General features: G+C 56.5%; 48 protein-coding genes and 1 riboswitch (2 of these 49 only partly in view). Of the genes, 26 read left to right on the forward strand and 22 right to left on the reverse strand.

The window, feature by feature from the left end:
• Together carB and USG84_RS09745 are read left to right on the forward strand one after the other, a co-directional pair.
• A protein-coding gene (carB, locus tag USG84_RS09740) for a carbamoyl-phosphate synthase large subunit (RefSeq protein ID WP_008502028.1) crosses the window boundary here: on the forward strand, positions 1–538 show its end. Its footprint begins 2,687 nt before the window's first position; the window shows 538 of its 3,225 coding nt (coding positions 2,688–3,225); its start codon lies off the left edge, out of view; its stop codon occupies positions 536–538.
• 139 nt (positions 539–677) lie between these two features.
• On the forward strand, positions 678–911 hold the full coding sequence (locus USG84_RS09745) for a YgdI/YgdR family lipoprotein (RefSeq protein WP_023310357.1): 234 nt from the start codon (positions 678–680) through the stop codon (positions 909–911).
• 48 nt (positions 912–959) lie between these two features.
• On the opposite strand, the gene USG84_RS09750 is transcribed toward USG84_RS09745, so the two are convergent.
• Positions 960–3,842, reverse strand: a complete 2,883-nt coding sequence (locus tag USG84_RS09750) for an autotransporter outer membrane beta-barrel domain-containing protein (protein ID WP_320738251.1) — start codon at positions 3,840–3,842, stop codon at positions 960–962.
• Between the two features lie 362 nt (positions 3,843–4,204).
• On the opposite strand from USG84_RS09750, the gene kefF reads away from it, so the two are divergent.
• The 3 genes from kefF (at position 4,205) to folA (ending at position 7,187) form a co-directional block, all read left to right on the forward strand.
• Positions 4,205–4,735 (forward strand): glutathione-regulated potassium-efflux system oxidoreductase KefF, encoded by a 531-nt coding sequence (gene kefF / locus USG84_RS09755; protein WP_061099262.1) that lies wholly within the window; start codon positions 4,205–4,207, stop codon positions 4,733–4,735.
• Entirely contained in the window at positions 4,728–6,593 is a 1,866-nt protein-coding gene (gene kefC / locus USG84_RS09760; protein ID WP_061099261.1) for a glutathione-regulated potassium-efflux system protein KefC, read from the forward strand. Before kefF ends, kefC begins: the two co-directional genes overlap by 8 nt.
• A 114-nt stretch (positions 6,594–6,707) precedes the next feature.
• A complete protein-coding gene (gene folA / locus USG84_RS09765) occupies positions 6,708–7,187 on the forward strand; it encodes a type 3 dihydrofolate reductase (protein WP_006173915.1) in 480 nt (159 codons plus the stop codon).
• 59 nt (positions 7,188–7,246) lie between these two features.
• Here the strand turns inward: folA and apaH are convergent, their stop codons facing one another.
• Genes apaH through lptD form a run of 6 tightly spaced genes read right to left on the reverse strand, consistent with a single transcriptional unit; the run spans position 7,247 to position 14,000 of the window.
• Entirely contained in the window at positions 7,247–8,095 is an 849-nt protein-coding gene (gene apaH, locus USG84_RS09770) for a bis(5'-nucleosyl)-tetraphosphatase (symmetrical) ApaH (protein ID WP_061099260.1), read from the reverse strand.
• A gap of 4 nt (positions 8,096–8,099) precedes the next feature.
• Entirely contained in the window at positions 8,100–8,477 is a 378-nt protein-coding gene (gene apaG, locus USG84_RS09775; RefSeq protein ID WP_014882505.1) for a Co2+/Mg2+ efflux protein ApaG, read from the reverse strand.
• Between the two features lie 3 nt (positions 8,478–8,480).
• The gene (gene rsmA / locus USG84_RS09780; protein WP_028015479.1) at positions 8,481–9,302 is read right to left on the reverse strand and encodes a 16S rRNA (adenine(1518)-N(6)/adenine(1519)-N(6))-dimethyltransferase RsmA; all 822 of its coding nucleotides are present in this window, start codon (positions 9,300–9,302) and stop codon (positions 8,481–8,483) included.
• Positions 9,299–10,285, reverse strand: coding sequence for a 4-hydroxythreonine-4-phosphate dehydrogenase PdxA (gene pdxA / locus USG84_RS09785; protein ID WP_253540668.1), 987 nt, complete (start codon positions 10,283–10,285; stop codon positions 9,299–9,301). Before pdxA ends, rsmA begins: the two co-directional genes overlap by 4 nt.
• Positions 10,285–11,571 carry a peptidylprolyl isomerase SurA gene (gene surA / locus USG84_RS09790; protein ID WP_253540671.1) on the reverse strand — a complete coding sequence of 429 codons (1,287 nt, stop codon included), beginning with the start codon at positions 11,569–11,571 and terminating at the stop codon, positions 10,285–10,287. Before surA ends, pdxA begins: the two co-directional genes overlap by 1 nt.
• A 53-nt stretch (positions 11,572–11,624) precedes the next feature.
• Positions 11,625–14,000: an LPS assembly protein LptD gene (lptD, locus tag USG84_RS09795; protein WP_151413486.1), complete on the reverse strand. Its 2,376-nt coding sequence runs from the start codon at positions 13,998–14,000 to the stop codon at positions 11,625–11,627.
• A gap of 239 nt (positions 14,001–14,239) precedes the next feature.
• Here lptD and djlA point away from each other — a divergent pair, with 239 nt between their 5' ends.
• Positions 14,240–15,055, forward strand: a complete 816-nt coding sequence (djlA, locus tag USG84_RS09800) for a co-chaperone DjlA (RefSeq protein WP_061099256.1) — start codon at positions 14,240–14,242, stop codon at positions 15,053–15,055.
• 29 nt (positions 15,056–15,084) lie between these two features.
• Here djlA and rluA read toward each other — a convergent pair whose 3' ends face one another.
• From rluA to araB, 6 genes are all read right to left on the reverse strand, one after another.
• On the reverse strand, positions 15,085–15,744 hold the full coding sequence (gene rluA / locus USG84_RS09805; protein ID WP_151413487.1) for a bifunctional tRNA pseudouridine(32) synthase/23S rRNA pseudouridine(746) synthase RluA: 660 nt from the start codon (positions 15,742–15,744) through the stop codon (positions 15,085–15,087).
• A 12-nt stretch (positions 15,745–15,756) separates the two neighbouring features.
• Positions 15,757–18,663 (reverse strand): RNA polymerase-associated protein RapA, encoded by a 2,907-nt coding sequence (gene rapA, locus USG84_RS09810; RefSeq protein WP_253540673.1) that lies wholly within the window; start codon positions 18,661–18,663, stop codon positions 15,757–15,759.
• A gap of 128 nt (positions 18,664–18,791) precedes the next feature.
• Entirely contained in the window at positions 18,792–21,149 is a 2,358-nt protein-coding gene (gene polB / locus USG84_RS09815; RefSeq protein WP_253540676.1) for a DNA polymerase II, read from the reverse strand.
• A gap of 74 nt (positions 21,150–21,223) precedes the next feature.
• Positions 21,224–21,919: an L-ribulose-5-phosphate 4-epimerase gene (araD, locus tag USG84_RS09820; RefSeq protein ID WP_023295910.1), complete on the reverse strand. Its 696-nt coding sequence runs from the start codon at positions 21,917–21,919 to the stop codon at positions 21,224–21,226.
• A 47-nt stretch (positions 21,920–21,966) separates the two neighbouring features.
• The gene (gene araA / locus USG84_RS09825; RefSeq protein ID WP_151413536.1) at positions 21,967–23,469 is read right to left on the reverse strand and encodes an L-arabinose isomerase; all 1,503 of its coding nucleotides are present in this window, start codon (positions 23,467–23,469) and stop codon (positions 21,967–21,969) included.
• Positions 23,470–23,479: 10 nt separating this feature from the next.
• Positions 23,480–25,189, reverse strand: coding sequence for a ribulokinase (gene araB / locus USG84_RS09830; RefSeq protein ID WP_253540678.1), 1,710 nt, complete (start codon positions 25,187–25,189; stop codon positions 23,480–23,482).
• A 337-nt stretch (positions 25,190–25,526) separates the two neighbouring features.
• Between araB and araC the strand changes: the two genes are divergently transcribed.
• Together araC and USG84_RS09840 are read left to right on the forward strand one after the other, a co-directional pair.
• Positions 25,527–26,372 (forward strand): arabinose operon transcriptional regulator AraC, encoded by an 846-nt coding sequence (araC, locus tag USG84_RS09835; protein WP_061099250.1) that lies wholly within the window; start codon positions 25,527–25,529, stop codon positions 26,370–26,372.
• A 128-nt stretch (positions 26,373–26,500) separates the two neighbouring features.
• A complete protein-coding gene (locus USG84_RS09840; RefSeq protein ID WP_253540680.1) occupies positions 26,501–27,268 on the forward strand; it encodes a DedA family protein in 768 nt (255 codons plus the stop codon).
• Between the two features lie 122 nt (positions 27,269–27,390).
• Here the strand turns inward: USG84_RS09840 and thiQ are convergent, their stop codons facing one another.
• The 4 genes from thiQ to sgrR form a co-directional block, all read right to left on the reverse strand.
• Complete coding sequence (gene thiQ / locus USG84_RS09845) at positions 27,391–28,092, reverse strand: thiamine ABC transporter ATP-binding protein ThiQ (protein ID WP_253540682.1); 702 nt, start codon at positions 28,090–28,092, stop codon at positions 27,391–27,393.
• Entirely contained in the window at positions 28,076–29,686 is a 1,611-nt protein-coding gene (thiP, locus tag USG84_RS09850) for a thiamine/thiamine pyrophosphate ABC transporter permease ThiP (RefSeq protein ID WP_151413488.1), read from the reverse strand. Before thiP ends, thiQ begins: the two co-directional genes overlap by 17 nt.
• Entirely contained in the window at positions 29,662–30,645 is a 984-nt protein-coding gene (gene thiB, locus USG84_RS09855) for a thiamine ABC transporter substrate binding subunit (protein ID WP_151413489.1), read from the reverse strand. Before thiB ends, thiP begins: the two co-directional genes overlap by 25 nt.
• A gap of 31 nt (positions 30,646–30,676) precedes the next feature.
• Positions 30,677–30,777: riboswitch (TPP riboswitch) on the reverse strand.
• Positions 30,778–30,813: 36 nt separating this feature from the next.
• The gene (gene sgrR, locus USG84_RS09860; protein WP_320738252.1) at positions 30,814–32,469 is read right to left on the reverse strand and encodes an HTH-type transcriptional regulator SgrR; all 1,656 of its coding nucleotides are present in this window, start codon (positions 32,467–32,469) and stop codon (positions 30,814–30,816) included.
• Between the two features lie 88 nt (positions 32,470–32,557).
• Between sgrR and sgrT the strand changes: the two genes are divergently transcribed.
• The 3 genes from sgrT (at position 32,558) to USG84_RS09875 (ending at position 34,378) form a co-directional block, all read left to right on the forward strand.
• Complete coding sequence (gene sgrT / locus USG84_RS09865; protein ID WP_116342480.1) at positions 32,558–32,710, forward strand: glucose uptake inhibitor SgrT; 153 nt, start codon at positions 32,558–32,560, stop codon at positions 32,708–32,710.
• Between the two features lie 120 nt (positions 32,711–32,830).
• A complete protein-coding gene (locus tag USG84_RS09870; protein ID WP_320738253.1) occupies positions 32,831–34,009 on the forward strand; it encodes a sugar efflux transporter in 1,179 nt (392 codons plus the stop codon).
• Between the two features lie 216 nt (positions 34,010–34,225).
• Positions 34,226–34,378, forward strand: a complete 153-nt coding sequence (locus USG84_RS09875) for a Hok/Gef family protein (RefSeq protein ID WP_010427008.1) — start codon at positions 34,226–34,228, stop codon at positions 34,376–34,378.
• A gap of 91 nt (positions 34,379–34,469) precedes the next feature.
• Here USG84_RS09875 and leuD read toward each other — a convergent pair whose 3' ends face one another.
• The 5 genes from leuD to leuL all read right to left on the reverse strand — a co-directional run bounded on the left by leuD (position 34,470) and on the right by leuL (position 39,329).
• A complete protein-coding gene (leuD, locus tag USG84_RS09880) occupies positions 34,470–35,075 on the reverse strand; it encodes a 3-isopropylmalate dehydratase small subunit (RefSeq protein WP_028015497.1) in 606 nt (201 codons plus the stop codon).
• A 10-nt stretch (positions 35,076–35,085) separates the two neighbouring features.
• Positions 35,086–36,486, reverse strand: coding sequence for a 3-isopropylmalate dehydratase large subunit (leuC, locus tag USG84_RS09885; RefSeq protein ID WP_253540691.1), 1,401 nt, complete (start codon positions 36,484–36,486; stop codon positions 35,086–35,088).
• Positions 36,487–36,488: 2 nt separating this feature from the next.
• Positions 36,489–37,580: a 3-isopropylmalate dehydrogenase gene (gene leuB / locus USG84_RS09890; RefSeq protein ID WP_014882533.1), complete on the reverse strand. Its 1,092-nt coding sequence runs from the start codon at positions 37,578–37,580 to the stop codon at positions 36,489–36,491.
• Positions 37,580–39,151 (reverse strand): 2-isopropylmalate synthase, encoded by a 1,572-nt coding sequence (gene leuA, locus USG84_RS09895; RefSeq protein ID WP_151413490.1) that lies wholly within the window; start codon positions 39,149–39,151, stop codon positions 37,580–37,582. The genes leuB and leuA overlap by 1 nt, the downstream gene beginning before the upstream one ends.
• Before the next feature lie 91 nt (positions 39,152–39,242).
• Positions 39,243–39,329, reverse strand: coding sequence for a leu operon leader peptide (gene leuL / locus USG84_RS24055; protein ID WP_071786497.1), 87 nt, complete (start codon positions 39,327–39,329; stop codon positions 39,243–39,245).
• Positions 39,330–39,938: 609 nt separating this feature from the next.
• Here leuL and leuO point away from each other — a divergent pair.
• The 15 genes from leuO to murC all read left to right on the forward strand — a co-directional run.
• Complete coding sequence (gene leuO / locus USG84_RS09900) at positions 39,939–40,883, forward strand: transcriptional regulator LeuO (RefSeq protein ID WP_061099238.1); 945 nt, start codon at positions 39,939–39,941, stop codon at positions 40,881–40,883.
• Between the two features lie 380 nt (positions 40,884–41,263).
• The gene (gene ilvI, locus USG84_RS09905) at positions 41,264–42,988 is read left to right on the forward strand and encodes an acetolactate synthase 3 large subunit (RefSeq protein ID WP_320738254.1); all 1,725 of its coding nucleotides are present in this window, start codon (positions 41,264–41,266) and stop codon (positions 42,986–42,988) included.
• Position 42,989: 1 nt separating this feature from the next.
• Positions 42,990–43,481 carry an acetolactate synthase small subunit gene (ilvN, locus tag USG84_RS09910; protein ID WP_045259452.1) on the forward strand — a complete coding sequence of 164 codons (492 nt, stop codon included), beginning with the start codon at positions 42,990–42,992 and terminating at the stop codon, positions 43,479–43,481.
• 179 nt (positions 43,482–43,660) lie between these two features.
• On the forward strand, positions 43,661–44,668 hold the full coding sequence (gene cra / locus USG84_RS09915) for a catabolite repressor/activator (RefSeq protein WP_014168621.1): 1,008 nt from the start codon (positions 43,661–43,663) through the stop codon (positions 44,666–44,668).
• A 598-nt stretch (positions 44,669–45,266) separates the two neighbouring features.
• Positions 45,267–45,725, forward strand: coding sequence for a division/cell wall cluster transcriptional repressor MraZ (mraZ, locus tag USG84_RS09920; RefSeq protein WP_014882537.1), 459 nt, complete (start codon positions 45,267–45,269; stop codon positions 45,723–45,725).
• Positions 45,726–45,727: 2 nt separating this feature from the next.
• Complete coding sequence (gene rsmH, locus USG84_RS09925; protein ID WP_028015503.1) at positions 45,728–46,669, forward strand: 16S rRNA (cytosine(1402)-N(4))-methyltransferase RsmH; 942 nt, start codon at positions 45,728–45,730, stop codon at positions 46,667–46,669.
• A complete protein-coding gene (gene ftsL, locus USG84_RS09930) occupies positions 46,666–47,031 on the forward strand; it encodes a cell division protein FtsL (RefSeq protein ID WP_006173860.1) in 366 nt (121 codons plus the stop codon). The genes rsmH and ftsL overlap by 4 nt, the downstream gene beginning before the upstream one ends.
• 15 nt (positions 47,032–47,046) lie before the next feature.
• On the forward strand, positions 47,047–48,813 hold the full coding sequence (locus tag USG84_RS09935; RefSeq protein ID WP_028015504.1) for a peptidoglycan glycosyltransferase FtsI: 1,767 nt from the start codon (positions 47,047–47,049) through the stop codon (positions 48,811–48,813).
• Positions 48,800–50,287 carry a UDP-N-acetylmuramoyl-L-alanyl-D-glutamate--2,6-diaminopimelate ligase gene (gene murE, locus USG84_RS09940; RefSeq protein ID WP_253540697.1) on the forward strand — a complete coding sequence of 496 codons (1,488 nt, stop codon included), beginning with the start codon at positions 48,800–48,802 and terminating at the stop codon, positions 50,285–50,287. Before USG84_RS09935 ends, murE begins: the two co-directional genes overlap by 14 nt.
• Positions 50,284–51,642 (forward strand): UDP-N-acetylmuramoyl-tripeptide--D-alanyl-D-alanine ligase, encoded by a 1,359-nt coding sequence (gene murF / locus USG84_RS09945; protein WP_151413491.1) that lies wholly within the window; start codon positions 50,284–50,286, stop codon positions 51,640–51,642. The genes murE and murF overlap by 4 nt, the downstream gene beginning before the upstream one ends.
• Entirely contained in the window at positions 51,636–52,718 is a 1,083-nt protein-coding gene (gene mraY, locus USG84_RS09950) for a phospho-N-acetylmuramoyl-pentapeptide-transferase (RefSeq protein WP_008501985.1), read from the forward strand. The genes murF and mraY overlap by 7 nt, the downstream gene beginning before the upstream one ends.
• A 2-nt stretch (positions 52,719–52,720) precedes the next feature.
• On the forward strand, positions 52,721–54,037 hold the full coding sequence (gene murD / locus USG84_RS09955) for a UDP-N-acetylmuramoyl-L-alanine--D-glutamate ligase (RefSeq protein WP_061099233.1): 1,317 nt from the start codon (positions 52,721–52,723) through the stop codon (positions 54,035–54,037).
• Positions 54,037–55,281 (forward strand): cell division protein FtsW, encoded by a 1,245-nt coding sequence (gene ftsW / locus USG84_RS09960; protein ID WP_061099232.1) that lies wholly within the window; start codon positions 54,037–54,039, stop codon positions 55,279–55,281. The genes murD and ftsW overlap by 1 nt, the downstream gene beginning before the upstream one ends.
• Positions 55,278–56,342, forward strand: coding sequence for an undecaprenyldiphospho-muramoylpentapeptide beta-N-acetylglucosaminyltransferase (gene murG, locus USG84_RS09965; protein ID WP_248178389.1), 1,065 nt, complete (start codon positions 55,278–55,280; stop codon positions 56,340–56,342). The genes ftsW and murG overlap by 4 nt, the downstream gene beginning before the upstream one ends.
• A 56-nt stretch (positions 56,343–56,398) precedes the next feature.
• A protein-coding gene (gene murC / locus USG84_RS09970) for a UDP-N-acetylmuramate--L-alanine ligase (RefSeq protein WP_151413492.1) crosses the window boundary here: on the forward strand, positions 56,399–57,671 show its 5' portion. The gene runs 203 nt beyond the window's last position; the window shows 1,273 of its 1,476 coding nt (coding positions 1–1,273); its start codon is at positions 56,399–56,401; its stop codon lies beyond the right edge, outside the window.

Genomic DNA, 57,671 nt, shown 5'->3' on the forward strand with positions numbered 1-57,671 from the left:
ATTCAACAAATTCCCGGGCGTTGACCCGCTGTTAGGGCCAGAAATGCGCTCTACCGGGGAAGTGATGGGCGTAGGCCGCACCTTCGCCGAAGCGTTTGCGAAGGCGCAGTTGGGCAGCAGCTCTACCATGAGAAAATCGGGCCGTGCGCTGCTCTCCGTTCGCGAAGGCGACAAAGAGCGCGTGGTTGACCTCGCCGCCAAGCTGCTGAAACAGGGCTTCGAGCTGGACGCAACCCACGGTACGGCGATTGTGCTGGGTGAAGCCGGTATCAACCCGCGCCTGGTGAACAAGGTGCATGAAGGCCGTCCGCACATTCAGGATCGTATCAAGAATGGCGAGTACACCTACATCATCAACACCACCGCAGGCCGCCAGGCGATTGAAGATTCCAAGCTGATTCGCCGCAGCGCGCTGCAGTACAAAGTGCACTACGATACCACCCTGAACGGCGGTTTCGCGACGGCCATGGCGCTGAACGCGGACGCCACCGAGAAGGTGATTTCAGTGCAGGAAATGCACGCGCAGATTAGCAAGTAAGACAAATTGCCCGGTGCCGTTCGGTTGCCGGGCATTTTCCCCATCTTCAGAACCTTCTGGTTTTTCATCCGCTTTCAGTCAGTTAGCCTAAAATGGTTAGGTCGATAACTAAATTCATCTGAGAGCAGGGGAAAACACCATGCAAAATAAATTACTGATCGCTTCCGTTCTGGCTGCCACTACAATGTTCACCGTCGCGGGCTGTTCGTCCAATCAGGCCGTAAAAACTACCGATGGCAAAACCATCGTGACTGACGGGAAGCCGCAGGTGGATGACGATACCGGTCTGGTGTCGTACAAAAACGCCGAAACCGGTCAAACTGAACAGATTAACCGTGACCAGGTTAAATCGATGGGCGAACTGGATAATTAAAAAAAAGCAGTGGCATCAGCCACTGCTTTTTTGCTTCGTGCTGAAAGATTACCAGCGGTGATTCAGCAGGATATGACCGCCGTAAGCGGCATAGCTGTTTTCACCCCATTCGCCGCTGGCGCGCAGGGAGATCGTCGTGGTTTCGTTCAGATTGCCGGTGACGCCCAGCTCTAGCTGACCGCGATCTTCAGGCGTATCGTTGCTGACGGTTTCGTCGTTGAATGCCAGATCGTTTTGACCAGCACCTTTCAGCCAGTTAACCGCAACGTACGGCTGCCATGCGGTGACGTCTTTCTGCTGGAAGTAGCTGGATTTCACGCCCAGACGACCGAAGAGGCTGTCATTGTCCAGCGTGGTGACGCGAACGCCGTCGCGATCGGTATGATTTTCCTGATCGAGATAGCTGTAGATCACCTGCGCCTGTGGCTCGATCTTCCAGGTACGTTCGTTTTCAGACTGGATGACCCACGCGTGGCCGACTTCAACAGACGCGGCAAAGCCTTCGCTATCGTAGTCTTCATCGTTGCGGTTGCTGGTCACTTTGTTGTTATACCAGCTATAGGCGGCCCAGGTATCAATGTAGCTGCCCAGACGTAATTTCTGATCTTCCTGCCAGGTGGCGTACATCCCAACGTTGAAACCATCTACCTTGCCCTGCGCATCACGCACGTTGTGCTTTGCATCAGAGTGGGTTTTCGCCTGGCCAGCACCGAACATGCCGCCGGCACGCAGAATACCGTTGTCCAGAGGCTTGCTCATGAAATCGCTGCCGACTTGCAGAACGGTAGTGGTGGTGTCGTAGCTGACTTTATCGCCGCCTGCATCGTTCTCATGATAACGACCTTTTACGTACATCCAGGTGTTCAGATCGTCTTCATTGCGGAAGGTAATTTGGTCACGGTCATCGCGCTTATGCAGGAACATGCTTTGTGCGGCGAGGTAGTTGCCTAAATAAGCTCCGACTTCAGGCGCCATGACTTCAGGCGCATTGTTGCTGCCGTTGTCGTTGTTACCATTGTTGTCGGTATTGCCGCCGTTGTCGGTATTATCGGTATTGTCAGTGTTATCGCCGCTGTCGGTGTTACCGTCAGTATCGGTGCTGTCGCCATCCGTGTTTCCACCTTCATCGGTATCATCTGCCGGTTCATCAGAAGGGGTCGCTTTTGATTCCAGATACCAGTTGCCGTCGCCGTGCTGATAGAGATTGTATTCATAAGCCCCGGCAACAACCGGTGCTGCCAGCGTCAGTTGGGCTTCAGAACTGCCCTCGACGTTCACAATTTCCATACCATTTACCGTCTGCGCACCCAGACCGCCTATATTCGTGACGCTAACACCGGACTGACCGAAGCTGCTGCCCGTAATGGTGAGATGGTCGGTTGGGGCGTTATCTTCACCAACGCTGCTGTTCAATACAATCTGACTACCAGAAGAGCCGGTGTAGTCACCGTTAATCGTAAAATTATTGCCAACGCTATTATCAGCCGCACTGAGCAACAGCGTGCCACTATTTGTGACGTTGCCGTTTACGGTATCGATCCCGGAAACGCTCAACGTTGAGTTACCCTGAACGGCATTCCATGCTGCCAGCGTACCGCCGGTAAGAATCGCGATATTGTTGTTAACTTCGCCTGCGGTGGCAAAGGTTGCACCGTTTTCCACGGTGACGGTGGCGTTACTGCCTTTGACGCCGAGCATGGCTTCGGAAGCGACCAGCGTGGTTCCGCTGTGCAGAACCGTATTTCCTGTATAGCTATTTTGGCCGGTCAGCATCAGGGTGTTTGAATCCACTTTTTCTACGTTACCGCTACCCGTCATGCCGGTAGAAAAAGTTGAATTGCTGCCCTGGTTAAAAATGACGGTACCGTTGTTAGTAAGGCCACCGCTGAGCGTCGCGGTTTTTTGACCATCGCCCAGCTGCAGCGATGCGTCTTTTGCAACAAGGGTATTACCCGTATTGGATACCGAGCCCGACAGGGTTAATGCGCCGGTTTCTACCTGCAGAGAATCGGCAGAGCCGATAATGTCGAGGTTACCCGCCAGCGTCCAGCTTTCACCTTCCATTTTAACGCTGGCAAAGCCGTCGCCCTCATTCAGGCCAACGAAGTTGCTGTCTTCCGTGCCGGTGCCGACCAGTGTGAGGGTATTTCCTTTTGAACCAGTGGAAATAACGTCACCCTCCAGGGAGGAACCCGTGTCGAGAACCAGCGTGTTATTTTTATCGCTGGCAAACGTAATTGCGTTGGTATCACCGCCGATCGTTCCGCTATTCGTAATATCTACTTTTGCAGTATCTTTAACGTTAATACCGTTTTGGGAGCCCTTCACGGTAGCGCTGTTTAAAACCTTGGTATTGCCATCACTTAACGTAATAGCATCGCCGCTTGTACCGATTATTGTGCCGCTGTTATTAATACCAATGCCAATCTGAGACGTCAGGCCTGTTTTACCTTTGATCGTTGCCGTGCTGGTATTGGTTATGTTAACTGCTGAGGAGTTCTCGCTGACAAATATGCCGTTTTCCGCGCCGGTAATACCGCCATCATTATTAAAATCACCGAGTATTGACTGAATGTTTACCGCATTCCCGTTGGTAGAGGAAATGGTTGCGCCACTCTCATTGTTAATAACGACGCGTTGTGCGCCAGTATTAATGTCCAGACCATTGCCTGTGCCGGAAATATTGCCGTTGTTTGTGACAGTGGTGACATTAAATCCGGTGACTGACACGCCCGATTCATTACCAGCGGAGGAAATCGTGACGTCTTTACTAATCACATATTCTGAATCGGCTGAAAAATCTTGAGGTATAGAAGTTGATTGGTCAATCGTTGCAGAAAACGCAACGACAGGGGTACACATTAATAAAGCAGGAAATAGCTTACCCAGAGTTTTGGTTGTATTGTTCAATCTAAAAAATTTGTTGCTCATGTACACATCCATTTGATTGAGAAGTAACATCAGGTAACGTATGTAAGAACGTATATTGGTTTGGAAATAATGAGCTCACAGAAAAGAGCGTAAAATTATTATTTTTTCAATGAGTTATGTACAGGTTGATTTATTAAATAGTAATTTAAGGTGCTCTAAAAATATCCGTAGCCACTATGGTTAAGTATTATTATTTTGTTGGGTGAATTTGTCGTAGCGGCATCTTAGTGCCAGTAACGCTCGCAAGGCGGCGTCGGTTGCCAATACTTGCGTTTTACTTTGGGGTCTTAGTTTGCCCCTTTCAGTCGGGAAGGTAACTGTCTACACTCACTGCTACAGAAAAGAAGAAGACAGGCATATTCATGATTCTGATAATTTATGCGCATCCCTATCCGCACCATTCGCATGCGAATAAGCGGATGCTTGAGCAGGTAAGGACGCTTGATAACGTAGAGATACGTTCCCTCTATGAACTCTATCCCGATTTTAATCTCGATATCGCCGCCGAACAGGAGGCGCTCACCCGTGCCGATCTGATTATCTGGCAGCATCCTATGCAGTGGTACAGCACGCCTCCGCTCCTGAAACTGTGGATTGATAAGGTCTTTTCTCACGGCTGGGCGTATGGCCACAACGGCCATGCGCTAAAAGGCAAAAGCCTGATGTGGGCGGTTACCACCGGCGGTGGGGAAAGCCACTTTGATATTGGTGCCTTCCCGGGTTTTGACGTGCTGGCGCAGCCGCTGCAGGCCACGGCGCTTTACTGCGGGCTAAACTGGCTTCCGCCTTTTGCGATGCACTGCACCTTTGTTTGCGACGATGAAACGCTGCAGGCGCAGGCTCGCCATTATAAACAACGCTTGCTTGAGTGGCAGGAGACGCATCATGGATAGCCATACGCTGATACAGGCGCTGATTTATCTCGGCGCGGCGGCGCTGATTGTGCCAGTGGCGGTACGTCTGGGGCTGGGCTCTGTTCTCGGTTACCTGATTGCGGGCTGCGTCATTGGGCCGTGGGGCTTTCGACTGGTCACGGATGCGGAGGCGATCCTCCATTTCGCTGAAATTGGCGTTGTGCTGATGCTGTTTGTGATTGGCCTGGAGTTGGATCCGCAGAGGTTATGGAAGCTTCGCGCCTCGGTATTTGGCGGCGGGGCATTGCAGATGGTGGCCTGCGGCCTGCTGCTCGGTGGGTTCTGCATCCTGCTGGGCATGGACTGGAAAGTGGCGGAGCTCATCGGCATGACGCTGGCGCTCTCCTCAACGGCCATCGCCATGCAGGCGATGAACGAGCGTAACCTGACGGTCTCTCAGATGGGGCGCAGCGCGTTCTCGGTGTTGCTGTTCCAGGATATCGCTGCTATTCCGCTGGTGGCGATGATCCCGCTGCTGGCGGCAAGCGGCTCGTCCACCACGCTGGGTGCTTTTGCGCTGTCGGCATTAAAAGTCGTGGGAGCGCTGGCGCTGGTGGTCCTGCTTGGCCGCTACGTGACCCGTCCGCTGCTGCGGTTTGTGGCCCGCTCAGGCCTGCGCGAAGTGTTCAGTGCCGTGGCGCTGTTCCTGGTGTTTGGCTTTGGTTTGTTGCTGGAGGAAGCCGGGCTGTCGATGGCGATGGGGGCATTCCTTGCGGGCGTTCTGCTGGCGAGCTCTGAATATCGACACGCGCTCGAAAGCGATATTGAGCCGTTTAAAGGATTACTGCTGGGGCTGTTTTTCATCGGGGTGGGGATGTCCGTCGACTTCGGCACGCTGGTCACGCACCCGCTGCGGATCGTCATCCTGCTCGTCGGTTTCCTGGTCATTAAAATGGCGATGCTGTGGCTGATTGCGCGCCCATTGAAGGTGCCGAACAAGCAGCGCCGCTGGTTTGCCGTGCTGCTGGGTCAGGGAAGCGAATTTGCCTTCGTGGTCTTTGGCGCCGCGCAGATGGCAAACGTGCTCGATCCCGAGTGGGCGAAAGCGCTGACGCTGGCGGTCGCGCTGTCGATGGCGGCAACGCCTGTTCTGCTGGTGGTGCTGACGCGTCTCGAAAAATCGGGCAGCGAGCAGGAGCGCGAAGCCGACGAGATCGACGAGGAGCAGCCGCGCGTTATCATCGCCGGGTTTGGCCGCTACGGGCAGATCGTGGGGCGTTTACTGCTGTCGAGCGGGGTGAAAATGGTCATCCTCGATCACGACCCCGACCATGTCGATACCCTGCGTAAATTTGATATGAAGGTGTTTTACGGCGATGCGACCCGCGTCGATCTGCTCGAATCCGCCGGGGCGGCAAAAGCCGAGGTGTTGATTAACGCCATTGACGATCCTGAGACCAGCATGCAGATGGTGGAGCTGGTAAAAGAGCATTTCCCGGGGCTGACCATTATCTCCCGCGCGCGCGATGTGGATCATTACATCCGGCTGCGTCAGGCGGGCGTAGAGGCACCGGAGCGTGAAACGTTCGAAGGCGCGCTGAAGTCTGGCCGCATGGCGCTGGAGAATCTTGGGCTTGGCGCGTATGAAGCGCGCGAACGTGCGGACCTGTTCCGCCGCTTTAACACCGGTATGGTGGAAGAGATGGTGGCGATGGCTGGCAGCACGGCCACGGAGCGTGCGGCGGTGTTTAAACGCACCAGCGCGATGCTTACAGAAATCATTAATGAGGACCGTAATCACCTGTCGCTGATCCAGCGTCATGGCTGGCAGGGCACGGAAGAGGGCAAGCATACCGGCGATCCGGCTGACGAGCCTGAGAGTAAACCTTCCGCGTGAAGTGGAGTTGCCAGCAATAATAAAAAATTTCTGTATCTTTACTCTGCCGCCAGTCGACGAAAGATTAAGCTTTCCGTATAGTGGCGGCAATTTTTTGCATCCGGGAAATTTTCAATGATCAGTCTGATTGCAGCGCTGGCGGTAGACCGCGTTATCGGTATGGAAAATGCCATGCCGTGGAACCTGCCTGCCGATCTCGCATGGTTTAAACGTACTACGTTAAACAAGCCGGTAGTGATGGGCCGCCTGACCTGGGAGTCGATTGGTCGTCCATTGCCGGGCCGTAAGAATATCGTTATCAGTAGCCAGCCGGGCACTGACGATCGCGTCGAATGGGTTAAGTCGGTTGATGAAGCGATTGCCGCCTGCGGTGACGCCGAAGAGATCATGGTGATCGGCGGCGGTCGCGTGTATGAGCAGTTCCTGCCTAAAGCGCAGAAGCTGTATCTGACCCACATTGATGCAGAAGTGGAAGGGGACACCCATTTCCCGGATTACGATCCGGACGAGTGGGAGTCCGTGTTCAGTGAATTCCACGATGCGGATGCGCAGAACTCACACAGCTACTGCTTCGAAATTCTGGAACGTCGTTAAGTGATTTTCCTAACCTTCTCCCCAAAGGGGAGAGGGGACTGTTCGGTGCGGTTTAATAGTCAGGAGGCGACGGCCTCATTTTCTCCTAAGTCCAGCTGTCGGTTGGACGGCTGCACAAAGTAAGCTTTATCTTCCCAGCGTAAGCAGGTTAACTCTCCGCCCCAGCAGCATCCGGTATCCAGAGCGTAGATCCCGTCCGGCGTGCCTTTTCCTTCCAGCGCAGCCCAGTGGCCAAAGACGACGCTGTACTCGCTTGTCACTGGTCCAGGAATGGCAAACCACGGTTTGAGCGGGGCAGGTGCGCTTTCCGGCGTCTCTTTGGAATACATGTCCAGCTGCCCGTTCGGGAAGCAGAAACGCATGCGGGTGAAAGCGTTGGTGATAAAGCGCAGGCGGGCCAGACCGCTGAGATCCTCGCTCCAGTGGTTCGGCATATCGCCGTACATGGCATCAAGGAAGAAAGGGTAGGAGTCGCTCGCCAGCACCGCCTCAACGTCACGCGCGCAGGTTTTAGCCGTCTCAAGATCCCATTGCGGGGTGATCCCGGCATGGGCCATGACCAGCTTTTTCTCCTCATCGACCTGCAGTAAAGGCTGACGGCGCAGCCAGTTAATCAGTTCGTCCGCGTCTGGCGCATCCAGCAGGGGAGAGAGGCGATCTTTAGGTTTGTTGCGGCTGATCCCGGCAAATACGGCCAGCAGGTGAAGATCGTGATTGCCCAGCACCATGCGAACGCTGTCGCCCAGCGATTTGACGAAACGTAAAACCTCAAGCGAGCCCGGGCCACGCGCGACTAAATCGCCCGTCAGCCAGAGCGTGTCCTGTCCTGGCGTAAAGTCGACCTGTTTTAACAATGCGATCAGTTCATCGTAGCAACCGTGAACGTCGCCAATCAGATATGTAGACATTAGATTAATGAATGAGTGTGGTTACGGCGAGACGGAACACAGGAATAGCAACGCGGAACACGTTGCCATCGACGTCGACCATTTCGTAATGGCCTTGCATGGTACCCAGCGGCGTTTCAATTACCGCGCCGCTGGTATACTGATACTCTTCGCCAGGGGCGATGTGGGGCTGTTCACCGACCACACCTTCACCCTGAACTTCAATTTCGCGGCCATTGCCGTTGGTGATAAGCCAGTAGCGCCCGCGCAGCTGCACGGGCATCCGCCCCAGATTGCGAATGGTCACGGTGTAAGCAAAGACAAAACGCTCTTCATCCGGTGAGGATTGCGATTCAACATAGACGCTTTGTACATGGACACATACGCGGGGCGAATCAATCATGGCTTAACTCTCCTTCGGCGGCGCATTTTCGCTGATGTAATTAGCCAGCTTGCAGTACTGCTCTACGGAAATGTTTTCCGCACGCATTGCCGGGTCGATCCCCAGCTCTGCTAACACCTCAACGGTAAACGAATTGCTCAGGCTGTTACGGATCGTTTTACGGCGCTGGTTAAAGGCTTCCGTGGTGATGCGGCTCAGTACGCGCAGATCTTTAACCGGATACGGTTTTGTTTTGTGCGGCACCAGGCGCACAACCGCAGAATCCACTTTCGGTGGCGGCGTGAACGCTGATGGCGGTACTTCGAGTACCGGGATCACGTTGCAGTAATATTGTGCCATCACGCTTAAACGACCATACGCTTTACTGTTCGGCCCTGCAACCAGACGGTTAACAACCTCTTTTTGCAACATGAAGTGCATGTCAGCAATGGCATCAGTATAGCTAAAGAGGTGGAACATTAGCGGCGTGGAGATGTTATATGGCAGGTTGCCGAACACGCGCAGCGGCTGGCCCATTTTTTCCGACAGTTCGCCAAAGTTCATGGTCATGGCATCCTGCTGATAGATGGTCAGCTTTGGCCCGAGGAACGGGTGCGTTTGCAGGCGTGCGGCCAGATCGCGGTCCAGTTCGATAACGGTCAGCTCGTCAAGGCGTTCGCCTACCGGCTCGGTCAGTGCGGCAAGGCCCGGGCCGATTTCGACCATAGCCTGACCCTTCTGCGGGTTAATAGCAGACACGATGCTGTCGATCACGAATTGATCGTTGAGAAAGTTTTGCCCGAAGCGTTTACGGGCTAAGTGGCCCTGATGGACTCGATTAGTCATTGAGTATTAACAATCATTTTGATGGCGAGATTAAGCGCCGTAATAAAACTGCCGACATCCGCTTTCCCCTGGCCTGCCAGATCCAGCGCAGTGCCGTGGTCAACGGACGTTCGAATAAAGGGTAAACCGAGGGTGATATTCACCCCGCGGCCAAAGCCCTGGTATTTTAGCACGGGCAGGCCCTGATCGTGGTACATCGCGAGGACGGCGTCGGCATTATCCAGGTATTTTGGCTGGAAAAGGGTGTCCGCAGGCAGCGGCCCGCTGAGATTCATCCCTTTGGCGCGCATTTCTTCAAGCACCGGAATAATGGTGTCGATCTCCTCGGTGCCCATATGACCGCCTTCACCCGCGTGCGGATTCAGGCCGCAGACCAGAACGTGCGGCTGCTTGATGCCGAACTTCGTTTGCAGGTCGTGATGCAGGATCCCGATGATCTCCCGCAGCAGTTCCGGGGTGATGGCATCAGGAATGGCCCTGATCGGCAGATGGGTGGTCACGAGAGCAACGCGCATCGCTTCTGTCGCCAGCATCATCACCACTTTCGGGCTATGCGAGCGCTCTTCAAAGAACTCAGTATGCCCGGTAAAGGGGATGCCCGCGTCGTTGATGACGCCCTTATGCACGGGGCCGGTGATCAGAGCGGCAAATTCGCCCTTCAGACAACCGTCGCAGGCGCGGGCAAGGGTTTCCACGACGTAGTGGCCGTTTTCCGTGCTGAGCTGGCCAGGAACAACGGGTGTACGAAGGGGAACAGAAAGAAGAGTGAGCGTACCGGCCTGCTGTGGTGCGGGCTGTTGGCCTTCAACGTAGGGGATGAGCGTTAAAGGCAGACCGAGCAGATTCGCCCGGTCCTGTAACAGTGTTGCATCCGCGCAGACAACCAGTTCTACCGGCCAGCTGCGCTGGGCGAGCTGGACGACGAGGTCAGGCCCAATCCCGGCGGGTTCGCCGGGCGTGATAACAACACGATGCGGTTTCATTAGTTGCTCAGGACTTTCACGTAAGCACTGGCGCGCTGTTCCTGCATCCAGGTTGCCGCTTCTTCAGAGAACTTACGGTTAAACAGCATACGATAGGCTCTGTCTTTCTGCGCCGCATCCGTTTTGTCCACGTTGCGGGTGTCCATCAGTTCGATCAGATGCCAGCCAAATGAAGAGTGAACCGGAGCACTGATCTGGCCTTTATTCAGCTTCATCAGCGCATCGCGGAAGGCAGGATCGTAAATGTCCGCAGCCGCCCAGCCCAAATCGCCGCCCTGGTTCGCAGAGCCAGGATCCTGAGAGAACTCTTTCGCTGCATTGGCAAACGAGGTTTTACCGCTCTTAATGTCCGCGGCAATCTGCTCCAGCTTCGCACGCGCCTGATCGTCAGTCATGATCGGTGACGGCTTCAGCAGAATGTGGCGAGCGTGAACTTCAGTCACGGAGATGTTCTGGCTCTGACCGCGCAGATCGTTCACTTTCAGAATGTGGAAGCCCACGCCTGAACGGATTGGACCCACGATATCGCCTTTCTTCGCCGTGCTCAGCGCCTGAGCAAAGATGGACGGCAGCTCCTGGATACGTCCCCAGCCCATCTGGCCGCCTTTCAGCGCCTGTTGGTCAGCGGAGTAGGTGATAGCCAGCTTGCCAAAATCGCCGCCGTTACGCGCCTGGTCGACGATTGAACGTGCCTGACTTTCTGCTTCCGCAGCCTGATCGGACGTTGGGTTCTCTGGCAGCGGGATCAGAATGTGGCTCAGGTTCAGCTCTGTGCTCGCATCGTTCTGGTTGCCCACCTGTTTTGCCAGCGCGTCAACTTCCTGCGGCAGGATCGTGACGCGACGACGCACTTCATTGTTACGCACTTCCGAAATCAGCATCTCTTTACGGATCTGGTTGCGGTAGGTAGCGTAGCTGATACCGTCATAGGCCAGACGACTGCGCATCTGGTCCGGCGTCATGTTGTTCTGTTTTGCAATGTTAGCGATAGCCTGATCGAGCTGCTCGTCAGTCACCTTCACGCCCATTTTCTGACCCATCTGCAGGATAATCTGATCCATGATCAGACGCTCCAGGATCTGGTGGCGCAGCGTGGCGTCATCCGGAAGCTGCTGACCCGCTTCGCCCGAATTGAGCTTCACGGATTTCATCAGACCATCAACGTCACTTTCGAGCACGACGCCGTTGTTAACGACAGCGGCGACCTTATCAACAACCTGGGGGGCCGCGAAGCTGGTATTCGCAACCATAGCGACACCAAGCAGCAGCGTTTTCCAGTTCTTCATACTTTTTCCATTTCAATTAACCGCAAAGCGGATTACGTTGTAAATCAAGCACATTACAAAGAACTACTGTAAGGCAGAATGTTCGAACGCAGCATCTGATGCGTGCCAAGGCCGTAGTTGGAGCTCAGGCCGCGCAGTTCGACATTAAAGCCAATCACGTTATCGTATTTGCCCTGATTGTTTTCACTGTCCCAGCCGTTAAGCTTACGCTCGTAACCGACGCGCAGCGCGTAACAGCAGGAGTTATATTGCAGACCCACCATCTGGTCAGCTGGCTTGTTCGCGTTTGTGTCAAAGTAGTAAGCGCCTACGATTGACCAGCGGTCGGCGATAGGCCAGCTTGCTACCGCACCAACCTGAGAAATTCCGTCTGAATATTGCGGTAGTTTCCAGTAATTAATGCTGTTCTGATCGTTGCTCTTCGGAAGCGTCGCCTGTATGTATTCCGGACTAGCGTAGCGATAGCTTAGCTGAATCATACGATCTTCATCACGACGATACTCTATGGCCGCGCTACTATTAGCAATATTGTCGAGACGAGTATCATATTGCACTCCGCCACGCAGACCCCAGCGATCGGTCATACGCCAGTAGGTATCTCCCGCCCATACCAGCGATCCCGTTTTGTTGTCTTTCTCCCACTGAATGTTGTCATCGCCGGTGCGAGACTCGGTGAAATAGTAGATTTGACCAACAGAAACGTTAAAACGTTCAACGGAGGCATCATCATAAACGCGCGTTGTGACGCCGGTCGTTAACTGGTTAGCGGATGCGATGCGGTCCAGACCGCCGTAAGTACGGTCACGGAACAGGCCGCTGTAGTCAGACTGCAGTAAAGAAGAGTCGTAGTTTTGAATATTGCTCTGATCGCGATACGGCACGTACAAATACTGCATACGCGGTTCAAGCGTCTGGGTATAACCATCCGCCAGAAGGCCCATATCACGCTCGAAGATCAGCTTGCCGTCCATTTTGAACTGTGGAAGCGTTCGGTTGACCGACTCTTCCAGATGCGCATTGTTAGCTGTGTTGTAATTATCAACATTTTTTTGCTGATAGTGCGTCGCCATCAGCTTGGCTTCGGTATTCAGGCTTGCCCAGTCGTTAGACCACGGTAGATTGATCGTCGGCTCTATATGAACACGCGTGGCTTCCGGCATGTCCGAATCCGTGTTCACGAAATGTACCGCCTGAGCGTAAACCCGGGTGTCGAATGGACCTACGTTATTCTGATACCAGTTAACGTCCAGCTGCGGCTCTGCACCATAGGTAGGGGTGGACTGGTCAGAGAATACCTGGAACTGCTTGGTTGAGACGGTTGCATCAAAGTTCTGCACCGCATAGCCTACGCTGAACTTCTGCGTGGCATAGCCATCCGTGCTCGAGCCGTATTTAGACGAGAAGTCGTTAAAATAAGATGAGTCGCTAACTTTGGTATAGTCAACGTTAAAGCGCCACACCTGATCCATCACCCCGGCATGCTGCCAGTAGAATAGCCAGCGGTGTTTATCGCCTTCTGTAGGATGCTCATCCTGGAAAACCTTATCCGACGGCAGATAATCCAGCTCCATCAGGCCTGCACCGGCCTGAGTCAGGTAGCGGAACTCGTTCTCCCACATGATGTTGCCGCGCTTGTGGATATAGTGCGGCGTGATCGTGGCGTCCATGTTGGGCGCGATGTTCCAGTAATACGGCAGGTAGAACTCAAAGTAGTTCGAGGTGCTGTATTTGGCATTTGGGATCAGGAAGCCCGAGCGACGCTTGTCACCCACGGGAAGCTGAAGATAAGGGCTGTAGAATACCGGCACCGGGCCCAGCTTAAAGCGGGCGTTCCAGATCTCCGCAACCTGCTCTTCGCGGTCATGGATAACTTCGCTCCCGACCACGCTCCAGGTATTTGAACCCGGCAGACAGGATGTAAAGGAACCATTTTCCAGAATCGTATAGCGGTTTTCACCGCGCTGTTTCATCAGGTCCGCTTTACCGCGTCCCTGGCGACCTACCATCTGGTAATCGCCTTCCCAGACGTTAGTATCCTTGGTATTCAGGTTTGCCCAGCCTTTCGGACCTTTCAGGATGACCTGATTGTCGTCATAGTGCACATTACCCAGCGCATCCACCGTTCGTACCGGCTCGGCCGCGCCTTCCGGCTGCTTCTGGTGCAACTGCACTTCATCCGCCTGCAGGCGGCTATTGCCCTGGTTAATATCCACATTGCCCGTAAACGTGGCATTGTCAGGATAAGTACCTTTGGAGCTATCGGCAGTAATGGTTACCGGCAAGCTATTTGTATCGCCCTCCACCAGTGGGCGATTATAACTTGGGACGCCAAGCATACACTGCGAGGCGAGATCGGCCGCCAGCCCCTGTTGGCTGTACAGGGCGGAGCCAATCATTGTGGCCAGGAGGGTGGGGATACGTTTTTTCATACGTTATATTTTATTGTTCCGTCATCAGTGGCTACGGCTTACAAACGCTCAGAGACTATCTTACTCATCAGCGCAGTACCAGCGTTAATCCTGCCCGTTTGCGCGCCAGAGTGTTAGGCTCGCTATCGAATGACGAGTATGATAAAGCAAATTATAGGCGATGTCCTTCAATTGACCGTGGCTTGAACACTGTGATGATGACGTTGCGTCGGCAAGGAATATGACTATCCGGGGAGTATATGCAGTATTGGGGTAAAATAATCGGCGTTGCGTTCGCCATCATCATGGGTGCCGGGTTCTGGGGAATTGTGCTTGGGCTTATCATTGGCCATATGTTTGATAAGGCACGCAGCCGCAAAATGGCCTGGTTTGCCAACCAGCGCGAGCGCCAGTCGCTCTTTTTCTCCACCACCTTTGAGGTGATGGGGCACTTAACCAAATCCAAAGGCCGCGTGACCGAAGCGGATATTCAGGTTGCCAGCGTTTTTATGGATCGCATGAACCTGCACGGTGAGTCCCGCCTGGCGGCGCAGAATGCATTTCGTATCGGTAAATCCGACAATTATCCGCTGCGTGAAAAGATGCGCCAGTTCCGCAGCATCTGCTTCGGACGTTTTGATTTAATTCGGATGTTTCTGGAAATCCAAATCCAGGCGGCGTTTGCCGACGGCTCGCTTCACCCGAATGAACGTGATGTCCTGTACGTTATCGCGGAAGAGCTGGGCATCTCCCGCATGCAGTTTGACCAGTTCCTGCGCATGATGCAGGGCGGCGCCCAGTTTGGCGGCGGCTATCACCAGCAGTCTTCCGGCGGTGCATGGCAGCAGGCGCAGCGTGGTCCGACGCTGGAAGATGCCTGTAACGTGCTTGGCGTGAAGCCCACGGACGATCAGACCACGATTAAACGTGCCTACCGTAAGCTGATGAGCGAGCACCATCCTGACAAGCTGGTGGCGAAAGGCTTACCGCCGGAAATGATGGAGATGGCGAAGCAAAAAGCGCAGGAAATCCAGAAGGCGTACGAGCTCATTAAAGAGAAGAAAGGTTTCAAATAAGAAAAAGCCCGACGATGTCGGGCTTTTTTTCAGAAGTCCACCGGGGCTTTAAACGTCATCGCGTTACCGAAGGCCGGGTGGGTGATGGTGAGCGTCTGCGCATGGAGCTGCAGGCGTGGCGCTAACGCCAGGGCCTCCGGCGGGGCGTAAAACCGGTCGCCCAGAATCGGGTGACCCAGCGCAAGCATATGCACGCGCAGCTGGTGTGAACGTCCGGTAATCGGCTTAAGCAGGACGCGCGCGGAGTTATCCGGCGCGTACTCCAGCACTTCATACTCGGTCTGCGCGGCCTTGCCGGTTTCATAGCACACCTTCTGCTTTGGCCGGTTCGGCCAGTCGCAGATCAGCGGCAAATCCACCAGCCCTTCCGCCTGCGCCGGGTGGCCCCATACGCGGGCCACATACTGCTTTTTCGGCTCGCGCTCGCGGAACTGGCGCTTTAATTCGCGCTCCGCCGCTTTATTCAGCGCCACCACAATCACGCCGCTGGTGGCCATGTCCAGGCGATGGACGGACTCGGCCTGCGGATAATCACGCTGAATGCGCGTCATCACGCTGTCCTTATGCTCATCCAGACGGCCCGGCACGGACAACAGGCCGCTCGGCTTGTTGACCACCATAATGTGTTCATCCTGATACAGAATGACCAGCCAGGGATCCTGCGGCGGATTATACGGCTCCATCACCATTTTGCGCTCCGTTTACTGATGCGTCACAACGATAAGACGCAGGGCATCCAGACGCCAGCCCGCCTGGTTCAGGCTTTCCAGCACCTGCTGACGGTTGCTTTCAATCGCTGCCAGTTCGTCGTCGCGAATGTTCGGGTTGACCGCTTTTAACGCTTCCAGACGGGACAGCTCGGCAGACAGTTTCTCGTCGGCTTCATTGCGCGCGGCGTCAATCAGGTCTCGGGCCGCTTTTTCAATCTGGATTTCGCCCTGCTGGAGAATCGCGTGCACGTCCTGCTGTACCGCGTTCACCAGCTTGCTGCCGGTATGGCGGTTCACCGCGCTCAGCTGACGGTTGAAGCTTTCGAACTCAACCTGTCCTGCCAGATTCGTACCGTTTTTATCCAGCAGCAAACGCACCGGCGTTGGCGGCAGGAAGCGGTTGAGCTGCAGCTGTTTCGGCGCCTGCGCTTCCACAACGTAGATAAGCTCCAGCAACAGCGTGCCTACGGGCAGCGCCTTGTTTTTCAACAGGGAGATGGTGCTGCTGCCGGTATCGCCGGAGAGGATCAGATCCAGCCCGTTGCGGATCAGCGGGTGTTCCCAGGTGATGAACTGAGCATCTTCGCGGGACAGCGCCACATCACGCTCGAAGGTGATGGTACAGCCATCTTCCGGCAGGCCCGGGAAATCCGGAACCAGCATGTGGTCTGACGGGGTTAATACGATCAGGTTCTCGCCACGATCGTCCTGGTTAATCCCGACAATGTCGAACAGGTTCATGGAGAAGCTGATCAGACTGGTATCGTCATCTTGTTCTTCAATGCTCTCGGCAAGCGCCTGCGCTTTTTCGCCACCGTTGGAGTGGATCTCCAGCAGGCGATCGCGACCCTGTTCAAGCTGCGCCTTCAGCGCTTCATGTTTCTCGCGGCAGGATTTAATCAGATCGTCAAAACCGTCGGTATTTTCCGGCGCGGCCAGGTAACCGATCAGATCGCCATGCACCTGGTCATAAATGGTGCGGCCCGTCGGGCAGGTATGCTCAAACGCATCCAGACCTTCGTGGAACCAGCGCACCAGTACCGACTGGGCGGTTTTTTCCAGATACGGCACGTGGATCTGAATATCATGCGCCTGACCAATACGATCCAGACGGCCGATACGCTGCTCCAGCAGATCCGGGTTGAACGGCAGATCGAACATCACCAGATTGCTGGCGAACTGGAAGTTACGCCCTTCAGAACCGATTTCGGAGCACAGCATCACCTGCGCGCCGCTGTCCTCTTCGCCGAACCACGCCGCCGCGCGGTCGCGCTCGACGATGGACATGCCTTCATGGAACACGGCGGCACGAATGCCTTCGCGCTCGCGCAGAACCTGCTCCAGCTGCAGCGCGGTGGCGGCTTTGGCGCAGATCACCAGCACTTTCTGGGAGCGGTGCGCGGTCAGGTAGCCCATCAGCCACTCTACGCGCGGGTCGAAGTTCCACCAGGTGCCGGTATCGCCTTCAAATTCCTGATAAATCTGTTCCGGGTAGAGCATGTCACGCGCGCGCTCTTCCTGAGTTTTGCGCGCGCCCATAATGCCGGAGACTTTAATCGCCGTCTGATACTGCGTCGGCAGCGGGAGCTTGATGGTGTGCAGCTCGCGTTTCGGGAACCCTTTCACGCCGTTACGGGTGTTACGGAACAGCACGCGGCTTGTGCCGTGGCGGTCCATCAGCATGTCGATCAGCTCTTTACGTGCGGATTCTGCATTCTCGCTGTCGCTGTTAGCGGCCTGCAGCAGCGGTTCGATATCCTGCTCGCCAATCAGATCGCTCAGGGTGTTGAGCTCGTCGTTTGAGAGACGTTTACCCGCCAGCAGCAGCGCGACGGCATCCGCAACCGGACGATAGTTGTTCTGCTCTTCTACAAACTGCGCGAAGTCGTGGAAACGGTTTGGATCGAGCAGGCGCAGACGGGCGAAGTGGCTTTCCAGACCGAGCTGCTCCGGCGTTGCGGTCAGCAGCAGGACGCCGGGCACGCGCTCGGCAAGCTGTTCAATCGCCATATATTCCCGGCTCGGCGCGTCTTCGCTCCAGACCAGATGGTGCGCTTCATCGACCACCATCAGATCCCACTCGGCGTCACACAGGTGCTCAAGGCGCTGCTTGCTGCGGCGCACGAAGTCCAGGGAGCAGATCACCAGCTGTTCGGTTTCAAACGGGTTGTCCGCGTCGTGCTGGGCTTCGGCATAGCGCTCGTCGTCGAACATGGAGAAGCGCAGGTTAAAGCGGCGCAGCATCTCGACCAGCCACTGATGCTGCAGGGTTTCAGGCACCACAATCAGCACGCGCTCGGCAGCGCCGGAGAGCAGCTGCTGGTGCAGGATCATACCCGCTTCAATGGTTTTACCCAGGCCCACTTCATCCGCCAGCAGCACGCGAGGCGCGTGGCGACGGCCCACGTCATGGGCGATATTCAGCTGGTGGGGGATCAGGCTGGTGCGCTGGCCGCGCAGTCCGCTCCACGGCATGCGGTACTGCTCGCTCTGGAACTTACGCGCGCGGTAGCGCAGGGAGAAGCGATCCATACGGTCGATTTGCCCGGCAAACAGGCGGTCCTGCGGCTTGCTGAACACCAGTTTACTGTCGAGCAGGACTTCACGCAGGATGACGTTCGTCTCGTCGGTATCAAGACGCGTCCCGATGTAGGCGAGCAGTCCATTCTCTTCTTTTACGTCTTCAATCTTGAGCTGCCAGCCGTCGTGGCTGGTCACGGTGTCACCCGGATTGAACATTACGCGGGTCACAGGGGAGTCATTGCGAGCGTACAGACGGTTTTCACCGGTGGCTGGGAAGAGGAGGGTAACCATGCGCGCATCGACGGCAACGACGGTTCCTAATCCAAGTTCGCTTTCTGTATCGCTGATCCAGCGTTGACCAAGTGTAAAAGGCATAGTTGTTCGGCTCTAATCTTTAATTGCAGGCAATAGTTCGACCCCCGTCAAAAAAGACGGTCATCGAAAAATGGGTCCGGGAATGGAAAGGGCGCTATGGTACTGGATGGCAGCCATTTCGTCACGCGTCAAAATAGGCCAAGTTGCCCTGTCACTAGTGTAGCAAAATCGTCGTCGATGAAAGGCAAAATTCCGTCGGCGACGGGCTGAAGCTGACGCGTAAGATAGTGATCGTAATCGAGCGGAGACTGCTGGTAATCAACGGGTTCCGGGCCGTTAATTGTCCAGACGTATTTGATCGTTCCCCGGTTCTGATACTGCGGGGCACGTCCGCGGCGTACGTTTTCTTCATCCGCCAGACGCGCGGCGCGCACGTGCGGAGGAACGTTACGCTGGTACTCCGCCAGCGGGCGGCGCAGGCGTTTGCGATACACCAGCTGGTCATCCAGCTCGCCCGCCATCAGGCTGGCGATGGTGTCGCGCACGTAATCCTGATACGGCTCGTTGCGGAATACCCGCAGGTAGAGCGTCTGCTGGAAGTGCTGGGCCAGCGGGGTCCAGTCGGTGCGCACCGTCTCCAGGCCTTTAAAGACCATTCTCTGCTTTTCACCTTCCTGAATCAGCCCGGCGTAGCGCTTCTTGCTGCCCTGGTCCGTACCGCGGATGGTGGGCATTAAAAAGCGGGCGAAATGGGTTTCAAATTCCAGTTCTAATGCGCTGGTTAACCGCTCTTTTTGCAAATGTTCCTGCCACCAGTCGTTTACGAAGGCCACCAGTTCTTTGCCGATTCGCGAGGCATCGTCTTCTGAATGGGCACCCTTAAGCCACACAAAGGTTGAATCCGTGTCGCCGTAGATAACGTCATAGCCCCGGGATTCAATCAGCGCTTTGGTCTGACGCATGATGTCGTGCCCGCGCATGGTGATAGACGACGCCAGACGCGGATCGAAGAAGCGGCAGGCGCTGGTCCCCAGCACGCCGTAAAAGGCGTTCATGATGATCTTCAGGGCCTGCGAGAGCGGCTTGTTGCCGTGGCGTTTCGCCTCGTCGCGACCGTGCCAGATGTTCCCCACAATTTCAGGCAGGCAGTGTTTCTCGCGCGAAAAACGGGCGCCGAGAAAACCTTCGGTGCTGTGTTCATCATCTGGCTGAGCCATGCCTTCCACCAGCCCCACTGGGTCAATCAGGAAGGTGCGGATAATTGACGGGTAGAGGCTTTTGTAGTCCAGCACCAGAACCGAATCATACAGTCCTGGGCGGGAGTCCATCACGTAGCCGCCGGGGCTGGCCTGCGGCGGCACGTCCCCGAGGTTGGGCGCAACGTAGCCCGCACGGTGCATTCGTGGGAAATAGAGGTGGCTAAAGGCCGCTACCGAGCCGCCGTGCCTGTCAGCCGCGAGGCCATTTACCGTCGCGCGCTCCAGCAGGAACGGCATGATCTCGGTTTTGTGGAAAATCTGCGTCACCAGCTCGCAGTCTTTCAGGTTATAGGTGGCGAGCGCCGGTTTGTCTTCGTTGAAACGCCGGTCAATCTCGTCCATGCGGTCCCACGGATTGTCGATGGATTTGCCTTCACCGAGCAATTCCTGCGCTACCGCTTCCAGAGAGAAGGAGGAGAAATTCCAGAAGGCGGATTTCAGCGCCTCGATGCCGTCGATAATCAGGCGGCCGTTGGCCTGCGCAAAGAACACGCCGTTCTTAAAGCCGTGCTCGCGCCACTCCAGCTCCGTATTTCCGCGCCCGAGCATCAGCGGGATACGATACCGCTCGGCGTGTTTTTGCAGCACGCGCAGATCAAACTGCACCACGTTCCAGCCGATCAGCACGTCCGGGTCGTGCTCGGCAAACCACTGGTTAAGCTTCTCCAGCAGCTGCGGTCGGCTGCTGACGTACTCAAGCTGAAAATCCAGCCCGGACGCATCGCCGTTCGGCGGCCCGAGCATATAGACAACCCGCTGCCCGCAGCCTTCAAGACCGATGCAGTAAAGTTCGCCGTGACGGGTGGTTTCGATATCCAGGGAGACCCACTTTAGCGGCGGTCGATAGTGCGGATTAGGCTTCAGGCGAGCGTTGATGAGGGTGCCGTTTTGCTCAGCGCCGTCTACCCAGACGGGCGCGGTTATAAACCGCTCCATCAGAAAGCGTTCCGGCGGCCGTATATCCGCTTCGTAGAGCGTCACGCCCGCTTCGCGGAGCAGCTTTTCATAGCGCATCAGCTGGCGATAGGCGCGACAGTAGAGGCCGTAAACCGGCTGGCGGTGGAAATCTTTCAGTTCAAGCGGGGTAATGCGCCAGCCGTTTTCGTCGCGCAGCAGCTGCTTCACTTTTTCGACGTGCGCTTCAGGGATAAACGCCACGGATTCCTGCGGCGGCAGCGTAACGTGCAGCGGGCCGTTGTCCGTCGCCAGCCAGAATGCGACCTCGGTGCCCTGAGGGGTATCCCGCCAGTGTCGGGTCAGTAAAAAACCTTCTTGCGCCTGCGCCACGCCGCTATCCCATAAAATAAAACCAGGCCTGATTATAGCCTGGTTGAATGTTTTACGCTGGGGATATATACAGTTTATTGTCCGTAATAGGCCTTCGCGCCGTGCTTGCGCAGGTAGTGTTTATCCAGCAGGGTTTGCTGCATATCCGGCAACTGCGGCGCGAGCTGGCGACAGAAAATCCCCATATAGGCCACCTCTTCGAGCACGATCGCGTTATGCACCGCATCTTCCGCGTTTTTCCCCCAGGCAAACGGGCCGTGGGAGTGCACCAGCACGCCGGGCATCTGCGCCGCGTCGATTCCCTGTTTCTCGAAGGTTTCGACAATCACGTTACCCGTTTCCCACTCGTACTCGCCGCCGATCTCCGCATCGGTCATCAGGCGCGTGCAGGGTATGGTGCCGTAAAAGTAGTCCGCGTGGGTGGTGCCGGTAGCCGGGATAGGCTGGCCCGCCTGCGCCCAGATGGTCGCGTGACGAGAATGGGTATGCACAATGCCGCCGATGGTCGGGAATGCCTGGTACAGCAGGCGGTGGGTGGGCGTATCGGAGGAGGGCTTTTTGTTACCTTCCACCACTTCACCCGTTTCGATGCTGACCACTACCATATCTTCAGCGGTCATCACCGTGTAATCCACGCCGGAAGGCTTGATCACGAACACGCCTTTTTCCCGATCAACGGCGCTCACGTTACCCCAGGTGAGGGTCACCAGGTTGTGTTTCGGCAGCGCCAGGTTGGCTTCGAGCACCTGACGTTTGAGATCTTCTAACATCGTTGTCTCCCTGCCCGGCGAGCGCAGCGCCACCGGGCATTTCGTACTTAGCGTTTTGAACCGTAATAAACTTCGTTCCAGCGCAGCGCGTCTTTGAAGGCAGGCAGGCGGGTGTCGTTATCAATCACGGTCAGTTCGATATCGTGCAGCTCGGCGAACTGACGCATGTCGTTAAGGTCCAGCGCGTGGCTGAAGACGGTATGGTGCGCACCGCCGGCCAGGATCCACGCCTCTGACGCGGTTGGCAGGTCCGGCTGCGCTTTCCACAGGGCGTTGGCGACCGGCAGTTTCGGCAGAGAATGCGGGGTTTCAACCGCATCGACGCAGTTCACCAGCAGGCGGAAACGATCGCCGAGATCGATCAGGCTGGCGTTGATGGCCGGGCCGGTACGGGTGTTGAAGATCAGACGAGCCGGATCCGCTTTGCCGCCGATGCCGAGGTACTGCACGTCGAGGATCGGTTTCTCTTCCACCGCAATCGAAGGGCACACTTCCAGCATGTGTGAGCCGAGCACCAGGTCGTTGCCGTTCTCGAAGTGGTAGGTATAGTCCTCCATAAAGGAGGTGCCGCCCTGCAGACCGGTCGACATCACCTTCATGATGCGAAGCAGAGCGGCAGTTTTCCAGTCGCCTTCGCCCGCAAAGCCGTAGCCCTGCTGCATAAGACGTTGTACCGCCAGGCCCGGCAGCTGTTTCAGGCCGTGGAGGTCTTCAAAGGTGGTAGTAAAAGCGTGGAAGCCACCCTGTTCCAGGAAGCGCTTCATGCCCAGCTCGATGCGCGCCGCATCCAGCACGTTCTGGCGCTTGTCGCCGTTGATTTGTGCCGCAGGGGTCAGGCGGTAGCTGCTTTCGTACTCGTCCACCAGCGCGCTCACGTCGCCGTCGCTGATTTCATTTACCACCTGCACCAGGTCGCCCACCGCCCAGGTATTCACGGAGAAGCCGAACTTGATCTGCGCCGCGACTTTATCACCGTCGGTGACAGCCACTTCACGCATGTTGTCGCCAAAACGCACCACTTTCAGGTGACGGGTGTCCTGCTTAGAGACCGCCTGACGCATCCAGGAGCCGATGCGCTGTTGCGCTTTGCCGTCCTGCCAGTGGCCGGTGACCACCGCGTGCTGCTGGCGCATGCGCGCGCCGATGAAGCCGAACTCGCGGCCGCCGTGCGCGGTCTGGTTCAGGTTCATGAAGTCCATGTCGATGCTGTCCCACGGCAGGGAAGCGTTGAACTGGGTATGGAACTGCAGCAGCGGTTTGTTGAGGATAGACAGGCCGTTGATCCACATTTTGGCCGGAGAGAAGGTGTGCAGCCACACCACCAGGCCAGCGCATTTATCGTCGTAGTTGGCGTCACGGCAGATATTGGTGATTTCGTCCGGCGTGGTGCCCAGCGGTTTCAGCACCAGCCTGCACGGCAGTTTGGCTTCCGCGTTCAGCGCGTTAACCACGTGCTCAGCGTGTTTCGTTACCTGCTGCAGCGCTTCCGGTCCGTACAGATGCTGGCTGCCAATCACAAACCACACTTCATAGTTATTAAAAATGGTCATCATCGTGTCCTTAATGGGTCAGGGTTGCCGTAGTGTCCGCGGTGCTTTTGGCCGGGGCGGCGACAGGGAGATAGTGAAGCTCGGCGCTTTTTGCCCATTGCTGGTAGCGCTGATAAAGCTGTTCAAAGCGTTGTGCCTGCCGGGCACGCGGCTGGAGCGTGTTTTCGACGGCGCTCGCCATATGCCGCTGTGCGGTCGGAATATCGGCATGAACGCCTGCGGCCACGGCAGCGAAAATCGCCGCGCCCAGCGCGCAGCACTGATCGGAGGCCACAATCTGCAGCGGACGGTTCAGCACGTCGCAGCAGGCCTGCATGATCACCGGGTTTTTACGGGCGATACCGCCCAGCGCCATCACGTTATTCACGTCGATACCCTGTTCGGTGAAGCACTCCATAATGGCGCGCGCGCCGAAGGCGGTGGCGGCAATCAGACCGCCGAACAGCGCCGGGGCGTCGGTCGCCAGGTTGAGATCGGTAATCACCCCTTTCAGGCGCTGGTTGGCAAACGGCGTGCGGCGACCGTTAAACCAGTCCAGCACCACCGGCAGGTGATCGAGAGACGGATTTTTTGCCCAGGCTTCGGTGAGCTGCGGCAGAAGCTGTTTTTTGCTGTCGGCAATCTGGGTTTTCAGTTCAGGATGCGCCGCCGCCAGCTGGTCCAGCGGCCAGCCCAGCACGCCGCCAAACCAGGCGTAGATATCGCCAAACGCGGACTGACCGGCTTCAAGGCCGATAAAGTCCGGCACCACGCTGCCGTCAACCTGGCCGCAGATACCTTTCACCGCGCGGTCGCCGACGCTGGCTTTATCCGCCGTCAGGATGTCGCAGGTGGAGGTGCCGATAACTTTGACCAGCGTGTTGGGCTGCGCGCCCGCGCCCACGGCGCCCATATGGCAGTCAAACGCGCCGCCGGAGATAGCCACGTTCTGCGGCAGGCCGAGGCGTTTTGCCCACTCTTCGCAAAGGGTGCCGACCGGAATATCGGCGGTGAAGGTGTCGGTAAACAGCGGGTATGTCAGGTTCTTGTTGATGATCGGGTCGAGCTCGTCGAAGAACGCAGCCGGAGGCAGGCCGCCCCAGCTTTCATGCCACAGGGATTTGTGCCCGGCGCTGCAGCGGCCGCGGCGGATGTCCTGCGGGCGGGTAGTGCCGGAGAGCAGGGCGGGCACCCAGTCGCACAGCTCAATCCAGGATGCCGCGGCCTGCGCAACGGCTGCATCGGCACGGGTGACGTGGAGGATCTTGGCCCAGAACCACTCGCTGGAGTAAATCCCGCCGATGTAGCGCGAGTAGTCGGTTTTGCCCGGCTGGTGGCATAAACGGGTAATGGCTTCGGCCTCTTCCACGGCGGTATGGTCTTTCCACAGCACGAACATGGCGTTCGGGTTGTCGGCAAACTCCGGGCGCAGCGCCAGCACGCGGCCTTCGGCGTCCACCGGGGCAGGCGTTGAGCCGGTGCTGTCGACGCCAATGCCCACGACATCGGCCCGCTGTGCGTCCGTCAGTTCGGCCAGTACGGTTTTAATTGCCGCTTCCATCGACTCGATGTAGTCGCGCGGGTGGTGACGGAACTGGTTGTTCGGCGCATCGCAGTAGCGCCCCTCTTGCCAGCGCGGGTACCACTCAACGCTGGTTGCTATCTCCTGGCCGGACGTACAGTCCACTGCCAGCGCGCGAACCGAGTCGCTGCCAAAATCGAGGCCAATTGCAATTGCCATGGTGTTGCTCCATCCAAAAAACAGGTATGGAAGAACATTAGAGACTGGGGGCGAAAATCGTCAGGCAGGATCCGCTAATCTTATGGACTAAATTGCTGTTACGACGGAAAGTGTGACGCCGTGCAAATATTCAATGTGGACATTTCTGCCGCACTTATAGACACTTTTGTTACTGCTTATCTGCCCGTACTGGCGGAGAAATCAGGGGGAAAGGCTGAAACATGGCGGACGTAAAAGAGGCGTGATGCTTTTGGGATCTTTTCGCGGGCCATTTTTAACCTGCTTTTAGTGATATGGACAATTGGTTTCCTTCAGGACCCTTGGGAGAACTGAATCTATGGCCGAACCGCAAAACGATCCCCTGCTGCCGGGATACTCGTTTAACGCGCATCTTGTGGCGGGACTGACCCCTATCGAGGCTGAGGGATATCTCGATTTTTACGTCGACCGACCGCTCGGGATGAAAGGATATATCCTGAACCTGACCGTGCGCGGGGAAGGGGTGATCAAAAACGGCGATCGGCAGTTTATCTGCCGCCCCGGCGATATGCTGCTGTTCCCGCCAGGGGAAATCCACCACTACGGGCGTCACCCGGACGCCAAAGAGTGGTATCACCAGTGGGTCTATTTCCGCCCGCGCGCCTACTGGCAGGAGTGGCTGTCGTGGCCGGCCATTTTCGCGCAAACCGGTTTTTATCGTCCGGATGAAGTGCATCTGGCACAGTTTCGTGAGCTGTTCGCGCAGATTATTGAGGCGGGGCAGGCCGGGGGGCGCTACGCTGAACTGCTGGCGATCAACCTGCTTGAGCAGGTGCTGCTGCGCCGCATGGAGGCCATCAACGAATCCCTTAACCCGCCGCTGGACAACCGCGTCCGCGACGCCTGCCAGTACATTAGCGACCATCTGGCCGACAGCCAGTTTGATATCGCCAGCGTCGCCCAGCACGTCTGCCTGTCGCCGTCACGGCTCTCGCATCTGTTCCGCCAGCAGCTGGGCGTCAGCGTACTGAGCTGGCGTGAGGATCAGCGCATCAGCCAGGCAAAGCTGTTGCTCAGCACCACCCGGATGCCTATCGCGACCGTCGGACGCAACGTGGGCTTTGAAGATCAGCTCTATTTCTCTCGCGTGTTTAAGAAGTGCACCGGCGCCAGCCCCAGTGAATTCCGCGCGGGATGTGAATAATCGGTAAAAAAAGCTAAACATACAGGTGAATGCAGAAAGCAACCTGTAAACTATTCAGACAATTGTTGCCTTGACGCAGTGCAGGGCGCTAAGCAGAATCGCTGATTCGTTTTCTGACCGGAATAGTTATGCAGGCATTGCTGGAACACTTTATTACCCAGTCCGTTATGTACTCGCTCATCGCCGTGGCGCTGGTGGCGTTTCTGGAATCGCTGGCGCTTGTGGGGTTGATCCTGCCCGGCACAGTGATGATGGCGGGGCTCGGTGCGCTTATCGGCAGCGGCGAGGTCAATTTCTGGCAGGCGTGGCTGGCCGGGATTATCGGTTGCCTGATGGGGGACTGGATTTCCTTCTGGCTGGGCTGGCGCTTTAAGAAGCCGCTGCACCGCTGGTCGTTTATGAAAAAGAACAAAGCGTTGCTGGATAAAACCGAACATGCCCTGCACCAGCACAGCATGTTCACCATTCTGGTAGGCCGCTTTGTCGGGCCGACGCGCCCGCTGGTGCCGATGGTGGCGGGGATGCTGGATCTGCCTGTCGCAAAATTCGTGGTGCCGAACATTATCGGCTGCGTATTCTGGCCGCCGTTTTACTTCCTGCCGGGGATCCTCGCGGGCGCGGCGATTGATATCCCTGACGGCATGCAAAGCGGTGAGTTTAAGTGGCTGCTGCTTGGCACGGCGGTGATGCTGTGGCTGGCGGCCTGGCTCTGCTGGCGGCTATGGCGTAGCGCGAAAGCCAGCGTCGATCGCCTGACGCGCTATCTCCCGCGCGCGCGCCTGCTCTGGCTGGCCCCGCTGACGCTGGGTGTGGCCGTGGTGGCGCTGGTGGCGCTGATTCGCCACCCGCTGATGCCGGTGTATGGTGAGATCCTGTTGAAGGTGGTGAGCCGTTAAGGCCTTTTCCCTCTCCCACGGGAGAGGGCATCAGACCGCACAAGGTAAAAGCAAAACGGCAACTGGTTGCCGTTTTTGGTGTTTGTACCCTCTCCCCGTGGGAGAGGGCCAGGGTGAGGGCATCAGACCGCACGAATGCCTAACAATGAAGACGCCCCCGCTTTACCACTCAGCAGTTCTTCTGTACTTCCATCCCACAAAATACGCCCTTCGGCAATCACCACCGATCGCGGGGCGATGCGGGCAGCATCTTCGATACTGTGCGACACCATTAGCATCGTCAGCTGCTGGCTCTGACAGACGTCCTGCACCAGCGCGAGCATCTCCTGGCGCAGCGCGGGATCGAGCGCCGAGAACGGCTCATCCAGCAGCAGTATCGGCTGCTCGCGTACCAGACAGCGCGCCAGCGCCACGCGCTGTCGCTGGCCGCCGGAAAGCTCGCCGGGCAGCCTGTCGATGAAGGCGGAAAGCCCCATTTGTTCGGCGATCGCCGCCAGCTTCTGCCGCTGCGCAGCATTGAGTTTCAACCCCGGATCCATCCCCAGCGCGATGTTCTGCCACACCGTAAGATGATTAAACAAATTGTTTTCCTGAAACAGCATCGATACCGGACGTTTAGCCGGAGGGGTGAGGGTGAAATCACGATTATCGATGGCTATCGACCCGCTGGCCGGCTGCAAAAAACCGGCAATTAAATTGAGCAAGGTGCTTTTGCCGGCGCCGCTTGGGCCAAGCACCGCGATCCGCTCGCCCCGCTGAACGGTAAGGGTGAAGCGCATTGGCAGGTGCTCGTAAAGCCAGGTTACATCAGTCAGTTTTAACATCGCGCCCCGGGAGTTTTTCGATAACGGTAAATAAGGCAAAGCACAGCACCAGCAGCAATAGCGCCGTGACCGCGCCATCCTGGCTGCGATAGGAGCCAATTTGCTGGTAAAGCCAGAACGGCAGCGTGCGGAAATTTTCGTTGCCAAACAGGGCCACTACGCCAAAATCGCCAATCGACAGCACGCAGGCGAAGGCCAGCGCCTGGGCGAGCGGCCGCTTCAGGGCGCGCAGCTCGACCACCTTCAGACGCTGCCAGCCTTTCATTCCCAGCGACTGGCACAGCAAACTGTAGCGGCTATTGACGTCCCGCATCGGGTTTTCCAGCACCTTAAGCGCATACGGGATGGCCATTAAGGCGTTCGTAAAGATAACGATCCCGTCGGCCCTTTCCGGCAGGCCGATGGTGCTGTTGAACAGCAAAAAGAAACCGGTCGCCAGCACAATGCCCGGCATTGCCAGAATAAGCATGCCCGTCAGCTCCAGCGCGTGTCCGGCTTTACGGGCATGACGCGCGTAGAGCTCGCGGCTGCTCCAGAGCAGCATCATGGTCAGCGTCACGCAGATTAGCCCGGCTGCCAGCGCGATGCGTAGCGAGGTCCACGTCGCTTGCCACAGGACGGGCTGTTGCAGGACGGACATAAGATTAAGGTTTAAACCATCAACGATGACGGCCAGCAGCGGCGGCAGCAGTAGCAGCAGCGCCAGCGCGATCAGTATAAAATCCGAGATGCGGCTGTGCAGGCTGTCCTGCGGATCGCGCCAGCCGGTGATTTGATTACTGCCAGCGGGAATGGCTTTGCTCAGACGCTGGCTCAACAGCACCAGCGCCAGGCAGCACGCCATCTGCACCATCGCCAGCAGCGCGGCGCGGACCGGATCGTAGTCGTAGCTTAAGGCCTGATAGATCGCCAGCTCAATGGTGGTAGCCTGCGGTCCGCCGCCGAGCGAAAGCACGGTGGCAAAGCTGGCGAAGCAGAGCATAAAGATCAGCGCGGCCACCGGAGCAATCTGGCGTCGCAGCCACGGCCATTCAACAAAGCGGAAGAACGACCAGCCGCGCATGCCGAGCTGGGCGGCAATCTGGCGCTGCTCGCCGGGGATGTTCTCCAGCGCCTGCAAAAAGAGGCGCGTCGCCATCGGCATATTGAAGAAAATGTGCGCCAGCAGGATGCCCTTCAGCCCATAAGGGGAAAAGGTCCACTCCAGCCCCAAAGATGCGAAGAGCGAGGCCAGCCAGCCCTGACGACCGTAGACGCTCAGGATGCCAAAAACGGCCACCAGAACCGGCAGGATCAGCGTCATGGCGCACAGGCGCAGCAGCGCCTGCCTGCCGGGAAAGCGCCGTCGGTATAGCGCCCGCGCGAGGAAAATGGCCGGGATCGCAGACAGCAGCGCAGAAAGAAACGCCTGCCAGAAGGAGAACCGGATAACGTGCCAGAGATAGCTGTCGTGCCAGAGCGCGAGCAGATCGCCCTCTGGCGCGTTAAACCACAGTGCAAGAAATGCCCCCAGGCTGACCACCACCATCAGCATGGCGGCGAGCAGGCCGGGGATTAACCAGCCGGGAATTAACGGCTGACGGCGCGTTGCCATTCACTTACCCATGCTGCACGCTGCGCGGCGACCTGCTGCGGCGTAAACTCCAGCGAGGTTGTTGGCTTGGTCAACTGCTCGAAGCCTTCCGGTAGCGCAACGTTAGTGACCGGATACATCCAGTTGCCCGCTGGGATGGCGTTCTGGAACGCCGGTGAAACCATAAATTTCAGGAACTTCTCGGCCAGTTCCGGCTGTTTGCTGGCGGCGGTGCGGGCAGCCACTTCCACCTGCAGATAATGCCCTTCAGCAAAATTCGCGGCGGCGTAGTTGTCTTTCTTCTCGGCGATAATGTGGTAGGCCGGAGACGTGGTGTAGCTCAGCACCAGGTCGCTTTCCCCTTTCAGGAACAGGCCGTAGGCTTCGCTCCAGCCTTTGGTGACGGTGACGGTTTTAGCGGCCAGCTTCTGCCACGCTTCCGGCGCGTTATCCCCGTAGACTTTCTTCATCCACAGCAGCAGGCCCAGGCCCGGCGTGCTGGTGCGCGGATCTTCGTAAATCACGCGCCACTTCTGGTCGCTTTCCACCAGCTCTTTCAGGCTTTTCGGTGGGTTTTTCAGCTTATTTTTGTCGTAAACAAAAGCAAAGTAGCCGTAGTCGAACGGCACGAAGGTGTCGTTTTTCCAGCCGCCCGGTACGTTAACGGCATCTGCCGCCACGCCGCTTTTGGCAAACAGTTTGGTTTGCGTCGCGGCTTCCAGCAGGTTGTTATCCAGCCCGAGCACCACGTCGGCTTTGCTGTTTTTACCTTCCATGCGCAGACGGTTGAGCAGCGACACGCCATCTTCCAGCGCCACGAACTTCAGCTCGCAGTTGCAGTCGGCTTCAAAGGCTTTTTTCACCACCGGACCAGGGCCCCAGTCGGCGGAGAAGGAGTCGTAGGTGTAGACCGTCAGGACGGGTTTCGCGAAAGCAGGCAGCGCAAACAGCGCCAGCAGGGGAAGAACGTTTTTTAACACTTTGCACCTCAGGGTTGAGTGGCAAAGGATTTTGAGCGACAGCCTCAAATCCCTTCGCCGGCGTTATCCGGATCAGGTTCGACGGGTATTATCTCAGCGCACATCTGTGATGCAGCACCCCGTTGAGAACGGCGCTATTGTAATGATTTGGTGAATATTACGAAAGCGTTATGGCTCCGGCGGCGCAAACCAGGCGGATTTAAAATCAAACCAGCCCAGGGTGTTCATCCGCAGGCCGCGCATGCTGCGCTGTCCCTGGATCAGCAGCCAGTGGTGGATCAACGGTACGATCGTCTGTCCGGCCAGGAGCTCCTGGCACCACGCGGCCAGATCCATTTCGCCTGCCCGCCACTTCGCGGCGTCCTGCTGCCAGTCCCGCTTGATACAGTGCTGAATGAGGGGCACTTCGTACAGGTGAGAAAAGAGCGAGAAATCCAGCGGCAGCGTAAAGTTGGCGCTGTTGAGCCAGATATCGCTGACGACATCCCCGCGGTGCCATTCATCGTAATCGACTTCCTGTATCGCCAGCGTCACGCCTTCGGCCGCCAGCAGCTTGCTCATGATCTTCGCGATAAAACGGTGCTCAATGTGATCGCGATAGTAGCTGAGGGTGATGGTCTCCAGCCCGGCGGGTTTTTCGCTGCGCACCGGCTGAGCATGATGCCAGCGCGGAAGCAGGCCATATGCCGGGAACCACCAGGTCTGGTATTGATCCTCGGCGTGATAAATCAGGTTCGCCGGGGCCAGAATATGGCTGATCCACCTGCGGACGTCGTGGTTTGCTCCGCGGTGGCTGCGGCTGTCAAAGAGCAGGTAGTAACAGCCCTCCTCCAGGCGACTTTCGAACGCCTTTTCGCTTGTTGTGGGCCCCTCCAGCGTCAGGCCGGCGCTCAGCTCTTCGTTGAGATCCGGCAATACCCAGACGTTCACTTCGTCGATCAGCGCCCGATAGCCAAAATAGTCATCAAAGGCGCGGATCTTGAGCTGATTGTTGTTATTGCGCGACACGGCGTAGGGGCCCGTGCCAATCGGCAGGCTGGCAAAATTGTTCAGCGATCGCCATTCTCCGGGCAGGATCATTGAGGGCACATAGCCCAGCAGCCACGGCAGCCATCTGTCCGGCTGCGACAGTTCAATGTCCAGGGTCCAGGCCGTGGGGGAGTGGATCCGCGAGACGTGCGAATAGAGCGGAAGCGTGCGGGCGCGCTCCAGAGAGGCGATGACGTCACTCATCTCCAGCTCGCGGCCATGGTGGAAGTGAATGCCCGGGCGTAAAAAGAAACGCCAGTGCAGGGGGGAAAGCTGCTGCCAGTGGTGCGCGATATCCGCTTCCAGTTCCCCATTTTCCTCATTTATTTTCGTCAGACCGCTGAATATCTGCCGGGCCATGTGGGTTTCAGAACGTCGCAATGCCGTGCCGGGCAACAGGTTTTTCATCGGACGATAGTAGAGCACCCGCAGAATGTGGCGGCCCTGACGAAAGCTGCGCCCCAGATGCGAGACCAGCATCTGGCGCACGGCGGCCTTGTCGCCCACCAGCTGCACCAGCTGATCGATGCGGTCCTGCTCCAGCAGATCCTCCGCCCGCTGCTGCTGCAGCGCCAGACCGGTATAGAGGAAGGTCAAGCGTGAGCGTTTGCCGCGTCCGGCCTCGGCCTCCCAGCTTAGCCAGCCCTGCTGCTGCATGGTGTTGAGCAACGTGCGCATATGGCGGCGAGAGCAGTTGAGGAGTTCTGCCAGCTCGTTAAGCGTGGTCTCCTGCGATTGACCCTCGCAGCACTGCCACAGGCGGATGAATTGTTGTTGCAGTCGACCGGATGGCATAAAAGAGGAACTCCTGACAAAAAATCAGCAATTTATTAATCCCTATATTAAGCCAATAATTCTTCCCGATGAAGTGAGGAGGTAAATTATGAAGAGGTCTACCGCACGTCAGTTTTATCAGCAGTACTTTTCAGCGACAAAAGGATCGTCCTGGCTGGCCCGCCAGTGTGCAGAGCAACGGCTGAAAATATTGGAAGAACTGATGCAGTGGGACGTTACGAAACCGACCTCTTCCCGCTAACTCGCCTCGATCATGTGTGACTGAGTATTGGTGTTTATCACCCGCCAGCAAAATGTTTTTGCTGGCTTTTTTCGTTTATTCTTTCACCCAATTTCGATTCGCTTTCACAAGGACTTGCGCATGCTGTGGTTGATGACGATGGGGCGCCGCCTGAATGGCGTATATGCCGCTTTTATGCTGGTGGCCTTTATGATGGGCGTGGCGGGGGCCCTGCAGGCGCCGACGCTGAGCCTGTTTCTCAGCCGCGAGGTGGGGGCGCAGCCGTTTTGGGTTGGCCTGTTTTATACCGTCAACGCGATTGCCGGGATCCTCGTAAGTCTGGGGCTGGCGAAACGATCGGACAAGCAGGGCGATCGCCGCAGGCTGATCCTCTTTTGCTGCGCGATGGCCGTAGGAAACGCGCTGCTTTTTGCCTTCAATCGTCATTACCTGACGCTTATCACCTGCGGCGTGCTGCTGGCCTCTCTTGCGAATACCGCCATGCCGCAGCTGTTCGCGCTGGCCCGTGAATACGCCGACAGCTCGGCGCGAGAGGTGGTGATGTTCAGCTCGGTGATGCGCGCGCAGCTCTCGCTGGCGTGGGTCATCGGCCCGCCGCTGGCGTTCATGCTGGCGCTGAACTACGGCTTTACGGTCATGTTTTCTATCGCGGCAGGCATTTTTATTATCAGCCTGGCGCTGATAGCCTTTGCGCTGCCGTCTGTCGCCCGGGTTGAGCAGACGACGGATAAGCCCATCACTCAGGTGAGCGGCTGGCAGGATAAAAACGTGCGGATGCTGTTTATCGCCTCCACGCTGATGTGGACCTGCAACACCATGTACATCATTGATATGCCGCTGTGGATCAGCAGCGATCTGGGTCTGCCGGACAAGCTCGCGGGGATCTTAATGGGGACCGCCGCCGGGCTGGAAATTCCGGCAATGATTCTGGCGGGATACTACGTTAAGCGCTTCGGAAAACGTCGGATGATGATCGTTGCCGTGGCGGCCGGGGTGCTGTTCTACGCAGGGCTGCTCCTTTTCCATTCGCGTGAAGCGTTGCTGGTGCTGCAGCTGTTTAATGCCGTGTTTATTGGCATCGTTGCCGGGATCGGCATGCTCTGGTTCCAGGATCTCATGCCCGGCCGCGCCGGCTCCGCGACTACGCTGTTCACCAACAGCATTTCGACGGGCGTTATTCTGGCGGGAGTGATTCAGGGGGCGCTGGCGCAAAGCTATGGCCATGCCTCGGTTTACTGGATGATTGCTGCGATTTCGGTGGTGACGCTTGGGCTGACCTGCCGGGTTAAGGATGTTTGATTCTGGAAGGCGGCTTCACGAAATGAAACGATTTTCTGACAGGAGCAGAGAAGGCGCATAGAGTGCGTGGCGGGTGCTTGAGGCTGTTTGCCTCAGGCTTTCGCAAGAGGCAAACAGTGGAGAGTCCCACATCAAAAAAATGATGGGGAGACCAACTTCACAACACACATTGCGAGGTTAGTCTCTTCATTGCCGAAAAGCAATAAGGAGGCTGGAATGCCAAAACGTACTCTGCTGTTAGGTTTGTTTCTGATCTGTACGACGCTATTGATCTTCACCTGGATGGTGCGTGATTCGCTGTGTGAATTGCACTTCAGACAGGAGAAAACAGAGCTGGCGGCAGTGTTGGCTTACGAAGCAAAACGTTAGCGGTATTGGCGGGGATATTTCCCCGCCTCTCCAGAGTGGTTGAGCCTCAACGCACCCTTATCAATGGCCCGCGCCCTGCGGGCCATTGCCTTTAGCCCATAAACGCAGGCTGTTTTTTCTCGTACGCTGAGATGGCGTCCTCGTGCTGGAGCGTCAGGCCAATGCTGTCCAGACCGTTCAGCATGCAGTGGCGACGGAAGGCATCAATGCTGAAGCTGTAGGTCTTATCCCCGGCTTTCACCACTTCCGCTTCCAGATCCACCTCAAACGCCATGCCCGGGTTCGCCTTCACCAGCGCGAACAATTCATCGACCTGCTCGTCGCTCAGCGTCACCGGCAGCAGCTGGTTGTTGAAGCTGTTGCCGTAGAAGATATCCGCGAAGCTCGGGGCGATAACCACCTTAAAGCCGTAGTCGGTCAACGCCCAGGGCGCATGCTCACGCGAGGAGCCGCAGCCGAAGTTTTCCCGCGCCAGCAGAATGGATGCCCCTTTGTATTCCGGGAAGTTCAGGACGAATTCCGGGTTTGGCACTTCGCCTTTGTCGTCCAGAAAACGCCAGTCGTTGAACAGGTGTGCGCCAAAACCGGTGCGGGTCACTTTCTGCAAAAACTGCTTAGGAATGATCGCGTCCGTATCGACGTTAGCGGCGTCCAGCGGGACAACACGGCCCGTATGTTGGGTAAATTTCTCTGCCATGATTGTCTCCTTATTTCAGGCTGCGAATATCGGCGAAATGGCCGGTGACTGCCGCAGCGGCGGCCATTGCCGGGCTGACCAGGTGGGTGCGTCCACCCCGGCCCTGACGGCCTTCAAAGTTACGGTTGCTGGTGGAGGCGCAGCGCTCGCCCGGATTCAGGCGGTCGTTGTTCATCGCCAGACACATTGAGCAGCCCGGCAGACGCCATTCGAAGCCTGCTTCGATAAAGATCTTATCCAGTCCTTCCGCTTCCGCTTGGGCTTTCACCGGACCGGAGCCTGGAACCACCAGCGCCTGTACGCCCGGCGCCACTTTGCGGCCTTTCGCAATCTCTGCCGCCGCGCGTAAATCTTCGATGCGGGAGTTTGTGCAGGAACCGATAAAGACTTTATCAATGGCGATGTCGGTCAAAGGTACGCCTGGCTTCAGCCCCATGTAGGCCAGCGCTTTTTCCGCGCTGGCGCGCTCGACCGGATCGGCGAAGGACGCCGGGTCCGGGATGCTGTCGTTGACGGAAATCACCTGGCCTGGATTGGTACCCCAGGTGACTTGCGGCGCAATCTCTTCCGCCTGCAGCGTGACAACGGTATCGAAGGTGGCACCGTCGTCAGTTTTCAGGGTTTTCCAGTACGCGACCGCATCGTCAAAATCCTGACCTTTCGGCGCGTGCAGACGGCCCTTCACATAGTTGAAGGTGGTTTCGTCCGGTGCGACCAGGCCTGCTTTAGCGCCCATCTCAATAGCCATATTGCACAGGGTCATACGACCTTCCATGCTCAGCGCCTGAATGGCTTCACCGCAGAATTCCACCACGTGACCGGTACCGCCTGCGCTGCCGGTTTTGCCGATGATGGCGAGAACGATGTCCTTCGCGGTAATGCCCGGCGCGGCTTTACCCTTCACTTCAATTTTCATGGTTTTGGCGCGGCCCTGTTTCAGGGTCTGCGTCGCCAGAACGTGCTCAACTTCCGAGGTGCCGATGCCGAACGCCAGCGCGCCAAATGCGCCGTGGGTCGCGGTATGGGAGTCACCGCAGACGATGGTCATACCCGGCAGGGTAATACCCTGCTCAGGCCCCATCACGTGGACAATGCCCTGATACGGATGGTTCAGGTCGTACAGCTCAACGCCAAACTCGTTGCAGTTCTTAATCAGCTCCTGCATCTGGATACGCGCCATTTCACCGGACGCATTGATGTCTTTGGTTTCGGTCGAGACGTTGTGATCCATGGTCGCGAAGGTTTTACCCGGCTGGCGCACCGGGCGCTTGTGCGCGCGGAGGCCGTCGAAGGCCTGCGGAGAGGTCACTTCGTGCACCAGGTGGCGGTCAATGTACAGCAGTGGGGTTTCGTTTGGCGCCTCGTAGACAACGTGGGCGTCAAATAACTTTTCATATAAGGTCCTGGCCATGATTACACCCCTTCAGCGACATAGCGGGCAATGATGTCACCCATTTCATCAGTACTGACTGCTGCCGTACCGCGCGCTAAGTCACCGGTACGGACGCCTTCTTCTAACGCCCGGTTAATGGCGTTTTCAATTGCGGTTGCTGCGTCGCCTGCATCGAGGCTGTAGCGCAGCAGCAGGGCCAGAGAGAGGATCTGCGCAATCGGGTTGGCAATATTTTTACCTGCGATATCCGGCGCGGAGCCGCCCGCCGGTTCGTACAGGCCAAAGCCTTCTTCGTTCAGACTTGCGGACGGCAGCATACCCATGGAGCCGGTGATCATCGCGCACTCGTCAGACAAAATATCGCCGAACAGGTTGGAGCACAGCAGCACGTCAAACTGGGACGGATCCTTAATCAGCTGCATCGTTGCGTTGTCGATGTACATGTGCGACAGCTCAACGTCCGGGTACTGCTTAGCGACTTCACTGACGATCTCGCGCCACAAAATGGACGACTGCAGCACGTTCGCCTTATCAATAGAGGTCACCTTATGGCGGCGCTTGCGCGCAGACTCAAAGGCGATATGGGCGATACGTTCAATTTCGAAACGGTGATACACCTCGGTATCAAACGCTTTCTCATGCTGGCCGCTGCCTTCGCGACCCTTTGGCTGACCAAAATAGATGCCGCCCGTCAGCTCACGCACGCAGAGAATGTCGAATCCGTTGGCCGCGATATCCGCGCGCAGCGGGCAAAACTCTTCCAGCCCCTGATACAGCTTCGCCGGACGCAGGTTGCTGAACAGCTTAAAATGTTTACGCAGCGGCAGGAGCGCGCCGCGCTCTGGCTGCTCTGCCGGCGGCAGATGTTCCCATTTCGGGCCACCGACGGAACCAAACAGCACGGCATCGGCATTTTCGCATCCTTCAACGGTGGCTTTCGGCAATGGCGTTCCGTGGTTATCAATCGCAATACCGCCCACGTCGTAGTGGCTGGTGGTAATCTTCATCGCAAAACGCGAGCGAACGGCTTCCAGTACTTTCAGCGCCTGTGCCATCACTTCCGGGCCAATACCGTCACCCGGCAACACAGCAATATGGTAATTCTTCGACATTACACGGTTTCCTTGTTGTTCTCTTTATTCTGAGCTTTGCGTTGCAACTCTTTTTCGACTTCAGCGGCGCGCCAGATGTTGTTCAGGACATGCACCATCGCTTTCGCGGAGGATTCGACAATATCCGTCGCCAGGCCCACGCCGTGGAAACGGCGGCCGTTGTAGTTGACGACGATATCCACCTGACCCAGCGCGTCTTTACCGTGCCCTTTCGCCGTCAGGTCATACTTCACCAGCTCAACGTCATACTCGGTGACGCGGTTTATCGCCTGATAGATAGCATCGACGGGGCCGTTGCCGTTTGCCGCTTCCGCTTTAATTTCCTCACCGCAGGCCAGCTTAACCGAGGCGGTGGCGATGTCGCTGGAGCCGGACTGCACGTTGAAGTAGTCCAGACGGAAGTGCTCTGGCTCTTCCTGCTGCTTGTTGATGAAGGCCAGCGCTTCCAGGTCGTAATCGAACACTTGCCCTTTTTTGTCGGCCAGCTTCAGGAACGCGTCGTACAGCTGATCCATGTTGTAATCGCTGTCCTGATAGCCCATCTCTTCCATCCGGTGTTTCACCGCCGCGCGACCGGAACGGGAGGTCAGGTTCAGCTGCACCTGGTTCAGGCCGATGGATTCCGGAGTCATGATTTCGTAGTTTTCACGGTTCTTCAGCACGCCGTCCTGGTGAATGCCGGAGGAGTGGGCGAAGGCGCCGGTGCCGACAATCGCCTTGTTGGCCGGAATCGGCATGTTGCAAATCTGGCTGACGGTCTGGCTGGTGCGCCAGATTTCGTTGTGATTGATGCGGGTGTGCACGTTCATGATGTCTTTGCGCACCTTGATCGCCATGATCACTTCTTCCAGTGAACAGTTGCCCGCGCGTTCACCAATACCGTTCATCGCACCTTCTACCTGACGGGCACCGGCGTGCACCGCGGCGATGGCATTGCCTACGGCCAGGCCCAAATCATCATGGGTATGTACTGAGATGATGGCTTTATCAATGTTCGGTACGCGCTCATACAGGCCCGTAATGATGTTGGAGAACTCAAACGGCATGGTGTAGCCGACGGTGTCCGGGATGTTGATGGTTTTAGCGCCCGCGTTGATGGCGGCTTCTACTACGCGCGCCAGGTCTTCAATCGGCGTACGGCCCGCATCTTCACAGGAGAATTCAACGTCATCGGTGTAATTGCGTGCGCGCTTAACCATGTACACCGCGCGTTCAATGACCTCATCCAGCGTGCTGCGCAACTTGGTTGCGATGTGCATGGGTGAGGTTGCAATAAAGGTATGAATACGGAAGGCTTCGGCCACTTTCAATGACTCGGCGGCAACGTCGATGTCTTTTTCTACGCAGCGCGCCAGACCGCACACGCGGCTGTTTTTAATGGTGCGGGCGATAGTCTGTACGGATTCAAAATCTCCCGGAGATGAGACCGGGAAACCGACCTCCATCACGTCGACGCCCATACGTTCGAGAGCCAGCGCAATCTGCAGTTTCTCTTTTACACTCAGGCTTGCCTGTAATGCCTGTTCACCGTCACGTAAAGTAGTATCGAAAATAATGACTTGCTGGCTCATGGGTTAGGTCCTTGTCAGTCTTAGGGCGCCTTGCTACGAGCATAAAAAAACCCGCGCAGTGGCGCGGGTTTTTAGTCTTACTGGTGACGATTCAACGCTGAATTTCGCCCGCCAGTCTACCGCGCACAGTGGATGCGTTTAGTAGTAGTAGACCGGTGAAACGAATGGTGCGTGTCATGAATCGTGCTCCGTTAAATTCAATATGCTTTTAGTGGTACTGGATACGGCTGTTCATGTCAACCCCTGATGGCAAAAACGGCCCCAGAAGGCGTAACAGACAGGATGTGTTGTTTAGCTTATTGTGCTGGATTTTGGATTTTTGACTTAACTAATTGTCTATTTTTGGACTTAAAAAACATTTGCACAAACGAATAAACATAACGGATATTTTTCAGGCAATTATGTCGTCACGAATACTTTCCCTTTAAACTGTTTTAATATCATTAGTTTATCATTTTGAAGGGATCTTTTGCTCTATTCAAAAACAATCATCGATAACAGGTTGTTAACTTAATTCTGCTCAATGTCGATAACAGTTTAATTATACTTAAGTCATCCTTAACTGGATGGTTGTTGTATATTGATTTGGTTTATGGTTTCATTCTATCACTAAAGTTAAACATATCCTTTGCGTCCATTTTTTATTTTAGCATCATTGTGTGATCTTTATATATTCCGATTTTTAAACAATTTTCTTTCGCTGGTCGTATTTGCATGGTAAATCATATTTTCCGAAATTATTACAGTGCGTTGGCGGAGGGAGTGTAGCGTGACAGTGGAGTCAGAAGTGCCAGAAAATAATATTAAACAACCACAAGTTACTGATGGGATTAAGCCGCAGTTGCGCACGGTGGACCTTAATCTACTGACGGTGTTTGATGCTGTCATGCAGGAGCAGAATATCACCCGGGCGGCACAAACGTTGGGAATGTCACAACCCGCGGTAAGCAACGCGGTTGCCAGGCTTAAAGTGATGTTCAACGATGAGTTATTCGTTCGTTATGGCAGAGGGATCCAGCCCACAGCGCGGGCTTTCCAGCTTTTCGGCTCCATCCGCCAGGCGCTGCAGCTGGTGCAAAATGAGCTCCCGGGCTCAGGCTTTGAACCCTTAAGCAGTGAGCGGGTATTCCATCTCTGCGTCTGCAGTCCATTAGATAATTATCTGACATCAATTATTTATAATAAAGTTGAAGAGATCGCACCTAATATTAATCTCGTCTTTAAATCGTCCTTAAATCAAAACACCGAACACCAGTTACGTTACCAGGAAACCGAATTCGTCCTGGGGTATGAAGAGTTCCGCCGTCCTGAATTTTCCTGTGTACCGCTGTTTAAAGATGAAATGGTGCTGGTTGCAAGCAAAAAACATCCGCGACTGAATGCGCCGTTACGTGAAAATGACGTTTATAGCGAACAGCATGCCGTTGTTGCGCTCGACAGATATGCCTCCTTTAGCCTGCCCTGGTACGACACTGCGGAGAAACAGGCGAGCGTGGCGTATCAGGGGATGGCCATGGTCAGCGTATTAAACGTCGTTTCCCAGACGCAGCTGGTGGCAATTGCACCGCGCTGGCTGGCAGAAGAGTTCTCTGGCGCGTTAAATCTGCAAATTTTGCCTCTGCCGCTCAAGCTAAATAGCCGCACCTGTTATCTCTCCTGGCATGAAGCCGCTGGACGGGATAAAGGACATCAGTGGATGGAAGAGCTACTTATTAGCATCTGCCGTCGATAATCGAATCAGGATAAATTGCATCTTTGCATGTGATTTATCCTGGTTTTGTTTCATTTATTAATATTTTGTTCTGTTGCGTATTTTATCTGGCGGTTGCCAGGCGTGTAAAAATAGATGATTTTCTACATCGCCGCGCTTTTCAGCGATGATTTATCATCTCATCCTCTAATTTCAGATGAATTAACCATATCCTCTGACAATGTCTGTTTTTTCTGCTTTCATGGCCTCTTCTCTCTCCTGGTTTGCGAATTGCCTGCCTCATAACGAGCGGTTAAGGTAAGTATCACTCTGCAAAATAGAAGACGGGTTCATCCCGATCGCAAGACGGTGCGGAAATGAATTCTGCGGTCCGTCTATAACAAAATGCCTGGAGGCAAAGCATGGAGATGTTGTCTGGCGCGGAAATGGTCGTCCGGTCGCTGATCGATCAGGGCGTAAAGCAAGTGTTCGGCTATCCTGGCGGTGCGGTTCTTGATATTTATGATGCGCTGCATACGGTAGGAGGCATTGACCATGTGCTGGTACGCCATGAGCAGGCGGCGGTACATATGGCTGATGGCCTGGCGCGTGCGACGGGTGAAGTGGGCGTGGTCCTGGTCACGTCGGGTCCTGGTGCGACAAACGCCATTACCGGCATTGCGACCGCGTACATGGACTCTATTCCGCTGGTGATCCTTTCCGGACAGGTCGCGACATCCCTGATTGGTTATGATGCGTTCCAGGAGTGCGACATGGTCGGGATTTCGCGTCCCGTTGTGAAGCACAGCTTCCTGGTCAAGCAAACCGAAGACATTCCTAGCGTGCTGAAGAAGGCGTTCTGGCTGGCGGCAAGCGGGCGCCCGGGGCCGGTGGTGGTCGATCTCCCGAAAGATATCCTGAACCCGGCAAACAAGCTGCCTTATGTCTGGCCGGAATCGGTGAGCATGCGCTCTTACAACCCAACAACGCAGGGCCACAAAGGTCAGATCAAACGCGCGCTGCAGACGCTGCTGGCCGCAAAAAAACCGGTGGTCTATGTCGGTGGCGGAGCAGTCAATTCAGCGTGTGAGGCACAGCTTCGTGAACTGGTTGAAAAGCTCAATCTTCCTGTTGCGTCATCGCTGATGGGACTCGGAGCGTTTCCCGCCACCCACCGTCAGGCGCTCGGCATGTTGGGTATGCACGGTACCTATGAAGCCAACATGACGATGCATCATTCTGACGTCATCTTTGCCGTCGGCGTGCGTTTTGACGATCGTACGACCAACAATCTGGCGAAGTACTGCCCGAATGCCACCGTGCTGCACATTGATATTGATCCAACCTCGATTTCAAAAACGGTGTCTGCCGATGTCCCTATCGTCGGCGACGCTCGTCAGGTCCTTGAACAAATGCTGGATCTGCTGGCCCTGGAAAACGCAGCGCAACCGCTGGATGAGATCCGTGACTGGTGGCAGCAAATTGAGCAGTGGCGCGCGCGGCAGTGTCTGAAATATGACGCCCAAAGCGAGCACATCAAGCCGCAGGCGGTCATCGAAGCGGTGTGGCGACTGACGAAAGGCGACGCGTATGTGACCTCTGACGTGGGCCAGCATCAAATGTTTGCCGCCCTCTATTACCCGTTTGATAAACCGCGTCACTGGATCAACTCGGGGGGATTAGGCACGATGGGCTTTGGCCTGCCTGCCGCGCTGGGCGTGAAGCTGGCGCTGCCAAATGAAACCGTCGTCTGCGTGACCGGGGACGGCAGTATTCAGATGAACATTCAGGAACTCTCCACCGCGCTGCAATATGAGCTGCCGGTACTGGTGCTCAACCTCAATAACGGCTATCTCGGTATGGTGAAGCAGTGGCAGGATATGATCTACTCGGGCCGCCACTCTCAGTCATACATGAAATCGCTGCCGGATTTTGTTCGTCTTGCTGAAGCTTACGGTCATGTGGGGATGCGGGTGACCGATCCGGCCGAACTGGAAACGAAGCTCGCAGAAGCGCTTGAGCACGTTAAAAACAACCGCCTCGTCTTTATGGATGTCATTGTTGATGGAACCGAGCACGTTTATCCGATGCATATTCGCGGCGGCGGTATGGACGAAATGTGGTTAAGCAAAACGGAGAGAACCTGATATGCGCCGGATATTATCGGTATTACTGGAAAACGAGTCTGGCGCACTGTCGCGCGTCATTGGGCTTTTTGCGCAGCGCGGCTATAACATTGAAAGCCTGACCGTTGCGCCAACGGACGATCCGACGCTGTCGCGTATGACGATCCAGACCGTTGGCGACGCCAAGGTAATTGAGCAGATCGAGAAACAGCTGCATAAGCTGGTCGATGTGCTGCGCGTGAGCGAGCTGGGGCAGGGCGCTTACGTTGAGCGTGAGGTCATGCTGGTAAAAATTCAGGCCAGCGGTTACGGGCGCGAAGAGGTCAAACGCAATGCGGACATTTTCCGCGGGCAGATCATCGACGTCACGCCTTCTCTTTATACGGTTCAGCTGGTCGGAACCAGTGACAAGCTGGACGCTTTTCTGGCGTCCGTGCGGGATGTAGCAAAAATTGTTGAGGTGGCCAGATCGGGGATCGTTGGTCTGTCACGCGGCGAGAAAATCATGCGGTAGTTGTTAAAAAGGTTCGCCTCTTTCAGCCCGGTCAGCAAAGCCGGGCTTTTTTTTGCGTAATCAGCCGACAACGCAGATAAAAGCGGTTGCCGCGAAGGCTTTTCTGCGTTTAGATGTTAAAAGATTTAACCATAACCTTGACAGGGCCATGGACTCTTTTCTTTTTTTAAGGGGCAATTGTGAAACTGGATGAAATCGCCCGGCTAGCCGGCGTGTCACGAACAACGGCCAGCTATGTGATTAACGGCAAAGCAAAGCAGTACCGCGTCAGCGATAAGACCGTTGAAAAAGTTATGGCGGTGGTTCGTGAGCATAATTACCATCCGAATGCTGTCGCTGCCGGCCTGCGTGCCGGGCGCACCCGCTCTATTGGTCTGGTGATCCCGGATCTGGAAAACACCAGCTATACCCGTATCGCCAACTATCTTGAACGTCAGGCTCGCCAGCGCGGTTACCAGCTGCTGATTGCCTGTTCTGAAGATCAGCCCGATAACGAGATGCGCTGCATTGAACACCTGCTCCAGCGGCAGGTCGATGCCATCATCGTCTCGACCTCTTTACCGCCGGAGCATCCGTTCTACCAGCGCTGGGCGAACGATCCTTTCCCTATCGTTGCGCTGGACCGCGCGCTCGATCGTGAGCATTTCACAAGCGTAGTGGGTGCCGATCAGGATGACGCGGAAATGCTGGCCGCTGAGCTGAGAACTTTCCCCGCTGAAACGGTGCTGTATCTTGGCGCGCTGCCCGAGCTTTCCGTGAGCTTCCTGCGTGAGCAAGGGTTCAGAACCGCCTGGAAAGACGATCCGCGTGAAGTCCACTATCTCTATGCCAACAGCTACGAACGCGAAGCCGCTGCGCAGCTGTTCGAAAAATGGCTGGAGACGCACCCGATGCCCCAGGCGCTGTTCACCACGTCGTTTGCTCTTCTGCAGGGGGTGATGGATGTCACCTTACGTCGTGAAGGTAAGCTTCCCTCCGACCTGGCGATTGCCACGTTCGGGGATAATGAGCTTCTCGATTTCCTTCAGTGCCCGGTGCTGGCGGTGGCCCAGCGTCACCGCGATGTAGCTGAGCGCGTCCTGGAGATTGTTCTGGCGAGCCTGGATGAGCCGCGGAAACCGAAGCCGGGTCTGACGCGTATCAAACGTAATCTCTATCATCGCGGAATTTTGAGCCGCCATAAATGAAATGACGGGGCGGTGAAAACCGCCCCTTTTTACTGAAATAATTCGCCGAGTTAATTCCCTCAATGAAATTAGGATAATTCTTGAGAGATCGTAATCTACTATTTTTCTTAATTCATTTTGCCGTTTTAAATGGTCCTTAAAGAATCACGAAGCCATTTTAAAAGCCTCTCTTTGTATTATTTTGTTACAAACCCTCTTCGGTCGATGAATATTCAGACGTTTTTCCTTCACCCCGACTGGCCAGCAACGCAACCGCCGCTCCCACCGACCGCTTGAGTGAATCTGGCGCTGTTATCCCCTGACAATCTGTCATAAAATGCTGCCCGCGTCGCAAACTGACACTTTATATTTATCTGCGATGATATTGAGTGAGCCTTAACGCTAGTGTGCATATTCGGTTTTTTTCTTACAAATATTCATAACGTTAATTTTGCCTCGCCAGTTGTGCAGTTATTAACCAGGACTGTTTATCTCTGTAAATAGAGGGCTTTCGGGTCCTTACAGGGAGAGTCCTGGCTTGACAAGCTTTTCCCTCGCTCCGTAAACTCCTTCAGGTGGGAATTTGTGGGTTAAAGTGGTGAGGAGGGGTGAGACTGGCATGTTCCGTGGAGCTACGTTAGTCAATCTCGACAGCAAAGGGCGTTTATCGGTCCCAACCCGATACCGCGACCAGCTGATTGAGAATGCTTCGGGTCAAATGGTTTGCACCATTGACATCAACTCCCCCTGCCTGCTGCTTTACCCCTTACCTGAATGGGAAATTATTGAGCAAAAGCTGTCGCGACTGTCGAGCATGAACCCGCAAGAGCGCCGCGTGCAGCGGCTGTTATTGGGACATGCCAGTGAGTGTCAGATGGATAGCGCCGGGCGATTACTGATTGCGCCCGTGCTGCGGCAACATGCCGGTCTGACCAAAGAAGTGATGCTGGTCGGGCAGTTCAACAAGTTTGAACTGTGGGACGAAACGACCTGGTATCAACAGGTCAAGGAAGATATCGACGCTGAGCAGTCTGATTCCGCAACTTTATCGGAACGGCTGCAGGACTTGTCTCTATAAATATGATGGAAAATTATAAACACAAAACGGTGTTGCTGGACGAGGCCGTGAACGGCCTGAATATTCGTCCGGATGGCATCTACATTGATGGCACGTTTGGTCGCGGTGGTCACTCGCGTTTGATCCTCTCCCAGCTTGGAGAGGAAGGGCGTCTGCTGGCAATCGATCGCGATCCGCAGGCGATTGCCGTTGCACAAACCATCAATGACCCACGCTTTTCCATCGTGCACGGACCTTTCTCTGCTCTCGCGGATTACGTTGCCGAGCGCGATCTTACGGGCAAGATCGACGGGATTCTTCTCGATCTTGGCGTCTCTTCACCCCAGCTTGATGATGCAGAACGCGGCTTCTCCTTTATGCGCGACGGTCCACTGGACATGCGTATGGACCCGACGCGCGGCCAGTCTGCCGCCGAATGGCTGCAGACCGCTGACGAAGCGGATATTGCCTGGGTGATCAAAACCTTCGGTGAAGAACGTTTTGGTAAGCGCATTGCGCGCGCCATCGTTGAGCGCAACCGCGTAGAGCCAATGACCCGCACCAAAGAGCTGGCCGAAGTGATTGCGGCGGCAACGCCGGTGAAGGATAAGCACAAACATCCCGCGACCCGTACCTTCCAGGCGGTTCGCATCTGGGTAAACAGTGAACTGGAGGAAATAGAGCTGGCGCTAAAAAGCTCGCTCGACGTGCTGGCCCCGGGTGGGCGGTTATCCATCATCAGCTTCCATTCGCTGGAAGACCGCATTGTGAAGCGCTTTATGCGTGAACAAAGCCGCGGTCCACAAGTACCAGCGGGGCTGCCGATGACGGAAGAACAACTCAGGAAGCTGGGTGGCCGTCAGTTGCGAGCATTAGGCAAGTTGATGCCGGGCGAAGAAGAGGTGGCAGAGAATCCACGCGCCCGTAGTTCAGTGCTGCGAGTTGCAGAGAGGACGAACGCATGATCGGCAGAGTGACAGAAACCCTAAGCAAAGTTAAGGGATCGTTAGGAAGCAACGAGCGCCATGCCTTGCCTGGCGTGATCGGCGACGATCTTTTGCGGTTCGGGAAACTGCCACTCTGCCTGTTCATTTGCATCATTGTTACGGCAGTTACGGTGGTGACCACAGCTCACCATACACGTTTATTGACTGCGCAACGCGAGCAGCTGGTGCTGGAACGCGATGCGCTGGATATTGAATGGCGAAATCTGATCCTTGAAGAAAACGCGCTCGGCGATCACAGCCGGGTTGAACGGATCGCAACGGAAAAGCTGCAACTGCAGCATGTTGATCCTTCCCAGGAAAATATCGTAGTACAAAAATAAGGGAAAACGCGACGCATGAAAGCAGCGGCAAAAACGCTAAAACCAAAACGTCAGGAAGAACAGGCCAACTTTATCAGTTGGCGTTTTGCGTTGCTTTGCGGCTGCATTTTACTGGCGCTGGGTTTCCTGCTGGGGCGCGTGGCGTGGCTGCAAATCATCGCCCCTGACATGCTGGTACGCCAGGGAGACATGCGCTCCCTTCGCGTTCAGGAAGTGTCGACTTCTCGCGGAATGATAACCGACCGTTCAGGCCGCCCGCTGGCGGTGAGCGTGCCGGTGAAAGCGATCTGGGCCGACCCGAAAGAGCTGCACGACGCCGGTGGCATCACGCTTGATAACCGCTGGAAAGCGCTGTCAGATGCGCTAAAAATGCCGCTGGATCAGCTTGCCTCACGCGTCAACGCGAACCCGAAAGGGCGTTTTATCTATCTGGCGCGCCAGGTTAACCCTGACATGGCGGACTACATTCGAAAACTGAAGCTGCCGGGCATTCATCTGCGCGAAGAATCCCGTCGTTACTATCCGTCCGGGGAAGTAACCGCTCACCTCATTGGTTTCACCAACGTCGACAGCCAGGGGATTGAGGGCGTTGAAAAAAGCTTCGATAAGTGGCTCACCGGCCAGCCTGGCGAGCGTATCGTACGTAAAGACCGCTACGGGCGCGTCATCGAAGATATCTCCTCTACGGACAGCCAGGCGGCGCACAACCTGGCCCTGAGTATCGACGAGCGCCTGCAGGCGCTGGTCTACCGCGAGCTGAACAACGCCGTGGCGTTTAACAAGGCAGAATCCGGCAGCGCCGTGCTGGTGGACGTCAGCACTGGCGAAGTGCTGGCGATGGCCAACAGTCCGTCCTACAACCCGAACAACTTTACCGGCACCGCAAAAGATGCGATGCGCAACCGGGCGATTACCGACGTGTTCGAACCGGGCTCCACGGTGAAACCGATGGTGGTGATGACGGCGCTTCAGCGCGGTATCGTCAATGAAAACACTGTCCTGAACACGATCCCTTACCGTATTAACGGCCACGAGATTAAAGACGTGGCGCGCTACAGCGAATTGACCCTGACCGGGGTGCTACAGAAGTCGAGTAACGTCGGTGTTTCAAAGCTGGCGTTAGCGATGCCGTCCTCAGCGTTAGTAGAGACTTACTCACGTTTTGGACTTGGAAAGGCGACCAATTTGGGGTTGGTCGGAGAACGCAGTGGCTTATATCCTCAAAAACAACGGTGGTCTGACATAGAGAGGGCCACCTTCTCTTTCGGCTACGGGCTAATGGTAACCCCGTTACAGTTAGCGCGAGTCTACGCAACGATTGGCAGCTACGGCGTCTATCGCCCGCTGTCCATCACCAAAGTTGATCCACCGGTTCCGGGCGAGCGTATCTTCCCGGAATCCATCGTTCGTACCGTTGTGCACATGATGGAAAGCGTGGCGCTGCCGGGCGGCGGCGGGGTGAAGGCGGCCATCAAAGGCTACCGCATCGCCATTAAAACCGGTACGGCGAAAAAGGTGGGGCCAGACGGCCGCTACATCAACAAATACATTGCCTATACCGCAGGCGTTGCGCCTGCAAGCAATCCGCGTTTTGCGCTGGTGGTCGTCATTAACGATCCACAGGCGGGTAAATACTACGGCGGCGCCGTTTCTGCGCCTGTGTTTGGCGCCATCATGGGCGGCGTGTTACGCACCATGAACGTTGAACCGGATGCGCTGGCGACGGGCGAAAAAAGTGAATTTGTAATTAATCAAGGCGAGGGTACAGGTGGCAGATCGTAATTTGCGCGACCTTCTCGCTCCGTGGGTGCCAAATGCACCGGAGCGAGCACTGCGAGAGATGGTACTGGACAGCCGCGTGGCTGCTTCTGGCGATCTTTTTGTGGCGGTGGTTGGTCATCAGGCGGACGGGCGTCGTTATATCCCGCAGGCGATTGCGCAAGGTGTTGCTGCCATTATTGCTGAGGCTAAAGACGAGGCAACCGACGGCGAGATCCGTGAAATGCACGGGGTGCCGGTTATCTACCTCAGCCAGTTGAATGAGCGTCTCTCTGCACTGGCAGGACGTTTTTATCACGAACCTTCCGACCAGCTGCGTCTGGTTGGCGTGACGGGCACGAACGGAAAAACCACCACCACGCAGCTGATGGCGCAGTGGGCCCAGCTGCTGGGTGAAACCGGCGCGGTGATGGGTACCGTGGGTAACGGCCTGCTGGGCAAAGTGAGCCCGACGGAAAACACCACCGGCTCGGCGGTTGACGTACAGCACGTGCTTGCCGGTCTGGCAGGGCAGGGAGCAACCTTTGCCGCGATGGAAGTTTCTTCGCACGGTCTGGTACAGCACCGCGTCGCGGCCCTGAAGTTTGCTGCTTCAGTGTTCACCAACCTGAGCCGCGATCACCTTGATTATCATGGTGATATGGAGCATTACGAAGCCGCGAAATGGCTGCTGTTCTCTACTCACCATTACGGCCAGGCCATCATCAACGCCGACGACGAAGTGGGCCGCCGCTGGCTTGCGAAACTGCCAGACGCGGTTGCGGTGTCGATGGAAGACCATATCAATCCGAACTGCCACGGCCGCTGGCTGAAGGCCGTTGACGTTAACTATCACGACAGCGGGGCGACGATCCGCTTTGCCTCTTCCTGGGGGGAAGGTGAAATTGAAAGCCGCCTGATGGGGGCGTTTAACGTCAGCAACCTGCTGCTGGCGCTGGCCACGCTGCTGGCGCTGGGGTACCCGATGGACGAACTGCTGAAAACGTCAGCGCGTCTGCAGCCGGTTTGCGGCCGTATGGAAGTGTTTAGCGCCCCGGGTAAACCGACCGTGGTTGTCGATTATGCCCACACGCCGGATGCGCTGGAAAAAGCGCTGGAAGCGGCACGTCTGCACTGCATCGGTAAGCTCTGGTGCGTCTTCGGCTGCGGCGGCGATCGTGACAAAGGCAAACGTCCGCTGATGGGCGCCATTGCGGAGCAGTTCGCGGACATTCCGGTTGTGACCGATGACAACCCGCGTACTGAAGAGCCGCGCGCCATCATCAACGACATTCTGGCGGGTATGCTGGACGCCGGTCGCGCCCGCGTGGTGGAAGGCCGCGCGGAAGCCGTGACGAACACCATCATGCAGGCAAAAGAAAACGACGTGGTTCTGCTGGCCGGTAAGGGTCATGAAGATTATCAGATTGTTGGCAACCGTCGTCTGGATTACTCCGACCGCGTAACGGCAGCGCGTCTGCTGGGAGTCGTCGCATGATTAGCATCACCTTAAGCCAGGCCGCTTCAGTCCTCCATGGCGAACTGCTGGGCCCGGATCTCACCATTGATGCCGTCACGACCGACACGCGTAAAGTGACCGCAGGCTGTCTGTTTGTGGCGCTGAAAGGCGAGCGTTTCGACGCCCATGATTTTGCCGGACAGGCTAAAGAAAACGGCGCTGGCGCGCTGCTGGTCAGCCGCAGGCTCGATGTCGATCTGCCGCAGATTGTGGTGAACGATACGCGTCTCGCGTTCGGTGAACTGGCCGCCTGGGTTCGTCAGCAGGTGCCTGCTCGCGTTGTCGCGCTGACCGGGTCATCGGGCAAAACGTCAGTTAAAGAGATGACGGCGGCCATCCTCAGCCAGTGCGGCAATACGCTTTATACCGCAGGCAACCTCAATAATGACGTTGGCGTGCCGATGACATTACTTCGCCTGACCAAAGAGCATGAATTTGCGGTGATCGAGTTAGGGGCAAACCACCAGGGCGAAATCGCCTGGACCGTGAGCCTGACTCGTCCGGAAGCGGCGCTGGTAAATAACCTCGCGGCTGCGCACCTGGAAGGATTTGGCTCGCTGGAAGGCGTGGCGAAAGCGAAAGGCGAAATCTATACCGGTCTGCCCGCTGACGGCATTGCCATTCTCAATGCCGACAATAACGACTGGCTGAACTGGCAGAGCATCATTGGCTCGCGTAAAACCTGGCGCTTTTCGCCGAACGCGGCCAACAGCGACTTTACCGCGACCAATATTCATGTGACGTCGCACGGTACGGAATTCACGCTCGCTACCCCAACGGGTGACGTAGACGTGCTGTTACCGCTGCCGGGACGCCATAACATCGCCAATGCGCTTGCGGCAGCGGCCTTGTCGACGGCGGTAGGTGCTTCGCATGAGGCGATTAAAACCGGGCTGGCGAATTTGAAAGCCGTGCCGGGACGCCTGTACCCGATCCCGCTTGCAGAAAACAAACTGCTGCTGGATGACTCCTACAACGCGAACGTCGGCTCAATGACGGCGGCGGTGCAGGTGCTATCTGAAATGCCGGGCTACCGCGTCATGGTGGTCGGCGACATGGCGGAACTGGGCGATGAAAGCGAAGCCTGCCATACCCAGGTGGGTGAAGCGGCGAAAGCCGCGGGGCTGGACTGCGTGCTGAGCGCAGGAAAACTGAGCCAGGCGATTAGCCGTGCCAGCGGCGTTGGCGAACATTTTGCCGACAAAGCCGCGTTGATTGAGCGCCTTAAGGCATTAATAACAGAAAAACAAATTGTGACAGTGTTAGTGAAAGGTTCACGTAGTGCCGCCATGGAAGAGGTTGTGCACGCATTACAGGAGAACGGGACATGTTAGTTTGGCTGGCCGAACATTTGGTCAAATATTATTCAGGCTTTAACGTCTTTTCGTATCTGACGTTTCGCGCCATCGTCAGCCTGCTGACTGCGCTGTTCATCTCGTTGTGGATGGGCCCGCGCATGATTGCCCGTCTGCAAAAGCTCTCTTTCGGCCAGGTCGTACGTAACGACGGTCCGGAGTCGCACTTCAGCAAGCGCGGTACGCCGACGATGGGCGGGATCATGATCCTGACCGCGATCGTCGTTTCCGTGCTGCTGTGGGCCTATCCGTCTAACCCGTACGTCTGGTGCGTGCTGACCGTACTGGTGGGCTACGGCATTATCGGGTTTGTGGATGATTACCGCAAAGTCGTACGCAAAGACACGAAGGGCCTGATTGCCCGCTGGAAGTATTTCTGGATGTCAGTAATTGCGCTGGGCGTGGCCTTTGCGCTGTATCTGGCAGGGAAAGACACCCCCGCTACCGAGCTGGTGGTGCCGTTCTTTAAAGACGTGATGCCGCAGCTGGGGCTGTTCTACATCCTGCTGGCCTACTTTGTGATTGTTGGCACCGGTAACGCCGTTAACCTGACCGATGGCCTGGATGGTCTGGCGATTATGCCGACCGTCTTCGTGGCGGCTGGCTTTGCGCTGGTGGCGTGGGCGACCGGTAACATGAACTTTGCGAACTATCTGCACATCCCTTATCTGCGTCACGCGGGTGAGCTGGTGATCGTCTGTACGGCGATAGTCGGCGCGGGGCTGGGCTTCCTGTGGTTCAACACCTATCCGGCGCAGGTCTTTATGGGCGACGTCGGTTCTCTGGCTTTAGGCGGCGCGCTGGGCATTATCGCCGTGCTGCTGCGTCAGGAGTTCCTGCTGGTGATCATGGGCGGCGTGTTTGTGGTTGAAACCCTGTCGGTGATTTTGCAGGTCGGCTCCTTCAAACTGCGCGGTCAGCGCATCTTCCGTATGGCGCCGATTCACCACCACTATGAACTGAAAGGCTGGCCGGAGCCGCGCGTGATTGTGCGCTTCTGGATTATTTCGCTGATGCTGGTGCTGATTGGCCTGGCAACGCTGAAGGTACGTTAATCATGGCAGATTACCAGGGCAAAAAAGTCGTTATCATCGGGTTAGGCCTCACTGGCCTCTCCTGCGTGGACTTTTTCCTTGCGCGCGGGGTGACGCCGCGCGTGATGGATACGCGTGTCTCTCCGCCGGGTCTGGACAAGCTGCCGGAACAGGTTGAACGCCACCTTGGTGGTCTGAATGATGACTGGCTGCTGGCAGCCGATCTGATTGTCGCCAGCCCGGGAATGGCGCTGGCGCACCCTTCGCTGAGCGCTGCGGCGGATGCGGGCGTTGAGATTGTCGGCGATATCGAGCTGTTCTGCCGCGAAGCGCAGGCGCCGGTTATCGCGATCACCGGTTCTAACGGCAAAAGCACAGTCACTACCCTGGTGGGTGAAATGGCGAAAGCCGCAGGCATGAACGTAGGAGTAGGCGGCAATATCGGTCTGCCCGCGCTGATGCTGCTGGACAAAGGCTGCGAGCTGTACGTTCTGGAACTTTCCAGCTTCCAGCTTGAAACCACCTCCAGCCTGCATGCGGCGGCGGCAACGATCCTCAACGTGACTGAAGATCATATGGATCGGTATCCATTTGGTCTGCAGCAGTACCGCGCGGCCAAGCTGCGCGTTTACGAAAACGCCAAAGTCTGCGTGGTTAACGCCGACGACGCGCTGACCATGCCGGTGCGCGGCGCGGACGAGCGCTGCATCAGCTTTGGTATCACCATGGGTGATTATCATCTGAACCGGCAGCTGGGCGAAACCTGGCTGCGCGTAAAAGGTGAAAAAGTGCTGAACGTGAAGGAGATGAAGCTTTCCGGCCAGCACAACTACACCAACGCCCTGGCGGCGCTGGCCCTGGCAGATGCCGTAGGGCTGCCGCGCTCTTCCAGCCTGAAAGCGTTGACCACGTTTTCCGGCCTGGCGCACCGTTTCCAGCTGGCGCTGGAGCATAACGGCGTGCGCTGGATTAATGACTCCAAAGCAACCAACGTGGGCAGCACGGAGGCCGCGCTGAACGGCCTGCACGTTGACGGTACCCTGCATCTGCTGTTGGGTGGCGACGGCAAATCCGCTGATTTCTCCTCCCTGAAGCAATACCTCACCGGCGATAACATCCGCCTGTACTGCTTCGGTCGTGACGGCAGCGAGCTGGCTGAGCTACGCCCGGAAATTGCCGAGCAAACTGAAACGATGGAACAGGCGATGCGCCTGATCGCCCCGCGCGTGCAGCCTGGCGACATGGTTCTGCTCTCCCCGGCGTGCGCCAGCCTCGATCAGTTTAAGAATTTCGAACAGCGTGGCGATGTCTTTACCCGCCTTGCGAAGGAGTTAGGCTGATGCGTTTATCTCTCCCTCGCCTGAAAATGCCGCGCCTGCCAGGATTTGGAATTCTGGTGTGGCTGTTTGCGGCGCTGAAAGGCTGGGTGATGGCTTCACGGGATAAAGATTCCGATAGCCTGATTATGTACGACCGCACCCTGTTCTGGCTGACGCTGGGGCTGGCGGCGATCGGCTTTATCATGGTGACCTCAGCCTCCATGCCCGTCGGACAGCGTCTGGCTAACGATCCCTTCCTGTTCGCCAAGCGTGACGGGCTGTACATCATTCTGGCGTTTTGCCTGGCAATGGTGACGCTTCGTCTGCCGATGGCGTTCTGGCAGCGGCACAGTACCGCGATGCTGATCGCCTCCATTATCATGCTGCTTATTGTACTGGTTGTCGGCAGCTCCGTTAACGGGGCATCGCGCTGGATCGCCTTCGGCCCGCTGCGTATTCAGCCGGCGGAATTTACCAAGCTTTCACTGTTCTGCTATCTGGCGAACTACCTGGTGCGAAAAGTTGATGAGGTGCGTAACAACCTTCGCGGCTTCTTAAAGCCGATGGGCGTGATTCTGGTGCTGGCGATCCTGCTGCTGGCGCAGCCTGACCTCGGTACCGTTGTCGTACTGTTTGTCACTACGCTGGCGATGCTGTTCCTGGCAGGAGCCAAGCTGTGGCAGTTCATCGCCATTATCGGAATGGGAATTTCAGCGGTAGTGCTGCTGATCCTCGCTGAGCCTTACCGTATCCGCCGCGTGACCTCGTTCTGGAACCCGTGGGAAGATCCCTTCGGCAGCGGCTATCAGCTGACGCAGTCGCTGATGGCGTTTGGCCGCGGTGAAGTCTGGGGGCAAGGTCTGGGTAACTCGGTACAGAAACTGGAGTATTTACCGGAAGCACACACCGACTTCATCTTCTCCATTATTGGGGAAGAACTGGGTTATATCGGTGTGGTATTGGCGCTATTAATGGTATTCTTCGTCGCTTTCCGCGCCATGTCGATTGGCCGAAAAGCGCTGGAGATCGATCACCGCTTCTCAGGCTTCTTAGCTTGCTCAATTGGTATCTGGTTTAGCTTCCAGGCACTGGTTAACGTCGGGGCCGCAGCGGGTATGCTGCCGACCAAAGGTCTGACGTTGCCGCTGATCAGCTATGGTGGTTCGAGCCTGTTGATCATGTCGACGGCCATTATGTTTTTGTTACGCATAGATTATGAGACGCGTCTGGAGAAAGCCCAGGCGTTTACACGAGGTTCACGATGAATCAACCGAAGCGGTTAATGGTGATGGCAGGCGGTACCGGTGGACACGTGTTCCCGGGGCTGGCGGTTGCGCACCATTTAATGGAGCAGGGCTGGCAGGTACGCTGGCTGGGAACCGCAGACCGCATGGAAGCCGACCTGGTGCCGAAGCACGGTATTGAGATCGACTTTATTCGTATTTCCGGCCTGCGGGGCAAAGGCCTCAAGGCCATGCTGCTGGCGCCGGTGCGTATTTTTAACGCCTGGCGTCAGGCGCGCACCATTATGAAGCGCTTTAAGCCCGATGTGGTGCTGGGCATGGGCGGCTATGTTTCTGGTCCCGGCGGGCTGGCCGCGTGGTCGTTAGGCATTCCCGTTGTGCTGCATGAGCAAAACGGTATTGCCGGTCTGACCAACAAGTGGCTGGCGAAAATCGCCACCAAAGTGATGCAGGCGTTTCCCGGCGCGTTTCCGAAAGCGGACGTGGTGGGTAACCCGGTGCGCGTTGACGTGCTGGCGCTGCCGCTGCCGGATGCCCGCCTGGCGGGACGCGAAGGCCCGGTTCGTGTTTTGGTCGTTGGCGGTTCTCAGGGGGCGCGCATCCTGAACCAGACAATGCCGCAGGTGGCGGCAAAGCTGGGTGATGCCGTGACTATCTGGCACCAAAGCGGTAAAGGCGCTCAGCAGACCGTTGAGCAGGCTTACGCAGATGAAGGCCAGCCGCAGCATAAAGTGACGGAATTTATTGACGATATGGCCGCAGCCTATGCCTGGGCCGATGTCGTGGTCTGCCGCTCTGGCGCGCTGACGGTGAGCGAAATCGCCGCCGCCGGCTTGCCCGCGCTGTTCGTGCCGTTCCAGCACAAAGACCGACAACAGTACTGGAATGCGCTGCCGCTTGAGAAAGCCGGCGCGGCGAAAATTTTTGAGCAGCCACAATTTACCGCCGATGCGGTCGCCACCACCCTGGCGGGCTGGAACAGAGACGCACTGCTGGAGATGGCACAGCGCGCGCGCGCTGCCGCTATCCCGGATGCGACAGAACGGGTGGCAAAAGAAGTGAGCCTGGCAGCCCAGGCTTAACCCTCGCAGCGCGTGTTGCGCTGCACGAATTTTAAGTAGTCGATGGCGTTTAGAGAATGAATACACAACAACTGGCAAAACTGCGTTCAATCGTGCCCGAGATGCGTCGCGTCCGGCACATTCACTTTGTTGGCATCGGTGGTGCTGGCATGGGCGGTATTGCCGAAGTGTTAGCTAACGAAGGCTATCAGATCAGCGGGTCTGACCTGGCGCCAAACCCTGTCACGCAGCAGCTGGCGTCGCTTGGGGCGACTATCTATTTCAACCATCGCCCGGAAAACGTGCGCGATGCGAGCGTGGTGGTGGTCTCAAGCGCCATCTCCTCTGACAATCCGGAAATTGTTGCCGCGCACGAAGCGCGCATTCCGGTGATCCGCCGCGCAGAAATGCTGGCGGAACTGATGCGTTTCCGCCACGGCATCGCGATTGCCGGCACCCACGGTAAAACCACGACCACGGCGATGGTTTCCAGCATTTATGCGGAAGCGGGTCTCGATCCGACGTTCGTTAACGGCGGTCTGGTGAAAGCCGCAGGCGTGCATGCGCGTCTGGGCCACAGCCGTTATCTGATTGCGGAAGCGGATGAGAGCGACGCGTCGTTCCTGCACCTGCAGCCGATGGTGGCGATTGTCACCAACATCGAAGCCGACCATATGGATACTTACCAGGGCGACTTCGAGAACTTAAAGCAGACCTTCATCAACTTCCTGCACAACCTGCCGTTCTACGGACGCGCGGTGATGTGCGTGGACGATCCGGTGATCCGCGAGCTGCTGCCGCGCGTTGGTCGTCAAATCACCACCTACGGCTTCAGCGAAGACGCTGACGTCCGCGTCGAAGAGTACAAACAGGTTGGTGCGCAGGGGCATTTCACTCTGGCGCGTCAGGACAAAGAGCTGCTGCACGTCACGCTGAATGCGCCAGGACGCCATAACGCGCTCAATGCCGCAGCAGCAGTGGCTGTTGCGACGGAAGAAGGCATTGATGATGAGGCTATTCTGCGCGCGCTGGAAAGCTTCCAGGGCACGGGGCGTCGCTTCGACTTCCTCGGCGAGTTCCCGCTGGATGCGGTGAACGGTAAGCCAGGTACCGCGATGCTGGTGGACGACTACGGTCACCATCCGACCGAAGTGGACGCGACCATCAAAGCCGCACGCGCGGGCTGGCCGGAGAAGAATCTGGTGATGATCTTCCAGCCGCACCGCTTCACGCGTACCCGCGATCTGTATGACGATTTCGCCAGCGTGCTTTCACAGGTGGATACCCTGCTGATGCTGGATGTTTACGCCGCCGGCGAAACGCCAATTCCAGGCGCAGACAGCCGTTCCC

This window comes from Enterobacter sp. 168J2 (genome assembly GCF_034107265.1).
GTDB classification, from domain to species: Bacteria; Pseudomonadota; Gammaproteobacteria; order Enterobacterales; family Enterobacteriaceae; genus Enterobacter; species Enterobacter nematophilus.

Bases quoted from the DNA above. Each gene is read 5' to 3' on its own strand.
- USG84_RS09745 (WP_023310357.1), top strand. From the start codon at position 678: ATGCAAAATAAATTACTGATCGCTTCCGTTCTGGCTGCCACTACAATG.
- USG84_RS09750 (WP_320738251.1), bottom strand. From the start codon at position 3,842: ATGAGCAACAAATTTTTTAGATTGAACAATACAACCAAAACTCTGGGT.
- kefF (WP_061099262.1), top strand. From the start codon at position 4,205: ATGATTCTGATAATTTATGCGCATCCCTATCCGCACCATTCGCATGCG.
- kefC (WP_061099261.1), top strand. From the start codon at position 4,728: ATGGATAGCCATACGCTGATACAGGCGCTGATTTATCTCGGCGCGGCG.
- folA (WP_006173915.1), top strand. From the start codon at position 6,708: ATGATCAGTCTGATTGCAGCGCTGGCGGTAGACCGCGTTATCGGTATG.
- apaH (WP_061099260.1), bottom strand. From the start codon at position 8,095: ATGTCTACATATCTGATTGGCGACGTTCACGGTTGCTACGATGAACTG.
- apaG (WP_014882505.1), bottom strand. From the start codon at position 8,477: ATGATTGATTCGCCCCGCGTATGTGTCCATGTACAAAGCGTCTATGTT.
- rsmA (WP_028015479.1), bottom strand. From the start codon at position 9,302: ATGACTAATCGAGTCCATCAGGGCCACTTAGCCCGTAAACGCTTCGGG.
- pdxA (WP_253540668.1), bottom strand. From the start codon at position 10,285: ATGAAACCGCATCGTGTTGTTATCACGCCCGGCGAACCCGCCGGGATT.
- surA (WP_253540671.1), bottom strand. From the start codon at position 11,571: ATGAAGAACTGGAAAACGCTGCTGCTTGGTGTCGCTATGGTTGCGAAT.
- lptD (WP_151413486.1), bottom strand. From the start codon at position 14,000: ATGAAAAAACGTATCCCCACCCTCCTGGCCACAATGATTGGCTCCGCC.
- djlA (WP_061099256.1), top strand. From the start codon at position 14,240: ATGCAGTATTGGGGTAAAATAATCGGCGTTGCGTTCGCCATCATCATG.
- rluA (WP_151413487.1), bottom strand. From the start codon at position 15,744: ATGGTGATGGAGCCGTATAATCCGCCGCAGGATCCCTGGCTGGTCATT.
- rapA (WP_253540673.1), bottom strand. From the start codon at position 18,663: ATGCCTTTTACACTTGGTCAACGCTGGATCAGCGATACAGAAAGCGAA.
- araD (WP_023295910.1), bottom strand. From the start codon at position 21,919: ATGTTAGAAGATCTCAAACGTCAGGTGCTCGAAGCCAACCTGGCGCTG.
- araA (WP_151413536.1), bottom strand. From the start codon at position 23,469: ATGACCATTTTTAATAACTATGAAGTGTGGTTTGTGATTGGCAGCCAG.
- araB (WP_253540678.1), bottom strand. From the start codon at position 25,189: ATGGCAATTGCAATTGGCCTCGATTTTGGCAGCGACTCGGTTCGCGCG.
- araC (WP_061099250.1), top strand. From the start codon at position 25,527: ATGGCCGAACCGCAAAACGATCCCCTGCTGCCGGGATACTCGTTTAAC.
- USG84_RS09840 (WP_253540680.1), top strand. From the start codon at position 26,501: ATGCAGGCATTGCTGGAACACTTTATTACCCAGTCCGTTATGTACTCG.
- thiQ (WP_253540682.1), bottom strand. From the start codon at position 28,092: ATGTTAAAACTGACTGATGTAACCTGGCTTTACGAGCACCTGCCAATG.
- thiP (WP_151413488.1), bottom strand. From the start codon at position 29,686: ATGGCAACGCGCCGTCAGCCGTTAATTCCCGGCTGGTTAATCCCCGGC.
- sgrR (WP_320738252.1), bottom strand. From the start codon at position 32,469: ATGCCATCCGGTCGACTGCAACAACAATTCATCCGCCTGTGGCAGTGC.
- sgrT (WP_116342480.1), top strand. From the start codon at position 32,558: ATGAAGAGGTCTACCGCACGTCAGTTTTATCAGCAGTACTTTTCAGCG.
- USG84_RS09870 (WP_320738253.1), top strand. From the start codon at position 32,831: ATGCTGTGGTTGATGACGATGGGGCGCCGCCTGAATGGCGTATATGCC.
- USG84_RS09875 (WP_010427008.1), top strand. From the start codon at position 34,226: ATGCCAAAACGTACTCTGCTGTTAGGTTTGTTTCTGATCTGTACGACG.
- leuD (WP_028015497.1), bottom strand. From the start codon at position 35,075: ATGGCAGAGAAATTTACCCAACATACGGGCCGTGTTGTCCCGCTGGAC.
- leuC (WP_253540691.1), bottom strand. From the start codon at position 36,486: ATGGCCAGGACCTTATATGAAAAGTTATTTGACGCCCACGTTGTCTAC.
- leuB (WP_014882533.1), bottom strand. From the start codon at position 37,580: ATGTCGAAGAATTACCATATTGCTGTGTTGCCGGGTGACGGTATTGGC.
- leuA (WP_151413490.1), bottom strand. From the start codon at position 39,151: ATGAGCCAGCAAGTCATTATTTTCGATACTACTTTACGTGACGGTGAA.
- leuL (WP_071786497.1), bottom strand. From the start codon at position 39,329: ATGACACGCACCATTCGTTTCACCGGTCTACTACTACTAAACGCATCC.
- ilvI (WP_320738254.1), top strand. From the start codon at position 41,264: ATGGAGATGTTGTCTGGCGCGGAAATGGTCGTCCGGTCGCTGATCGAT.
- ilvN (WP_045259452.1), top strand. From the start codon at position 42,990: ATGCGCCGGATATTATCGGTATTACTGGAAAACGAGTCTGGCGCACTG.
- mraZ (WP_014882537.1), top strand. From the start codon at position 45,267: ATGTTCCGTGGAGCTACGTTAGTCAATCTCGACAGCAAAGGGCGTTTA.
- rsmH (WP_028015503.1), top strand. From the start codon at position 45,728: ATGATGGAAAATTATAAACACAAAACGGTGTTGCTGGACGAGGCCGTG.
- ftsL (WP_006173860.1), top strand. From the start codon at position 46,666: ATGATCGGCAGAGTGACAGAAACCCTAAGCAAAGTTAAGGGATCGTTA.
- USG84_RS09935 (WP_028015504.1), top strand. From the start codon at position 47,047: ATGAAAGCAGCGGCAAAAACGCTAAAACCAAAACGTCAGGAAGAACAG.
- murF (WP_151413491.1), top strand. From the start codon at position 50,284: ATGATTAGCATCACCTTAAGCCAGGCCGCTTCAGTCCTCCATGGCGAA.
- mraY (WP_008501985.1), top strand. From the start codon at position 51,636: ATGTTAGTTTGGCTGGCCGAACATTTGGTCAAATATTATTCAGGCTTT.
- murD (WP_061099233.1), top strand. From the start codon at position 52,721: ATGGCAGATTACCAGGGCAAAAAAGTCGTTATCATCGGGTTAGGCCTC.
- ftsW (WP_061099232.1), top strand. From the start codon at position 54,037: ATGCGTTTATCTCTCCCTCGCCTGAAAATGCCGCGCCTGCCAGGATTT.
- murG (WP_248178389.1), top strand. From the start codon at position 55,278: ATGAATCAACCGAAGCGGTTAATGGTGATGGCAGGCGGTACCGGTGGA.